The organism is Aeromonas sp. CD, from assembly GCF_033349375.1.
Lineage (GTDB): Bacteria > Pseudomonadota > Gammaproteobacteria > Enterobacterales > Aeromonadaceae > Aeromonas > Aeromonas hydrophila.
On record NZ_CP137631.1, the window covers coordinates 3,740,414 to 3,798,084 of the forward strand.

A 57,671-nucleotide genomic window follows, 5' to 3' on the forward strand; every position below is an offset into this window, starting at 1 on the left:
CCATGGCTCCCGGGTCATCATAGAAGACACCGAGGGCAACTGGCTGGCCCTCTATGCGCCTCCCGCCAGCTGATAACCGGTGGCTGTGCCAGAAACAACAACGGCGACCTCATGGTCGCCGTTGTGCATTAGCCACTCTCCCCGGTCATCAGACCTGCGGGTTGAGACGGGTCGGCATGCCGGTACGCTGTTCCAGCACCTGCTTGACCACATTGGAGTCGCTGTCCATGTGGGCGATGAAGCGGGTGGTGGCCTGGGTCATGGGCAGCGGCACGGAGGCGGTGGAGTTGAACTCCTCCTCGTTGCGTGACAGCGGCTCGTGCACTTCCATGTAGCGACCGCCATCCGGCTCGACCGTGGTCTTGACCGGCTGGTTGACGAACTGGACGCGAGTGCCGACCGGCACGTTGTCGAACAGGTACTTGATGTCGTCGGCGCGCAGACGCACGCAGCCGCTGCTCACTCGCAGACCGATGCCGAAGGTGGCGTTGGTGCCGTGAATGGCGTACAGGTTGCCGATGTAGAGCGCGTGCAGACCCATGGGGTTGTCCGGACCGGCCGGCCAGACTGCAGGCAGGGTCTTGCCCTGGGCGGCGTAGCGGCGACGGATGTTCTCGGTCGGGGTCCAGGTCGGGTTGGCGCGCTTGCGCTCCACCTTGGTGATCCAGTTCTCCGGGGTGTTGACCCCCAGCTGGCCGATGCCAATGGGCAGCACCTGCACCACGTTCTTGCCTTTCGGGTAGTAGTAGAGACGCATCTCCGCCACGTTGATGACGATCCCTTCGCGGGGAGCGTTGGGCAGGATCAGCTGATGGGGGATGACCAGTTTGCTGCCCGCCTTGGGCAGGTAGGGGTCGACACCCGGGTTGGCTTCCATGATGTTGGTCAGACCCAACTGGAAGTCGGAGGCGATCTGCTCCAGCGGACGGTTGTCCGCGGGTACCACGTACTCCTGGTTCTCACCGATCAGGCGGCTGTTGGCTGCAGGCAGCTGGTATTCAACGGCGGCGGCCTGCTGGCTGACCAGCGCCAGAGTACATAAAAGAGCCGAAGCGGCTGTGCGAAGGGGATTCATAAAATTCCTGTGTGGTTTCCTGTACCAAGTTGGCCGACGGCCATTTCATCCTCGGTCTGGCCCGTGACGAGTCACCTTGCGTCCGAGGTCGATTACCGAGCGCGCATTCTTTCCTGAGTCGGCCAAAAATTCAACGTCGGGATCGCTCTTTTTGCAGGAAAAAGCGCATCCGGCGCCGCTGACGTCGCCTCTTGTCACCCTGGCCACCCTAGCAGCCACAAACTGAGCGCAAGCTGAACAACAGGGAGGCCATCGAGCCCCCCTGTTTCATCACGGGATCACCCTTGCCCGCCGAGCAGGGCCGTCACCGCCCCGGTGATGGCGGTGCGGGCATCGAGCGCAGCCATCTCGTCGGCCAGCAGCCGGGCCCTGGCCCGATAGCGCGGCTCGTGCACCAGCTTGCGCACCGCCGCCGCCACCGCGTCCGCCGTCGGCTCGTTGCAGTGCAGATTGATGCCGGCGCCGCTCCACGCCACCCGGGTGGCCACCTCCGCCTTGTCCTCCCCGGTGCCCGCCACCACCAGCGGCACCCCGTGGGCCAGCGCGGCCTGCACCGAGCCATAACCACCGTTGGTCACCAGCACGGCGGCGCGGGGCAGCGCCAGCTCGAACGGCACGTGTTCGGTGACGATGGCATTGGCCGGGACGGCGGCGCCGAGCCGCGCCGGATCCCGCCCGCCGGTGGTCAGCAGCAGTTGCAGCTCGTCGCCGGCCAGCCCCTGTATGGCCGGGATCAGCAGTTGCCCCAGATCCACGTTGGCCAGGGTGCCCTGGCTGACGATGACCAGCGGCCGCTCATCGAGCCGCTCCCACCAGGGCGGCGGCGTCAGCTCAATCCGGGATGGCAGCAGCGGGCCGACATAACGGATCACCCCCTCCAGCTCCGGTCGCTCATATTCAAAGCCGGCGCAGGAGAGCTGCAAAAAGGCATCGGGGGCCGTCACCATCACGTCGGTGAAGGGAGCCGTCAGCGGCGGCGCCCCCGCCTCGGCCAGCGCGGCATCGAAGCGCTGCTGAACCTCCCTTTGCAGTTGCCGGGTCGGCTCATCGAGCCAGGGCAGCTCGCCAAGGGAGCGGCGCAGCTCGGGAGGAATGCGCGGGCCGTAGAAGATGGCGTCCGGACTCGAGAAGGAGACCGGGTTCACCCCCAGCATCAGGATGGGAAGGCGCCGCCCGTCCCCCTGCTGCAACAGCGGCAGCACGCCGTAGAAGCCGTTCTCCACCAGCAGCAGATCCACCCCCTCTGCCGCGATCAGTGCCCGCAGATGGCTGTCGTGTTGCGCCATGGGGGCGGCGAAGAAGCGTTTGAGTGCCAGCGCCATCTGGGCGGCGCCGCTCAGGCTGGCCCGCTCGGGAAAATGCCGCTCCAGCGCCCGGTAGTCAAAGTCCAGCTCGGGGGCGAAGGGCACGAATTCGGCGCCAGTTGCGCGGATGCGCTGCTCGAACAGGGCGCCGCACAGCATCAGCACCCTATGCCCCTCCTCCACCAGCAGACGGGCCGCCGCCAGCATGGGATTGACGTGGCCCGGGGTGGCGGTGGCCGCCAGCAAAATGGTCGCCATCACGCCGCCCCTTGCGGCGCCAGCGCCGGGTTGAGACAGACCGGGCTGGCCTGGATGTGGACTCGCTGGATATGGCGCGCCGAGCGGGCGGTGAACCCCTCGCGGCCGTGCAGCAGACCGAGGTTGTCGGCAATCACCACGTCTCCCCCTTGCCACTGGTGGGCATAGAAGTAGCGCGGGTCGTAGAGCCGCTGGTGCAGATCCTGCAGGAAGGCGGCCTGTTCGCCGGGTGCCACCCCCTCAATCTCGAGGGCATGCTGGTTGAGAAAACGTACCCCCTCGCGCGGCGGCTCGTTGTAACGCAGCACCGTCTCGCCGCTCACCGGATGAGGCACCAGCAGCGGCGAGCGCACCTGGCCGCCGTAGTGCACCACCTGCTTGATGCGATAGGTGATGTGCACCCGCTCCCAGCGGGCCAGTCGCTCGCCGTCGAGTTCGGTGAGCAGCTGACGGGTATTGATGAAAGTGGTGCGCCCCCCTTCGTCCGCCGCCGGGGCGTGCACGCAGTGAAACAGCTGGAACTCGGGCAGGGTCGGCTTGTACATGCCGTCCCAATGCAGCGGCACATAGCTGGAGTCGAAGATGTGGTCGGTGGCGTTCTCGTGCTCCTTCACGTCCAGCACGGCGCCGAAGGGCCACATCATGATCTCGCCCCACTCCTCGCCGTAGCGGGTCAGCCGCTCGGGATCGGTGAAGCCGGACTCGAACCCGCGCAGGATCAGCACGCCGTGGCGGCGGGCCAGCTCGCGCAGCGCCTCGATAACCAGGCTCTGCACCGGCTGGGCGTTGCGGGCCGGTTCAATCAGCAGGCCGAACGGGGCCTGTGGCAGGATGCGGCAGCGCTCGCCGCCGAGGGTAACGATGGATGCAGTCATGGGAAGCTCCTCAGGCGGCGGCCTGCTTGCCGTTGATCAGGTAGTGGCTCGGACGGCCGTGGATATGGACCAGCTCATGCTCCATCGCCAGCACGTCGCGCCGCTTCATCAGCACGAACTGGCCATCCAGATTGGCCGCCACCCCGTGCCAGGGGGTGAGCCAGTCATCCCGGGTCGGCAGCATGTGGATGCCCATCTTCAGGCTGTGGCTCGCCTGGGGGTGGATGGAGAGACGGATCGCCTCGGGGAAGCGCTCCGCCAGCAGGTTGCCCCAGGCGCGGCTGCGCTGGATCACCGCATGGGTGCGCGCCTTGGCATCCCGCTGCAACGCCGTGTTGGAGAGCGGGGTGTCCGGCAGCTGGCTGTCTTCATAGAGGAAGCGGGTCATGGCGCGATAGAGGCGAATGCCCTCTTCGGTGCTTCTCACCTCTTCCGTTATCTGTGCCAGCGGCTCGGCATAGCGCTCCACCAGCTGTTCGCGCAGGGTGTCGAAGTCGCGGCTGGCGCAAAACTCGGCCATGCCCGCCACCATGCCCAAATGGAAGACCCCGAGGTGGGTCGCCCCCAGCTCCAGGATCAGCTGCTCGATGTGGGTCTGATAGGCGTCGATGGCCGGGTCCGCCACCCGGATGAGGTCACCGAACACGTGGCCGTCCGAGCAGATGAGGATCCGCATGCCGGGCGCGTAGTGCAGCTGAATGCGCTGGCAGAGGTGGTTGAGAAAGCTGAGGGAGAGCCGCTCCGCCATGTCCGGCAGGGTGCCCAGCACCTTGTTCGGATTGGGCGACTTGGTGGGGAAGGCGGGCAGCACGCAGGTGATGGTCTCGCCCCGCTCGATGAAGGCCTGCAGACGGGGGATCTGGATGGCGGCCACCTCGGCTTCCTCCTGCTGCTGCTCCAGAATGGGATCGGGGAAGCGGCGGCGATAAGGCAACAGCTCGGCAAATATATTTTGGGCAATATGATGGGAAGATAAACCACTCATTATTCCGGCTCCTTTGGCAGGATTAAAATCAATAAAGATGACTCTTTATCAATGCGTCCAGTCTCTGTCGTTATTATTTTTGTATCCGTTTGCTACCCAAACGAATCGAGAGGGGACAGTAGCCGAGATGAAGTCAGGCTATCAATTCGCCATTGATGTAAACAGATTCAACCCGCAGCGAATAATTTATTTCGCATAAGTTAAGTTTAACTATGCATATGAATAAAAACAGATTTTACTTAAATTGATGCGTATCAAATATCACCAATCAGAAAAGTTCCCCAACCGCTTTATTATTCAGTCACAATTTGACTCGTGGATTATTTAGCACAGCTTAATAGTGATATTTTTTCATGGCGGCAATCCTGACCATTTCGCTGTAAATATCGCAAATAATTATCCAGCTACATATTAAGCAGACGAACGGAGTGCAGCCACCGCCGCGCAAGAGGGGGAATGACCGGGCGAAATGACGCGTCTCAGATCTGCTGCGCCATCGCCATGCGCTTTCATGGTGGCGACCCCGACCGGAGCCGCAATGGTGTGCAAAGAGCGCCTAAGCGCTCCCTAGATAGTCGAGGGCCGCCTGCCAGCCCATCTGGTAACCCTGCTCCAGCCGCCCCCGGTCGGTGGTCATGCGGCCGACCCGAAAACCCGCCGGCGGCACTATGACCCGGATGCGGCAATCGGCCGGCGGCTGGCGGATGAAGTCGATGGCATCGTTGTAGCTTTGATGGCGCGACGGGCTGGCGCGAGCCAGGGCCGGCGTCTCGCGTAGCAGATAGCGATGCAGAGCGGGCAGGCGCGGCGCCCGCTTGCGATAGCCCAACGGGCGGGAGAGCACCACAGTGATGTCGCGCGCCCCCTGCTCATAGGCGTGGCGCACCGGAATGGAGTCGGCCACCCCGCCGTCCGTCATGGCCTCCCCGTCGATGCGCACGAAGTCCCGGTAGACCAGCGGCACCGAGCAGGAGGCCTTGATCTGCTGCTCCAGCTCGGCGGCGTTGGCCTTGAGGTAGGCGGCCTGACCGTCCGCTACCCGGGTGGCCACCACGGTCAGCGGCACCGGGTTGGCGGCAAAGCGCGCCAGATCGAGCCGGCACTCGCGGATGGTGATCGCCCACAGCCAGTCGAGATCGAGCCAGTGGCCGCCGCGCAAGAACTTGGCCAGGTTGATGAACTCGGGACGGCAGGAGTAGTCGGTGATGACGTTGTGGTTGCGCCCCTGCTGACCGGCCAGAAAGGCCGCCAGATTGACCGCCCCGGCCGATACCCCGATGCAGTGATCAAATGCCGTGCGGCCCTTGGCCAGAAACGCATCCAGCACCCCGGCGGCGAAAATGCCGCGCATGGCGCCCCCCTCGACCACCAGGGCCGTCTGTCGCCGACTCATCTCACCTCCCCGTTTTTGCTCTGTGAATGGTCTCACACTTTGGCCCATTCAGAGCCCGGCTGCCGGCCGGGATCCCTATAATGGGCACGCCTTCGCTCCCCATGAGCAAGGTATAACTTATTGATGCTACGGAATATTACAATGAAAAATATCAGCAAATCCCTACTGGCCGCTGCCATTTCCCTCGGATTGATGGCAGGCTGTAACAGCCAAAATGACTCCGAGACCCCGACCCCCATGGTTCGCTTCGCTACCTTCAACCTCTCCTTCGATCGCACCGCCGCCGGCATGCTGGCCGGTGAACTGGCCCTCAGTCGCACCGAGCAGGACGCCCTGCTGGCCCGCCTCGCCGACGGCACCTTGAGCGGCGCCGAGAAGACCAAGGCCCTCGACGTGCAGCAGATCCGCAACATCGCCGAAATCATCCAGCGCACCCGGCCGGACGTGTTCCTGCTGAGCGAATTCGACAATGACGGCAAAGGCGCCGACACCACGGACCTCAAAGCCTTCAACGACAACTACCTGGCCCATGCCCAGCACGACGAGGTGAAGGCCATCAGCTACCCGGTGCTGCAGAACTTCGCCACCAACACCGGTCTGATGAGCGGCCATGACCTCAACCTGGACGGCAAGGTCAACAACGGGCCGGACGACGCCTGGGGCTTTGGCAACTACCACGGCCAGTACGCCTTCGCCGTGATGTCCCAGTACCCCATCGATACCAAGCAGATCCGCACCTTCCAGAAATTCAAGTGGAAGGACATGCCGGGCGAAGTGAACCCCGTCATCGACGACTGCAACAATGCCAAGGCGCCGATCCCGGCCAGCCGCCAGTGCGGCGATGCCTGGTATGACGACGCCGCCTGGCAGGCCTTCCCGCTCTCGTCCAAGAACCACGCCGACGTGCCGGTGCGCATCAAGCGCGGCAACAAGGAGGAGGTGATCCACTTCCTCATCTCCCACCCGACTCCGCCTATCTTCGGCAACGCGGCGCGCCACAACGTCAAGCACAACCGGGCCGAAGTCGCCTTCTGGCAGGATTACGTGGAGACCGCCAGCTACATGGTGGATGACGCCGGCAAGGCTGGTGGCCTGCCCGCGGGCGCCAAGTTCGTCATCGCCGGCGATCTCAACGCCGATCCCCAGATTGGCGATGGGGATCTCACCGCCATTCAGGATCTGCACAACCATGTGCTGGTCAATCAGGCCGTCACCAACGGCGCCCTGATCCCGGTCAGCCAGGGCGGGCCCGAGTGCCTCGCCAGCCAGCCGGATCAGTGCAAGCGCAACAACAACCGCCCCACCCCGGAGCGCATCACCAGCAGTAGCGGCCTGCAGCTCGACCACGTGCTGCCCTCCGCCAACCTGAACGCGGTCGCCTCCGGCGTGTTCTGGCCGGCCAGCTTCGAGCCGGGCTACCACCTGGTGTATGACGCCAAGCTGGGCATCGCCAAGGGAGTCAGCTCGGATCACCGCCTGGTGTGGGTCGACTTCAAACTGTGACAGTGACGCAGAGCAGATAAGCAACGGGGCCCGCAGGCCCCGTTTTCATTGGATCGTCATACCAGCTTCTCCACCCGGGCCGGCAGCCCCTGGCGGGCCGACGAGCCGATGGCCCAGTCCACCAGGGGGTAGCGGCCATGGCGGCTGGGATCCAGCACCGCCAGATCGTTGAGGTTGACTCCGGCTCCGCGCAGCGGATTGGCGACCACTTTCTGGCCGTCTATCCAGTGTTCCCGCGCCCCCAGCTCCTTGTGGCCGAAGCCGTGCTCGATGGCGATGGCATCGGCCTGCACCCCGGCCACGCACTCGGCCACCCCGATCACGCTGCCATCCGGGGTGCTGACCCGCACTCTGTCCCCGCTCTCGATGCCCAGCTGCGCCGCCGTCCGCGCATTGAGCCGCACCCGGTTGCTGGGGTTCACCTGGCGCAGGCGATCCGAGCCAATGCTCATGGAGCTCATGGTGTGGGACTTGTAGCTGGTGAGCAGCAGGGGCCACCGGGCCGGCTTGAACGCTTCGTTGAGCGGCGTGCCATCCGCCAGTTGGGAGCGGAAGAAACGTGGGGTGCCGCTCAGGAACCGGCCGCTCTGGCTGTGACGACGGCTGCCCACCTCGGGATTCCACAACATCAATGGCTTTGGCCAGCGCTTGCTCGGCTGACCGGCCTCGTCGCGCCCCTTGGCGACGGGTTCGAAGCGTCCACCGCGGGCGAAGAGGTAGGCGGCGCGGCTCGCCTCCTCCGGGCTCAGAGTGGCATTGAGGACGGGCATGATGCGCTCCACCCCGGACCAGGCAAGATCCTCAGGCTCTATGGCTGGCACCGGCTCGCCGAGATAGGCGACGTTGGCCGCGCCGTAGAGGGAGAAGTCCGCCGCCCGGTTCAAGCCGTGCACCTTGCCGTCCGCCCCTTTGAGCGCCCCCTCGCCAAAGCCCGGCAGCCCCAGCCGTTTGGCCACCGCGATAAAGAAGGACTCCATGCAGACCGGATCCCCCTCGGCAGTCTTGGCGACACGGGGCTCCACGATGGGCCAGCGGCCGGTGGAGACCTTGGTCATCACCCCGTGCCAGGCGGTGGCCCAGCCCCAGGACTCGTAGGTGAGGGTGTCCGGCACCAGGTAGTCCGACAGCGCCGAGGACTCGTTGATGAAGCTGTCGATGCTGATAAAGAGCGGCAGCACGGCAGGGTCCTTGAGCTGCTCACCTATGGCCTTGGCGAGCCCGGCCTGGCCGTAGAGGGGGTTGCCCATGTGGTTGATCCAGGCCTTGAGCCGGTAGGGGTAACCGTTCACCGCCGCGGTCAGGTGTTCGCCGAGCAAGGGGCCCGAGATCGGGAACCAGGGTTCTTGCGCCGGATAGGGGTTCTGGCCGGCCTCGCGCTTGCGGCGATATTCGGAGGTCTTCTCGTAGGGGAACTTGGAGCGCGACAGGAAGACCCCGGCGGGCTTGACCATACCGGGGAAGCTCGCCAGATCGTAGCGCGGCCCTGCCCCGAAGGGATCGAACTTGCCGCCGCTCGCCACGGCGCCACCCCGGGCATTGAGGTTGCCGATCATGACGTTGAGCATCATGATGGCCCAGGCCGAGTAGAAGCCGTTGGCGCTCATGGTACCGCCGTGGGAGACCACAGCAGCCCGGGTGCCGTGGCTGGTGAACTCCCGCGCCAGCGCCTCGATGTCGGCCACCGGCACGGCGCACTCGGCGCTGTATTGCGCGAGAGTGTGCTCCCGGCACGCCTCGGCCAGCAGCTGGAAGCTGCTCTTGACCGTGAACTCCCCCTTGGGGCACTGGATGAGGCTATTCACCCAGAGGTTGGCCCGCTCGCACTGGCCAGCGGGTCTCGGCTCGCCGCTGCCCGCAGCCTCTACCAGCATGGCATCCCCCTCCCCATAGGCTTCCCCCTCAAAGGGCAAGCCGAGATCGCTGGCCCGCAGCATCTGGCCGAAGCGTGGGTGGGACTCGTCGCACAGCACCAGGTGGCTGGCGTTGCAAAAACCGCGATAGCCGGCCCGCTCGGCAGCGGCAGCATGGGGTGCCGTCAGGAAGGGCTCGGCGTAGCGTTGGTTGTCGATGATCCAGCGCAGCATGGCCATGGCCAGCGCCGAGTCGGTGGCGGGCCGGATGGGCAGCCAGCGGTTGGCGGGGGCGGACGGCATGTTCACCGTGTTGGGCAGGCTGGGGGCCACCACCACGTAGGAGAACGGCTTGCCCGGTCGCGCCCGGTTCGCCGCCAGCTGACGGGACTGACGCTTGAAGGGGTTGCCCGATTGCTGGGGCGAGGTGCCCATGAACAGCAGGAAGTCGCTCTCGTCCCAGTCCGGCTTGAGGTGGGCGTTCTTCTCCAGATCGTCCAGCAGGGCGCCGGCCCCGACCCGGAACGACAGGCCGCAGTAAGCGCCGTGGTTGGCGAAGTTGCGGGTGCCGAAGCTGTTGAAGGTGAAGCGCTTGATGAAGTGATCCCGCCCCTCGTCCGAGGCGTTGCTCACCAGCAGCTGGTTGGCCCTGGGGCCGTACTCCGGGTTGGCCGGGTCGAGCGGCTCGGCGAGGTTGCGAATGGCCCGCAGCCCATCAACCTGGCCCTCGCCAAACAGATCGCCCCCTTCCACCACCTCGGCCACCAGCTGCTCGAAGGGGATGCTCTGCCAGCGACCGCTGCCACGGGGCCCCACCCGCTTGAGACAACGGGTGACCCGCTGCGGGCTGTCGAGCTGCTCCAGCATGGCATTGCCACGGGCGCAGGCGGTGGAGCGCCCGTCCAGCCCCTCTTCCTGGTAGCCACTGGTGGCGAGCAGCGCCTGCTTGATCGGGGTCTTGAAGTCGATGTGATGGCGAGCGGAGAGGGGATGATAGGGGTTGCCCAGGATCCGCACTATCTGGTCGCGTTCGTTGTCGATGCGGGCCCGCACTCCGCACAGGGTCCAGCAGCCGAGGCACATGGTGTTGGCAACCCGCTGGTCCGGGTTGGGGTGCAGCTCCCCCCGCTCGTCAACCCGGTACTCCACGGCCAGCGAGTTGCCATGGATCGGATCCCGGGTCGGCTGGCCCGAGCTGCCGGTGGTGAGGCCGCTCGCCACCTGCTTGAGGGTGTCGCTGTAACCGGCGACGAACAACCCGGTGCCGCCGGCGATGGCGGCGCCCTTGAGAAATTTGCGTTTGCTGTGATCCATCAGAGTGCCTCGCGTGCAAAAGGAGTGGGTGCCTTGATGGCGGGGGAAGCAGAGGGGCGCACCAGCTCCGAGAGAGCCACCAGCAGGGCCAGCAGCAGACCGAAGGTGCCGAGAATGCCGAGCACACCGGCCGGGCCCCAGGCGATTTCATAGAGATAGACGCCAGCCCCGTACTTGGGTGCGAGCTGCCCCTGGATCAGCACCAACCAGCGCAGGCCCCACACCAGGTGCAGCCCCAGCAGCGCCAGCCCCCAGAGTGCCAGGCGGGCAGAGATCCTGGGCCGCAGCAGCATCAGCAGGCTGGCCAGCCCCAGGGTCAGCAACAGCCAGTGGGCCGCCAGCCGCCAGCTCGGGTCGAGCCGATAGAGGGCTGCGGCCTCTGTTGCCGAAGCGCCACCAAACAGGGCCCAGCCCAGCAGGGAGAGGGCCAGCAGGCCTAACGTCCAGCCACTCTGGCGCAGCAGGGTCGACTCGGTCTGGCCCCCCCAGCCCGCCAGCAAGCGGTTGAGCAGCAGCAGGGCACTCTGGGCCCCCAGCACGGCGCTCAGGGTCAGCAGCCAGGGCAACCAGGGGGTATGCCAGAGCGGGCGCGCCGCCACCGCCATGGTCTCGAGCCCGGTGTAGAGGGCGATGCTGAGCCCGCTCAGGGCCGCCAGCAGAGAGAGGGGCCGCAGCCAAACGTGCCCCGACCAGCTTCCCAGGCAGAGCAGCCGGGCAAGGCGGGCTATCTTGTCCCCTTCTGCGCCGCGCCGGGCCAGGGCAGGCCTTATCAGCAGCCAACCGAGCAGCATGGAGAGCAGGCTGAACAGCGGCAGCAGATAGGCGCCATACCACATGACGGAGCCAAAGCGCGTCTGGGCGTAGAAGTGCCAGGCCCGGGCCGGCTGGTGCAGATCTGCGGTCAGGGCGATGGGAGCCACCAGACCGGCCGCCACCATCAGCACCGCCGCCAGGGTCTGCAGCCGCGGGTCCGGCGCCTTGCGCCACAGCTCAAACGCGCCGAGCCAGAGGGCCCCGTAGGCGAGGCCGATGAGAAAGAAATATTGCACCGCCCAGGGCAGCCAGGTGATGGGCTGAGCCGGGGCCAGCAGTTCGTTAATGACCATGGGCTATCTCCTTGCCATCGTCGGTGAGCAGGGTGCGCAGGGCCGGGTTGCCGTCGACCTTGCTGACGAAGGCCTCGTCCATGCCGAGATAAAAGACCCGCGGCTGGGTATTGGCCTCGGGCTTGAGCACCTTGAGCGCCGGCTCGTGTTCGCGCAGCAAGCGGCTTATCCGGCTCGCGGGGTCGTTCAAATCGCCTATGATGCGCGCCTCGCCGACACAGCTCTCCACGCAGGCGGGCAAGAGCCCCGCCTCCAGCCGATGGGCGCAGAAGGTGCACTTGTCGGCGGTGTTGGTCTCGTGGTTGATGAAGCGGGCGTCGTAGGGGCAGGCCTGCACGCAGTAACCGCAGCCGACGCACCAGTCGTTGTTGACCACGACGATGCCGTCGTCGCGCTGGAAGGTGGCGCCAGTGGGGCAGACATCGAGGCAGGCGGGCTCGGCACAGTGGTTGCAGAGCCTTGGCAGCATCAAGAGGGAGGCGGGAGCCTCGAGGGCGGCCACGTCACTCACCTCGTACTGGCTCACCGTGGTGCGAAACTGGCCGAGTGGAGGCTGGTTTTCGATGGTGCAGGCCACGGTGCAGGCCTGACAGCCGACGCAGCGGCGCAGGTCGATCAGCATGCCGTAACGCTTGCGCCCGTCCCCCCGGCTGATGGCCGCTCGCCCGTTGCGGGGAGCGGGAACGGACTGCGCCTGAACCTGGGTGACTGGGATCAGGGCCGCCCCTGCGGTGAGGGCGGCGATCCCGGATAACAATCGGCGCTTGCTGGGCTCCATGGCGTCTTTCCTTCTGCTGAGCTGGCTTGAAAGGGGTTTGGCCGATTGTCCTCAACGCAGGAAGTCGCCTCTATTGTGGTTTTCCACATACCGGGAGACGGGTTGATCCAGCGCAATAAAAAATGCCCCAGCCCTGCTGAACTGTGACCGGGGCGGCGTTTGCCGCCCCTCCCGGCCCCGTTCGCGTGCAAGCGCGCGCCCCGGTGATAGACTGCCCCCTTTGCACCGAGAGGAGAGCCCCCTGCACGCCCCAGTTCCCTTGCCTCTGCTCAGCCTGCTGCTCTGGCTCGCCCTGTCAGCCCTGCCGCTGCGGGTGCAGGCCGCCCCGACCCCCTCTTCGCCAGCGCCGGCCCGACAGGAATCCGCACCATCCCAGGCCACGCCGGTGCAGACCATGGCCGAGCCGATACGCATCGGCGTGCTGGCAACCCGCGGTCCGGCCCTGGCCAGAGCCCAGTGGCAACCGCTGCTGCGCTGGCTGGCTCAGCGCGTGCCAGGCCATCGCTTCGTACTGCATCCGCTGGGGCTCGATGAGCTGGCCGAGGCCGTCGCCCGCGAGCACCTCGATTTCGTCATCACCAACCCGGGCCAGTCGGTGAGTCTGGCGCGCCAGTACCCGCTGGCCTGGCTCGCCACCCTCAAGAGCCCGGCCGGGGGGGACAACCTCGCCATCGGCGCGGCGCTGGTGGTGCCCGCCCAGGCCCCCTACCGACACTGGCGTGACCTCGAGGGGCAAGCGGTCGCCGCCGTTTCGGAGAACGCCTTCGGCGGCTACCTCGCCTATCGCTTTGAGGCGGGCGAACAGGGGGTCAGGCTGGAGCACTTCTTCTCCACCGTGCAGTTCACCGGCTTTCCGCTGGACCGGCTCATCGAGCGGCTGGCGGCAGGGGAGGTGGCCGCCGCCATCGTGCCGGTGTGCCAGCTCGAGCGCATGGAGCGGGAGGGCAAGGTCGCCAGGGGGGCGTTTCGGGTGCTGGACGATCAGGCACCGGCCGGTTTTGGTTGCCAGAGCTCGACCCGACTCTACCCCAACTGGTCCTTCGCCAAGACAGAGCGGGCATCCCCCGCGCTGGCGCTGGCGGTGACCCGCGCGCTGTTCGACCTGCCCGCTGATAGCGAGGCGGCCATCGCCGCCGATTCGGCGGGCTGGACCGTGCCCACCAGCGAGCTCGCCATCGACCGCCTGCTCAAGGCGCTGGATCGCCACCCGCTGCAGGGCCCCTGGTGGCAAGCGGCCTGGCACTGGCTGCGCCAGCATCAACAGTGGGGCTGGGGCGCCCTGGCGCTGGTACTGCTGCTGGGGGGCCACCACCTGCTGCTGCAATACCTGTTCAACCGCAGCCAGCGCCGGCTGCTCAAAGCCCGCCACCAGCTCGAGCAGAAGGGACGCCAGCTGGCACAGGCCAGACGGCTCGCCGAACTGGGCGAGCTGGGCGCCAACGTGGCCCACGAGATCAATCAGCCCCTCAGCGCCATCGCCAACTACAGCCAGGGGGCCTTGTTGCGACTGGACAGATTGGCACAGGATCCGGCCCAGGCTGCCGCCCAGGCCTCCCTGCGTCAGGCCCTGGAACAGATAGGGCTCCAGGTCCAGCGCATCACCCAGACCGTCAACCGGCTCAGGGCCCGGCTGCAAAAGCGCCCTCCCCGCTTCGCGCCTTGCGATCTGCCCACCCTGGTGGCGGAGTTGTGCCCCCTGCTGGAGCAGATGCTGGCGCCGCTCGACGTCGCCCTCTCCCTGCACTGGCGGGGCCAGCCGCGCCGGCTGCCTCTGGACGGCACCGGGATGGAGCAGCTGCTGGTCAACCTCATCAAGAATGGCGCCGAGAGTGCGGCGCAGAGTGTAGCGAAGAGTGCAGCGAAGAGTGCGGTGAAGAAGGCGCGCACCGCTGTTCACACTCCTGCTCACCCCCCTGCGCAAGCAGCGGCACAGGAGCCTGCCCGGGTCGAGCTGTTGATCGCCTTCGAGGCGCAGAGTTTGCTGCTGGAGATCCGCGACAACGGCGCCGGCCTGAGGGTCCCCGCCACCGAACTGCAGCAGGCGTTTTACAGCGACAAGCCGGATGGCATGGGGCTGGGGCTGGGGCTGGCCATCTGCCGGGAGGTGGTCGAGAGCCATCGCGGCCAGTTCAGTCTGGAGAACCTGAGCCCCCACGGCTGCCTGGCCCGGGTCATTCTGCCCGTGCCGCCCCCCGACCCCCTCCTTTCATCCACCGACATGCCGAGGAACTGAGATGCCGACCCCTGCCCGCCCCCCGCTCTATCTGGTTGACGACGACGAGGCCGTGCTCGACTCCCTGCGCTTCATGCTGGAGAGCTGCGACGAGCGGCCGCTGTTCAGCTTTGCCGATGGCGAGCGCTTTCTGGCCGAGGTCGACCTGCACCAGCCCGCCTGCCTCATCCTCGACTGCCGCATGCCGGGGCTGTCGGGCCCCGAGGTGCAGCAGCGGCTGAAGGCGGCCCAGAGCCCCATCGCCATCCTGTTTCTCACCGGCCACGGCGAGGTGCCGCTGGCGGTGGAGTCCCTCAAGCTGGGGGCGGTGGATTTCTTGCAAAAGCCGGTGCAGCTGGCCCCTCTGCTCGCCGCCATCGCACGGGCCGAGCAGGCAACGCTGAGTGCGGCCACCCGTTTCGCCCAGCTGGCCGCCTATCAGCGGCTCACCCCGCGCGAGCACCAGCTGCTGCAGCTCATCGCCCGGGGCCACAAGAATCAGCAGATAGCGCAGGAGCTCTGTATCTCGGTGCGCACCGTCGAGGTGTGCCGCGCCAGCCTGATGCGGCGCCTCGAGGTTGACTCCCTGGCCGAGCTGATGCTGCTCTATGCAAACGTCCATTCAGCCCCCTGAGCCAAGCCACTAATCCAGGCCCCTGAGCCAGGCCGGGAGAGTGACCCACTTGCCGGGCCTATGCCCAGTCCCATCTGCCGCACAGGGGATGCCTTTGGCTCAGGGTGCCGGCAAATCTGTGCGCAGGCGCGCTATTCCGGCGCCCGCGGCTTGCAGCGCAAATCGGGGTTTGCTAATACTCCGCGTCCATTGGATGAGCATCCCCATTCGAGATAGTGTGCCGTGGCTTTCGAACAATTCGCGCTCGTGATATCTCTCTTCCAGCAGCTCTGCGTCTATCTGGTGATCGCCTGGCTGCTCTCCAAGACGCCGCTGTTCATGCCGCTGACTCAGGTGACCCTGAGCTGGCCCCACAAGATCCTCTGCTACCTCATCTTCTCCGGCTTCTGCGTGATGGGCACCTATTTTGGCCTCAGGGTCGAGGACTCCATCGCCAACACCCGCGCCATCGGCGCCGTGCTCGGCGGCATCGTCGGCGGCCCTGTGGTTGGCCTGCTGGTGGGGCTGACCGGCGGCATCCATCGCTACTCGCTGGGGGGCTTTACCGCGCTGGCCTGCACCTTCTCCACCATCGCCGAGGGGCTGCTCGGCGGCCTGGTGCACCGCCACTTCGTCGCCCGCCACCGGCTCGACCTGCTGTTCAGCCCCTGGGTGGTGGGATCTGTAGCCCTCATCGCCGAACTGATGCAGATGGGCATCATCTTGCTGGTGGCCCGCCCGTTTGACGACGCCGTCCACCTCATCGAGAACATCATCGCCCCCATGCTGGTGGCCAATACCCTGGGGGCCGCCATGTTCATGCGGATGATCCTCGATCACCGCGCCATGCTGGAGAAGTACTCGGTTGCCTTCTCCGCCCGCGCCCTCAAGATCGCCGAGCGGGCGATGCGGGTGCTGGACAAGGGCTTCACCCAGGAGGCGTGCCAGCAGATGGCGCGCATCCTCTACGAGGAGACCGGGGTGGGTGCGGTGGCCATCACCGATCGGGAGAAGCTGCTCGCCTTCATCGGCATCGGCGAGGATCACCACCTGCCGGGTACCGCCATCAACTCGGCCCACACCTTCAAGGCGATCCAGCACAACGAGGTGGTCTATGCCGACGGCAACCTCATCCCCTACAGCTGCAACCTGCATCCCCAGTGCCGACTCGGCTCCTCACTGGTCATTCCGCTGCGGGGGGAAGAGGGGTCGGTGGTGGGCACCATCAAGCTCTACGAGCCCAAGCGCAAGTTCTTCTCCTCCATCAACCGCACCCTGGGGGAAGGGATTGCGCGGCTGCTCTCCGGCCAGATCCTGGCCAGCAAGTACAACGAGCAGAAGCGACTGCTGGCCCAGTCGGAGATCAAGCTGTTGCAGGCGCAGATCAACCCGCACTTCCTGTTCAACGCCCTCAACACCCTGGCGGCGGTGATCCGGCGCGACCCCGAGGATGCCCGCACCCTGGTGCACCACCTCTCCACCTTCTTTCGCAAGAACCTCAAGCGGCAAGGGGACGAGGTGACCCTGGCCGACGAACTGGAGCACGTGAACGCCTACCTGCACATCGAGCAGGCTCGCTTCGCCGAGCACCTGAGCGTGCAGATCCAGATTCCCGAGCCGCTGCTGGAGTACCGGCTACCCACCTTCTCCCTGCAACCCATCGTCGAGAACGCCATCAAGCACGGCATCTCCCAGATGTTCGAGCCCGGCCGGCTCACTCTGACGGCGCGGCAGGAGGGCGAGCAGCTGGTGCTGGAGGTAGAGGACAACGCCGGTCTCTATCAGGCCAAGCGGGAGGAGAGCGGCCTTGGCATGAACATAGTGGACCGACGCATCAAGGCCCGTTACGGCGCCGAGTACGGGGTCACCATTCACTGCGAGCCCCATCAATCCACCCGGGTGAGGATCACCCTTCCCCTGCAGGAGAGCCCATGCTGACCGCCCTGATCGTCGACGATGAACCCCTCGCCCGCGAGGAGCTGCGGCTGCTGCTGGAGCAGGCGGGCAACATCCGCCTGCTGGGGGAGTGTGCCCACGCCATGGAGGCGCTGCCCGCCATCCACCGCCTCAAACCCGACCTGCTGTTTCTCGACATCCAGATGCCGCGCATCAGTGGGCTGGAGCTGGTGAGCATGCTGGACCCGGACTTGCGCCCCCACATCGTCTTCATCACCGCCTACGACGAGTTTGCCCTGCGCGCGTTCGAGGAGAACGCCCTCGACTACCTGCTCAAGCCGGTCACCAGCGAACGGATGAACAAGGCGCTGGAGCGCATCCAGCGGCTGCTCTCGCCAAAAGGTGAGCTGGCAGGCCAGCCGCTGCCGGATCCGACCCGCATCGCCCAGCCCCTGCGCAGCATTCCCTGCAGCGGCCACAACCGCATTCTGCTGCTGCCTCTTGGCGAGGTGGAGTTCGTCCACAGCGATCTGGCCGGCAACAAGGTGGTGAGCGCCCAGCAGCAGGGCACCACCGAGCTGACCCTGCGCACCCTGGAGGAGAAGACCGGCTTCGTGCGCTGTCACCGCCAGTACCTGCTCAATCCCGGCCAGATCCGCGAGATCCTGCTGCTCGACGGCGGGCTGGCAGAGGTGGTGACCCAGGGCGGCCACAAGGTGCCGGTGAGCCGCCGCTACCTCAAGCCCCTCAAGGAGCTGCTGGAGATCCCCTGAGGGGCGGGCCACCCTCCCCGCTCCTGCTCTGCCCGTTACCACTCACCCGCTTGCCACACCCGCCAGCTCATCCCTCAAACCGCTCGGGGCCGCTTTTCTGCCGCTCGCGGGCGGCCCTCTGCCACTGACCTTTTCTGCGCTCCCCTTTCCCTGCCGCCTGCGTAGAGTGCAGCCTGAGCCCGGCCAGATTGGCCGCAGGAAAAGGAAACTCCGTCATGCAACACGCAATCACCTTCGTCATTGCGGCCCTCTGCATCCTCGCCATCGCCTATCGCCTCTACGGCGTGTTCTTTGTGCGCAAGGTGCTGATGGCCGACGACAAGCTGGTCACCCCCTCCCACCAGCTGGAAGATGGCAAGAACTATGTGCCAACCAACAAGTGGGTCAACTTCGGCCAGCACTTCGCGGCCATCGCCGCCGCCGGCCCGCTGGTGGGCCCGGTTCTGGCGGCCCAGTACGGCTACCTGCCGAGCTTTCTCTGGCTGCTGATCGGCTGCGTCATCGGCGGCGCGGTGCACGACACTGTCGTGCTGTTCGCCTCCATGAAGCATCAGGGCAAGTCCCTCTCCGAGGTGGCCAAGGCCGAGCTCGGCCCCATCGCCGGCTGGTGCACGGGTCTGGCGATGCTGTTCATCATCACCATCACCATGGCGGGTCTCTCCATGGTGGTGGTACACGCACTGGAGCGTAACGCCTGGGGCGTGTTCGCGGTGTTCATGACCATCCCCATCTCCATGGTGGTGGGGATCTGGCACAAGCTGACCGGCAACCTGCAAGCCGCCTCCTGGGTGGGCTTCATCGCCGTGCTGGCCTGCGTCTTCTTCGGCCCCTACGTGCAGGAGAGCGCCTTCGGTGCCTGGCTGACCCTGCGCGCCGAGACCATCAGTCTGGCGCTGCCGGTCTACGCCTTCTTCGCCACCGCGCTGCCGGTCTGGTTGCTGCTCACCCCACGCGGCTACATCTCCAGCTTCATGAAGATCGGTGTATTCGGCGCCCTGGTGATCGGCGTCATCTGCATCAACCCCGAGATCCAGTTCCCCGCCATGACCCAGTTTGTCCACGGCGGCGGCCCGGTGCTGGGTGGCCCGGTCTGGCCCTTTATCTCCATCACCATCGCCTGTGGCGCCATCTCAGGCTTCCACGCCTTCATCGGCTCCGGCACCACCCCGAAACTAGTGGACAAGTGGAGCGACATCCTGCCGGTCGCCTTCGGTGCCATGCTGGCCGAGTGCGTGGTGGGCGTGATGGCGCTGATCGCTGCCACCGCCCTGCACCCGGCTGACTACTTCGCCATCAACGCCACCCCGGAAGCCTTTGCCAAGCTGGGGATGCAGGTGGTGGATCTGCCGTTCCTCTCCCAAGAGATCGGCATGGATCTGAACGGCCGCACCGGCGGTGCCGTCACCCTGGCGGTGGGCATGTCCTACATCTTCACCAAGGTGCCCTGGTTCAGTAACCTCGCCTCCTACTTCTTCCAGTTCGTGGTGATGTTCGAAGCTGTGTTCATTCTGACTGCCGTCGACTCCGGCACCCGAGTCTCCCGCTACCTCATTCAGGACTTCTTCGGCGAGTTCTACCCGCCCCTCAAACGCATCGACTGGATGCCGGGCGCCATCGGCGCCAGCGTGCTCGCCTGCGTGATGTGGGGGTATCTGCTGATGTCCGGTGATATCGGCTCGGTGTGGGCGCTGTTCGGGGTCTCGAACCAGCTGATGGCCTCAGTGGGCCTCATCATAGGTGCCACCATCATCCTGCGACTAGCCAGCAAACGCCGCTACATGCTGACCTGCCTGATCCCGCTGGCCTACCTGTTCGTCACCGTCAACTACGCCGGTTACTGGATGGTCAGCCACGTCTACTTCAACCCCGAAGCCAAGGGCTACAACCTGCTCAACGGCGGCATCTCGCTGCTGATGCTGGGGCTGGGCGCCGTCATCCTGGTGTCGGCCATCCGCAAGTGGATTGAGCTGTGGAAGCTGCGCCAGCAGCCCGAGTTCCGGATTGCCCCGGCCAGCGCCAGCTGACCCATCCGCTGCAACCACAAACCCCGGCATGCCGGGGTTTGTGGCATCTGGCGGTCAAAAAACGGCCTCATCAGGATACATGGCGCCATCGATCACAGAACCCGAGCAGCAATCGGGCTAGAATGGGGGCTTCCGTCACCCGGCCTGGGGCCGGTGACCTCTTCGCGCTTTCACTTATCGAGGATACGCTTCATGGAACTGCTTCTTCTCAGCAACGGCAAAGCCACCGAATGCCCGGGCCTGCTCGGCTGGGCCCGGGATCGGGTGCAGACCCTGCTCGCCCGCAAACAGGTCAAGCGCATCCTGCTCATCCCCTACGCGGTGATCCGCAGCGACTGGGATGCCCGCGCCCTGGAGCTCAGCGAGAGCCTGGGGGTGGAGGCCATCAGCATCCATCAGTTCGATGACCCGGTGGACGCGATCAACCATGCCGACGCCATCTTCATCAGCGGCGGCAACACCTGGCGCCTCAACCAGCTGCTGCACGAGAACGGCCTGGTGGTGCCCATCCAGCGCGCCGTGCGCGAGCGGGGCGTGCCCTATGTGGGCTGGAGCGCCGGTTGCAACGTGGCCACCCCCAGCATCCGCACCACCAACGACATGCCGGTCTGCAGCGCCGCCGTGCTGCCTGCGCTGGGGCTGTTCCCGCTGCAGATCAACCCCCACTATCTGGATGCCAGCATCAGTGGCCACATGGGGGAGACCCGCGACGAGCGCCTGGCCGAGTTCTGCGCCATCAACCCGAGCGAACACGTGGTGGCTCTGCGCGAGGCAAGTCTGCTCCAGATAAGTGGCGAGCACATCGAATACTGGAGCGCCCGCGGCGAAGGCTTCAAAATCTTCAAGCACGCCGAAACCACTCAGGAGTTCAGCACGGCTGCGCCGCTGGCCGAGCTGACGCCGTTTCGCCCGCGCGGCTGAATGGCACTGACCGGTTGAGAACCCACAGGGGCGCAGGATGTCGCCCCTTTTTTGCAATGAAGGGAGGATGAGATGAAGAACAGGACTGAACACGACAGCTTCGGCGCGATCGCCGTGCCGGCCGATCGGCTGTGGGGAGCCCAGACCCAGCGCTCCCTGCAGCACTTCGACATCTCCGGCGAGCGCCAGCCGACGGCGCTGATCCACGCCCTGGCCCGCATCAAGTCGGCCTGTGCCCGGGTCAACCACGCCAACGGGCTGCTGCCCGCCCGCACGGCGCAGGCCATCATGAGCGCCGCCGACGAGATCCTGTGCGGCCAGCATGATGAGGAGTTCCCGCTGCGGGTATGGCAGACCGGCTCCGGCACCCAGACCAACATGAACCTCAACGAGGTGCTGGCCAACCGGGCCAGCGAGCTGCTCGGCGGCACCCGTGGCGAGGGGAGGCTGGTGCACCCCAACGACGAGGTGAACAAGAGCCAGTCGAGCAATGACGTCTTCCCGAGCGCCATGAACCTGGCGGCCGTCACGGCCATCACCCAGCACCTGCTGCCCGCCCTGGCCACCCTGAGTGCCACCCTGGCCGGCAAGGCGGCGGCCTTCGACGACATCGTCAAAATCGGCCGCACCCATCTGCAGGATGCCACCCCGCTCACCCTGGGGCAGGAGTTCTCCGGCTGGGTCGCCCAGCTCCAGCAGGGGGAGCGCCATATCCGGGCCGCCCTGCCCCATCTGTGCGAGCTGGCGCTAGGGGGCACTGCCGTCGGCACCGGCCTCAACACCCCGCCCGGCTTCGCCGAGGCGGTGGCCGCCACCCTGGCCGAGCAGACCGGTCTGCCGCTGATAAGCGCCCCCAACAAGTTCGAGGCGCTGGCGGCGAGCGATGCCCTGGTGCATGGCCACGGCGCCCTCAAGACGCTGGCCGCCTCCCTCATGAAGATCGCCAATGACGTGCGCTGGCTGGCGAGCGGCCCCCGCAGCGGGCTGGGGGAACTGCTCATCCCGGAAAACGAGCCCGGCTCCTCCATCATGCCCGGCAAGGTCAACCCGACCCAGTGCGAGGCGCTCACCATGCTGTGCGCCCAGGTGATGGGCAACGACGTCGCCATCAACATCGGCGGTGCCAGCGGCAACTTCGAGCTCAACGTGTTCAGGCCGATGATCGCCCACAACTTTTTGCAGAGCGTGCGGCTGCTGGCGGACGGCATGCAGAGCTTCCACGACCACTGCGCCGTCGGCATCACCCCGAACCAGCCCCGCATCGACGAGCTGCTGGCCCGCTCCCTGATGCTGGTGACGGCGCTCAACCCTCATATCGGCTATGACAAGGCGGCAGAGATCGCCAAGCGGGCCCACCATGAGGGGTTCAGCCTGCGGGAGGCGGCCATCGCCTCCGGCCACCTGACGGCGCAGCAGTTCGATACCTGGGTGGTGCCGGCCGACATGGTGGGTCGGCGCGGCGGCTGAGCCAGCCCGAAGGGAAACACGAGACAAAAAAGAAGCCGGACTGCGCCGGCTTCTTTTTTCATCAATGAGTCAGGGTTTGATCAGCTTGCTCAGGGCATCCAGCTCGCGCTGGGCGGCCAGCAGTTTGGTCTGGGCCTCTTCCAGCTTGGCCTGCTTCTTGGCGATCTTGTCGGGCTTGCCCGTCACCCTGGCGTTTTGCAGCTCGACCAACCGTTCGTTGACCTGCTCCTTGAGTTCGGCCACCCGCTGCTGCTGCTCCTTGAACAGGCCGGCGTCGGTACAGTGAGTCTCGATATTGCGCAGGGCCCGCTCCAGCCCGGCGACCTGATCCGCATTGTCGTGCGCCTTGGCAAACACCAGCTGATCCTTGACGGCCTGCTGGCGCGCCTTGCAGCCAACGGCCTCACTGCCATAGGCCTGGCCGGCCAACAGCAGCATGCTCATTCCGATAACCTTCCACATAACGACCTCGTTCCCCTGTCATGTTTGATGGCCGCCTATCAGACCGTACTCGGCCTGCCGGGTCAAGGCGCGGGCAAACCGCTACGACAGAGTTTGTGCGACATCACGCCAACCGGGTGCCGATGGGCCTACAATGGCTACTTTCATGAAGGAGTCTGTTATGAATCAAGAGATTGTCATCATCGCCAACGGCGCCCCCTATGGCAGCGAATCCCTGTTCAATGCCCTGCGCCTGGCCATCGCCCTGCGCGAACAGGGCGGTGCCAACCTGAAACTGTTTCTGATGTCCGATGCGGTCAGCGCCGCACTGGCGGGCCAGGCTCCGGCCGAGGGCTACAACCTGCGCCAGATGCTGGAGATCCTGCTGGCTCAGGGGATCAGCATCCGCCTCTGCAAGACCTGTACCGATGCCCGTGGCATCACGACGCTCCCGCTCATCGAGGGGATCGAGATCGGCACCCTGCCGCTGCTGGCCCAGTGGACACTGGCGGCCGACAAGGTGTTGACCTTCTAGCAGTGCGAGAACCGGGCGCAGGCATTGATCTGCGATAATCCTGCGCCATTTGAAAACCTGTTCACAGCTGTTAATGTCTACACTGTCAGTTAGATAACAACGTGCGCGCTTTCATTTTCGTTCAGGGAACTGCCATGAATCCAACCGAACAGACTCTGCTGGAACAAATGCGGATCACCGAGTTCGAAATCGCTCATCGCAAGGAGCTGTTGCTGCTGGATGAACGGGATTTCGCCCTGCTCGCCAGCTACCGTCCCAAAATCGAGCCTCATATCGACGCCCTGGTCGACAAGTTTTACACCCTGCAGACCGGGATCACCGAAATTGCCCTGCTGATCGGCGACGCCGACACCCTCACCCGGCTGCGGGCCGCCCAGCGCCGCTACATTCTCGACCTGTTCAGCGGCCTGTACGACCTGGAATACGTCAACAACCGGCTGCGGATCGGGCTGGTGCACAAGCGGATCGGGGTGGAACCCAAGCTCTATCTGGCCGCCATCAACACCCTCAAGGGGCTGCTCATCGAGGATATCTTCACCCAGATAGACCATGAGCCGGACCGCATCACCATGCTGACCGCCCTCGACAAGCTGTTCCTGTTCGACATCACCTTGGTGTTCGAGACCTATATCCGCAGCCTGGTGTCGGAGATCGAGTCCTCCAAGGAGAAATCGGAGATCTACGCCAAGTCGCTGGAGGAGAAGGTGCGCGAGCGCACCCAGCAGTTGGAGGAGATGAGCCGGATCGATGCCCTCACCGGCCTGCTCAGCGTGCGCCACCTGCAGGAGAACCTGACCCGCACCCTGCGTACCTGCCAGCGCCGCTCAGAGCCGGTGGTCATCGCCTATCTCGACATCGATGACTTCAAGCAGATCAACGACAGCCAGGGCCATCAGCGCGGAGACGAGATCCTGCGCATCGTCGGCGACTGCATTCGCAAGGTCTCACGAGCGGAGGATTGCTGTTTCCGTTACGGCGGGGACGAGTTCTGCCTGATCCTGCCCAACTGCAACGAGGAGCAGGCCAGAGACGTCTACCTGCAGCGGCTGACCAACGCGCTGGCCGAGCAGATCAGTGACGTCACCCTCAGCATCGGTCTGGTGCAGACCGGGCCGGTCCAGTTCGACGAGGGCAACAACCTGATCCGGCTGGCCGACGAGCGCATGTATGCCGCCAAGAAGGCCATGAAGCAGGTCAACCAGAAGAGCACCCACTGAGGTTCAATCCTGCCTGACCCGAATCCGTTCCGGGCGCGCAATGCGGGCGCCCCACTCATAGAGCAGGAAAGTAAACAGGCAGAGCACCGCCATCAGCACATAGAGCGCCTGACCGCCCCACACGGCAAGGATCCAGCCCCCCAGTAGAGCGCCGATGGCGCCACCCAGCCCGGCCAGCGCACCGGCACCGAAGTAGCTCCCCTTCAGGTGCGGGGGCGACATCTGATCGATCAGCACGTTGAGCAGCGGAAACAGTATGGTCTCCCCCACGCTCAGCATCAGTACCGCCCCAACCCAGTGCGACCACTGCTGCGGATCCCCCAGCGCAAACAGCACCTGAGCCCCCAGAAACAGGGTGATGCCGACCTGCAGGCGCACCTTGCCCGGCCAGCGGGCCAGGAGGTGCAGCAAGGGGAACTGCAGCAGCACCACGGTCAGGGCGTTGGTGGCCACCAGAAGAGCGATGAGGCTCGCCACCTCTGGTGTCCCGGCCCTAGTCAGGTATTGCACCAGCGGTGAGTGGAACTGGGAATAGACCAGGTTCATCAGCAGGTTGGCCAGTACCAGCAGCAAGAAGCCACGGTCCAGCCACAGCACCTTGATGGCCGCACGCAAGCCCAGCTCGCTGCCGCGGGTCGCCACTACCCTGCTTTGCGCAAATCCCCAGAGGAAGGCAGCTCCCAGCAGCAGATAGCTGCCACTGAGCAGCAGGAAGGTCTGCTGCTGGGCACTGATGCCAAGGGTCACCCCCAGCAGGGGACCGAGAGCCGCCCCCAGGTTGAGCAGGAAGTAGCGCAGGTGCAGCGCCAGCTCGCGGGCCTTGGCCGAAGCCAGGCTGTCGGCCATCAGCGCCTTGCCGGGCGCATCGATGAGCCCGGAGGAGAGGCCGCTGCCGAGCACCCCGAGTCCGAGCCACAGCACCGAATGGGAGAAGCCGAGCAGGCCGTAGCAGAGCACGGAGACCAGGCAACCCGCCAGCAGGATGTTGCGCCGCCCCAGCTTGTCGGACAGCCAGCCGCCATAGAAGCTGACCAGGGTGGAGATGGCCGCAGTCGCCCCCAGCATGGCGCCGATGGCGGTCGCCGAGAGACCATACTCCCGATAGAGCAAGATGGAGAGAAACGGCCAAACCATGTAATAGCTGGTGCGCACCATGAAGGTGCCCAGGATCACGGTCCAGACCAGGGGAGGAAACTGCCTGAGGAGGGCCCACGACATCACACTGCTCCTTGTTGCCCGTCGCGCGGGAAGCCTTTCGTTATAACAAGAGGTCTCAAAAGAGACAACATCAAGCCGCAAATATAAAAAAAGCCGACCCTGAGGTCGGCTTTTTCACGGCTCGGCGGCTTATTCGGCGGCCGGCTCTTCGACGGCAGCAACAGCCGGCTCGGCTGCGGCTTCGGTCGAGGCGTTCGCTTCCTTGATGGAGAGACGCACGCGGCCCTGACGGTCCACTTCCAGTACCTTCACCTTCACCACGTCACCGATGGTCAGGTGGTCAGCCACGTTTTGCACGCGCGCGTCGGTGATCTGGGAGATGTGCACCAGACCATCTTTGCCCGGCAGGATGTTGACGAAGGCACCGAAGTCAGCCAGACGCACAACCTTGCCTTCGTAGATGCGGTTCACTTCGATCTCGGCGGTGATGGCCTCGATACGACGGATCGCTTCCATGGCAGCTTCGTTGGCCACGGCGGAGATACGTACAGTACCGTCATCATCCAGCTCGATGTTGGTGCCGGTCTCTTCGGTCAGCGCACGGATCACGGAACCACCCTTGCCGATCACGTCCTTGATCTTCTCAGGATTGATCTTGATGGTGTGGATACGCGGGGCGAAATCGGAGATCTGGGCACGCGGTGCCTGGATGGCTTCGTCCATCACTTTCAGGATGTGCAGGCGAGCACCACGAGCTTGCTTCAGGGCAATCTCCATGATCTCTTTGGTGATGCCTTCGATCTTGATGTCCATCTGCAGTGCGGTCACACCTTCGGTGGTACCGGCAACCTTGAAGTCCATGTCGCCCAGGTGATCTTCGTCACCCAGGATGTCGGACAGCACGACGAAACCTTCTTCTTCCTTCACCAGACCCATGGCGATACCGGCAACGGAGGCCTTGATCGGCACACCGGCGTCCATCAGCGCCAGGGAGGAACCACAGACGGAGGCCATGGAGGAGGAGCCGTTGGATTCGGTGATTTCAGATACCACGCGTACCACGTACGGGAACTCGTCGGCGCTCGGCATCACGGCAGCAACGCCGCGCTTGGCCAGACGACCGTGACCGATTTCACGACGTTTCGGGCTACCCATCATGCCGGTTTCACCGACGCAGTATGGCGGGAAGTTGTAGTGCAGCATGAAGCGGTCGGCGCGGTTGCCGGTCAGCTCGTCGATGTTCTGGGCGTCACGCTCGGTACCCAGGGTGGCAACGACCATGGCCTGAGTTTCACCACGGGTGAACAGGGCGGAGCCGTGGGCACGCGGCAGTACGCCGGTGGCGACGGACAGGGCGCGGATCATTTCCGGATCGCGACCATCGATGCGCGGCTCGCCACGGACGACGCGGCCACGGACGATGCGGCTTTCCAGGCTGTGGAACTCTTCACCGATCTTCTTGGCATCTTCTTCCACGCCGGAAGCGATGACTTGCTCAACCACGCGAGCCTTGATGGCACCGATGGTTTCGTAACGTACAGCCTTCTCGGTGATGCGGTAGGCTTCACCCAGCTCGGCTGTTGCCAGCTCGGCCACCTTGGCTTTCAGCGCTTCGTTGACGGCAGGAGCAGTCCAGTTCCACGGCTTGGTGCCGACGTCGGCAGCGAATTCGTTGATGGCGTTGATAACGGCCTGCATCTGCTCGTGACCGAATACCACGGCACCCAGCATCACCTCTTCGGAGAGGATGGCCGCTTCGGATTCAACCATCAGCACGGCGTTGGCGGTACCGGCAACTACCAGGTCCAGATCGCTCTGCGGCAGTTCGGTAGTGGTCGGGTTCAGCACGTACTGACCGTTCATGTAACCCACGCGGGCTGCACCGATCGGGCCGCCGAACGGGATACCGGAGATGGCCAGCGCCGCGGAGGCACCGATCATGGCAACGATGTCGGGAGAAACGGCCGGGTTCACGGACATGACGGTGGCAACCACCTGAACCTCATTGAGGAAGCCTTCCGGGAACAGCGGACGAATAGGACGGTCGATCAGACGGGAGATCAGGGTCTCGCCTTCGCTCGGACGGCCTTCACGACGGAAGAAACCACCCGGGATACGACCAGCAGCATAGGTACGCTCCTGGTAGTTGACGGTCAGCGGGAAGAAATCACGGCCGTGATCGGCCTCTTTCTTGCCAACTACGGTCACAAATACGCAGGTATCGTCCATGCTGACCATGACGGCCGCAGTGGCTTGACGGGCCATCACTCCGGTTTCCAGAGTGACGGTGTGTTGACCGTACTGGAATGACTTTACAATAGGATTCACGTGAATTTCCTTTTTACAATTTGGCGCTTTAAATTCGCGTGCAAGTATACTTGATTCGATGCAAAAGGTAAGCAGCGACACAAATTCTGTGAGGGCGGCAACAGCCTGACGCGCAATAAAAAAGGGGAACCCGGAGGTTCCCCTTTTTCGCAAAATCTGATGGTCGATTAACGACGCAGACCCAGCTTGGCGATCAGAGCAGCGTAACGCTGAACGTCTTTACGCTTCAGGTAGTCCAGCAGCTTACGACGCTGGGAAACCATGCGCAGCAGACCGCGACGACCGTGGTGATCCTTGGAGTGCTCCTTGAAGTGACCTTGCAGATGGTTGATCTGGGCAGTCAGCAGGGCAACTTGCACTTCGGGGGAGCCAGTGTCGTTGGCACAACGAGCGTTGTCAGCAACGATTTGAGCTTTGATCTCAGCATTTAGAGACATGGTATTACTCCAGTAGAGTGTTTAAAGGTTCACAGCCAATCTCTAATTCAGCCGTGAAATGAGGGCGGTATCATAATCGTCCCCATCACTTTTCGCAACGGGAAAGAGCCACAACGGCCAACACGCGTCGATACCGCCTGAGGATCACTCCTCGTCGTGTTCGTCGTGATAACGCACCAGACGCTTGGGCGCCACGCGCCCCTCGTCGTCGATCTCGCCCACGCCGATGAACTCGCGCTCCGGACCAACCGTCATGCGCACCTGACCGCTCTGCGGCGCTCCGGCGACCTGCACGGCCTGGCCCTGGTTCACATAGGCGGCCACGGCGGCCAGCATGTTCACCTCGGGCAGGCTTGCCACTGCGGTGTCCATCGGCAGCAGCAGCGGATCCAGCTGCTCGCGCGGCGGAATGCTTTCGGCCTTGGCCTGCTCGAAGATGCACTCGAGCTGTTCCAGGGTCAGCATCCGCTCATAGGGATAGCTGGCCACCTGGGTACGGCGCAACTGGGTGACGTGCGCGCCACAGCCCAGCACCTCCCCCAAGTCGTCCACCAGGGAGCGGATGTAGGTGCCCTTGCTGCAGTGCACCTCCAGCTTGACCTCGTCCCCTTCAAAGCTGATGAGCTTGAGCTCGAACACCGTGATGGGACGGGCTTCCCGCTCGATCTCGATGCCTTCACGGGCATACTCGTAGAGCGGGCGACCGTTGTGCTTGAGGGCGGAGTACATGGACGGCACCTGCATGATGGGGCCGCGGAACTGGTCCAGCGACTCGATCAGGGTACCCACGGCCACGTTCACCGGCCGGGTGGAGACCACCTCGCCATCGGAGTCGCTGGTATTGGTGCGCTCGCCCAGCTTGGCGGTCACCTCGTAGCGCTTGTCCGCTTCCAGCAGATACTGGGAGAACTTGGTGGCTTCGCCGAGGCAGATCGGCAGCATGCCGGTTGCCAGCGGGTCCAGGGCGCCGGTGTGGCCGGCCTTGGCGGCGTTGTAGATCCGCTTGACCTTCTGCAACACATCGTTGGAGGTCAACCCGGTCGGCTTGTCCAGAAGCAGGATACCGTGCACATCACGGCCCTTGAAACGACGTCTACGAGACATCTCAGGCGTTATCCTCAGTAGTTTCATCCGGCGCGGCATCGTCTTCTTCACGACCGGATTCGGCCATGCGACGCTTGTCTTCACGGATGGTGTTGGTCACCAGGTTGGAGAGACGCATCCCCTCGACCAGGGTCTGGTCGTAGAAGAAACGCAGCTCGGGCACGACCCGCAGACGCATGGCGCTGCCCAGCAGGCTGCGGATGTAGCCAGCGGCTTCCGTCAGCGCCTTGAGCCCTTCCTTGATGCGTTCGGCATCATTTTCCAGCTGCAAGAAGGTGACATACACCTTGGCGTAATTGAGGTCACGGGACACTTCCACATCGGAAACGGTCACCATGCCGATGCGCGGATCCTTGACCTCGCGCTGCAGAATGAGCGCGATTTCACGCTGGATCTGCTGTCCGACCCGACGGGTCCGGCTAAATTCTCTGGCCATATTCTATCCTGCGATAAAAGGGGGCCGCGGCCCCCTATTTAATCTGACTCCAGCCTTACAGAGTCCGTTGAATTTCAACGGTCTCGTAAACTTCGATCTGGTCGCCTTCGCGCACGTCGTTGTAGTTCTTGACCGCGATACCACACTCGTAGCCGTTCTTGACTTCGTTGACGTCATCCTTGAAGCGACGCAGGGATTCCAGCTCGCCTTCATAGATAACCACGTTGTCGCGCAGAACGCGAATGCGGTTGGAACGCTTGACCACACCTTCGGTGACCATACAGCCGGCCACGGCACCAAACTTCGGTGACTTGAACACGCTGCGCACTTCGGCCAGACCGATGATTTCCTGACGGTACTCGGGGGCCAGCATGCCGCTCATGGCCTGCTTCACTTCGTCGATCAGGTCATAGATGACGGAGTAGTAACGCAGATCCAGGCTCTCGGCCTCGATGACCTTGCGTGCAGAGGCATCGGCACGGACGTTGAAGCCCACCAGGATGGCGCTGGACGCGGCAGCCAGGGTAGCGTCGGTCTCGGTGATACCACCCACACCGGAACCCACGATCTTCACCTTCACTTCGTCGGTGGAGAGCTTGACCAGGGCATCGCAGATCGCTTCCACGGAACCCTGTACGTCGGCCTTGATCACCACGTTCACTTCGGACACTTCGCCCTCGGTCATGTTAGCGAACATGTTTTCCAGCTTGGCCTTCTGCTGGCGAGCCAGCTTGACTTCGCGGAACTTGCCTTGACGGTAGAGCGCCACTTCACGGGCTTTCTTCTCGTCACGCACGACAGTGGCTTCGTCACCGGCAGAGGGAACGCCGGACAGGCCGAGGATTTCCACCGGCAGGGACGGACCCGCTTCCTTGATCTCGCGACCCAGCTCGTCGCGCATGGCACGGACACGACCATATTCCAGGCCGCACAGCACGATGTCGCCCTGACGCAGGGTACCTTCTTGTACCAGCACGGTAGCAACCGGGCCACGACCCTTGTCCAGGAAGGACTCGATCACGACGCCGTTGGCCATGCCGTCAACCACCGCTTTCAGCTCCAGTACTTCGGACTGGATCAGGATGGCTTCCAGCAGGTCATCGATGCCCTGGCCGGATTTGGCGGAGACATGGACGAACTGGCAATCGCCACCCCAGTCTTCTGACATGACGTTGTAACGGGCCAGCTCGGTCTTGACGCGATCCGGATCCGCTTCCGGTTTGTCGATCTTGTTGACCGCCACTACCAAGGGCACTTCAGCGGCCTTGGCGTGCTGGATGGCTTCGATGGTTTGCGGCATCACGCCATCATCGGCAGCAACGACCAGCACCACGATATCGGTCGCCTTGGCACCACGAGCACGCATGGAGGTAAACGCCGCGTGACCCGGGGTATCCAGGAAGGTGATCATGCCACTGTCGGTTTCGACGTGGTAAGCACCGATATGCTGGGTAATACCACCGGCTTCGCCCGCGGCAACCTTGGCTTTACGGATGTAGTCCAGCAGCGAGGTCTTGCCGTGGTCGACGTGACCCATGATGGTCACGACCGGCGCGCGCGGCTTGGCTTCGGAGGTCTCGTCACGATCGGACAGTACCGCCTCTTCCAGCTCGTTCTCGCGACGCAGCACCACCTTGTGACCCATCTCCTCGGCGACCAGCTGAGCGGTCTCCTGGTCGATCACCTGGTTGATGGTGGCCATGGCACCCATCTTCATCATCACCTTGATGACTTCAACGCCCTTGACGGCCATCTTGTTGGCCAGGTCGGCCACAGTGATGGTCTCGCCGATCACCACGTCGCGGTTCACCGCGGCAGCCGGCTTGTTGAAGCCGTGCTTCATGGCGTTCGGAGTGGCAACCTTGCCACGCTTGCCCTTGCGAGCACGCGGGTTGCGCGCATCGCGATCGTCTTCACGACGACCGGCCTTTTTCGGGCCCTTGGCAGCAGCGGCAGTGCGGCGGCTGGTCTCTTCCTTACGATCCAACTCATCTTCAGCCGCCTGAGCGTGCTTGTTGGTGGTCAGATGGTAATCGCTGCTCTCTTTGGCGCGAGCGGCTTCTTCTTCAGCCCAGCGGGCTGCGTTCTGTTCCGCCATGACACGAGCCTCTTCGGCTTTCTTCGCGGCGAGTTCCTCAGCCTTGGTCAAGGCTGCTTGTTCTTGTTGGCGCTTCAGTTCTTCTGCTTCGCGCTTGGCCATCTTTTCTGCCTCTTGCTGAGCTGTGCTACCGGCTGCTTTGGCGGGCTGTTGAGCCTGTCGAGCCTTTTGTTGTGCCTCGATCCGCGCCTTTTCCTCAGCTTCACGACGAGCCTGCTCAGCCTCACGGCGAGCCTTCTCTTCAGCGTCGAGACGGGCCTTCTCTTCGGCCTCGCGACGAGCTTTTTCTTCTGCTTCCAAACGCGCTGTTTCCTCGGCTTCCGCCTGGCGCTGTTCATCTTCCAGCGCCGAACGTCTTACATAGGTGCGAGACTTGCGCACTTCTACCTGCACTTCCTTGTTCTTGCCGCCAGTCCCCTGAACACTGATGGTGCTCTTGGTCTTGCGCTGCAAGGTCATGCGGGCAGGTGCGGCGACCTCGTCACCTCCATGCTGTTTCTTCAGATGGGCCAGCAGTGTCTGTTTCTCAGACTCGCTGACCATGTCGTCGGCCTTGCTCTTGCTGATACCGGCATCGACAAACTGCTGGAGAAGACGATCAACCGGTGTGTCGATGTCAGTGGCAAGTTGTTTGACTGATACTTCTGCCATTCATTTTCCTCCGTTTGATCTTACTCAGACTGCTCTTCTCCGAACCAACAGATATTACGAGCAGCCATAATCAGCTCACCGGCTTTCTCTGCCGTCAGCCCTTCAATATCAGCAAGGTCATCGATGCCTTGCTCTGCCAAATCTTCCAGGGTACCGATGCCGCGAGCGGCCAGTGCGTACGCCATTTCACGGCCAAGGCCGTTCAGATTGAGCAGTTCTTCGGAAGGCTCTACACCTTCAAAGGATTCTTCTTTGGCCAAAGCCTTGGTGGTCAGAGCATCTTTGGCGCGTTTGCGCAGCTCTTCCACCATGTCTTCGTCCAGGCCATCGATGGCCAGCAGCTCGTTGACCGGCACGAAGGCGATCTCTTCCAGAGTGGAGAAACCCTCTTCCATCAACAGGCTGGCGAAATCGTCATCGATGTCCAGAGTGCTGGTGAACAGCGTCAGGATGCGGTCGTTCTCGGCCTGGTGCTTGGCACGCATGTCCTCGACGGTCATCACGTTCAGCTCCCAACCGGTCAGCTGGGAAGCCAGACGCACGTTCTGACCGTTGCGACCGATGGCCTGGGCCAGGTTGGCGGCTTCCACGGCGATGTCCATGGTGTGGTTGTCTTCATCAACGATGATGGAGGCCACATCGGCAGGCGCCATAGCATTGATCACGTACTGGGCCGGGTTGTCATCGTACAGCACGATGTCGGCGCGCTCGCCGCTCAGCTCGGCGGAGACCGCCTGAACGCGTGCACCACGCATGCCGATACAGGCACCGATCGGGTCGATACGACGATCGTTGGTCTTCACCGCGATCTTGGCGCGGGAACCCGGATCACGGGCTGCGCCCATGATTTCGATCATCTCTTCACCGATTTCCGGTACTTCGATGCGGAACAGCTCTTTCAGGAAGTCCGGGCTGGAACGGCTGACGAACAGCTGGGAACCACGGGCTTCCGGACGCACGGCGTAGAGCAGACCACGGATGCGGTCACCCGGGCGGAAGGTCTCGCGCGGCAGCATGTCGTCGCGGAAGATCACGGCTTCGGCGTTGCTGCCCAGATCCAGGATCACGTTGTCGCGGTTGCTCTTCTTGACCACGCCGCTGATGATGGTGCCTTCCTTGTCCTTGAACTGGTCAACGACCTGGGAACGCTCGGCTTCGCGCACTTTCTGCACGATGACCTGCTTGGCAGTCTGGGTGGTGATGCGGTCGAAGGTGACAGAGTCGATCTGATCTTCAACGTATTCACCGATCTGGATTTCTGGCTGCTCGATCTGGGCAGCTTCCAGGGTAATCTCGGCGTAGGGGTTTTCCATCGCAGCTTGATCTGCAATGACCACCCAGCGGCGATAAGTGTCGTAGTCACCGGTCTTGCGATCGATCTCGACCCGAACTTCAATCTCGCCTTCGTATTTTTTCTTGGTCGCTGTCGCCAACGCGGTTTCCAGAGCCTGGAAAATCTTCTCGCGGGGTACCGCCTTCTCGTTGGAAACTGCGTCAACGACCAGCAAAATCTCTTTATTCATATCCGATAGCCTCGTTAACCAAAGTTCGGCACTATGTTCGCTTTTTGGATATTGGTGAAAGCCAACACTTCGTCCTTACCATCTACCGTCAGGGTGATCATGTCGCCCTGCACGGCTTTGATTACGCCTTTGAACTTGCGGCGGTTGTTTGTTGCCATCCGAAGCGTTACCGCCGCCTCTTGGCCAACGTATTTTTCGAACTGGGCAACCTTGAACAGGGGACGATCCAGACCCGGGGAAGACACCTCGAGGTAATACTCCTCGGTGATGGGATCTTCGACATCCATGATGGCGCCAACCTGATGGCTGACCTCAGCACAGTTCTCGACGCTCACGCCATGCTCGCCGTCGATATAGACGCGCAAGGTGGAGTGTTTACCCGCACGGATAAACTCAATACCCCACAGTTCAAAGCCCAAGGCAACGACAGGAGCCTCGAGCAGATCGGTCAAACGTTGTTCCAACGTAGCCAAAGTCACCCTCCGAAAAAACAAAAAAAGGGCATAAAGCCCAGATAGAAATTGGTTCAGAGTAAATTGCACATAACAAAAAGCCCCGATGTCAAATCGGGGCTTGGCGCTTTACCCTGATTGTCGCCTCGCAGCGACCGCCTTCCTGAGCGTAGGAAATGCGTGAAATTTGGTTGCGGGGGCCGGATTTGAACCGACGACCTTCGGGTTATGAGCCCGACGAGCTACCATGCTGCTCCACCCCGCGTCCGAAATCGTGCGAGATTATAGCCACTTCACCCTCGTCACACAAGACTGACTGGCTATAATACACCCGGTTACCCGGGCTCACTGCTTAATTGGTGCCGTGGGCGGGACTCGAACCCGCACACCCTAGAGCACTACCCCCTCAAGATAGCGTGTCTACCAATTCCACCACCACGGCAAAACTCTTACTCGGGAACGTCAGTGTCTTTCTTGACTGGCGCTTTGCTCTGCTCAACCTGTTGGGTTTGTTGCAGATTTTCCCATTCACTACCCTGTTTGACCTTGTTGCTGGACATAGAGCCAAGCACCAAGCTAATCAAGAAGAACAGAGTAGCCAAAATCGCTGTTGTGCGGGTCAGGAAGCTGCCTGAACCACCGGAGCCGAATACGGTATTCGATGCCCCTGCGCCGAAGGAGGCGCCCATGTCAGCCCCTTTACCTTGCTGAATCATCACCAGACCAATCAGAGCCAGTGACACCAGCAGATAAACGACCAAAAGAATCTCGTACATTTAACTTGCACCCTTTGCCGCTTCAACAATTCCTAAAAACGTCTGGTCATCGAGACTTGCTCCACCAATCAGGCCGCCGTCAACGTCGGGCTGGGCAAACAACTCTCTCGCATTGGCCGGCGTCACGCTCCCACCATAGATGATTCTGACTTTCTCACCTATGACCGGAGTATCCTCCGCCAAGCGACCACGTATAAAGGAATGAACCTCTTGTGCCTGCTCGGGTGTGGCGCATTTACCTGTACCTACAGCCCAAATCGGCTCGTAGGCGATGATAGCATTATCGAAAGCCATCGCGCCATTTTTCTCTATGACGATGTCCAGCTCTTCGGCGATCACCTCGAAGGTTCTTCTCGCCTGCCTTGCCGCCCCTGATTCACCCAAACAGAGAATGGGGATCAGACCTGCCGCTCTGGCTGCCGCAAACTTCTCTGCGACGATAAAACTGGTCTCACCAAAGAGACGCCTACGCTCGGAGTGCCCTACCAGTACGTATCGACACCCTGCCTCGACCAGCATCTGACACGAGATTTCCCCCGTGTAAGCGCCCTGTCTGTGCTGGCTCACATTCTGAGCCCCCAACTTCATTGTCCGCTGCTCACCGAGCAATGCGGCCGTAAAGTCGAGATGCACATGGGATGGACACAAGACCACGTCTACTCGTTCATCAATGCCCTTCAGACATTGACCGGTAAACTGCTCTAACTGCGACCTACTACCGTGTAACTTCCAGTTGGCGGCTACAAACGGCTTGCGATGTCCCATCGGCAACTCCCTTGCGAAAGCGGGGCTGATAATATCCAGAGGATTGTCAGCTGACAAGCGCTATTTTCAAATTTTCGAATCGTTTGAACAAGATACAACCAGGGCGGCTTAAAAGCCGCCCTTTTTGTTCATTAAAACGCCGATTCGACCTGTTGTGCGATGCGTTGGGCCATATCACGCACCTGCTGTTCATGTTCCCCTTCCACCATCACGCGGATCAGAGGTTCGGTGCCAGATTTGCGCAGCAGCACACGACCACGACCAGCCAGCTCCTGTTCCACCTTGGCCACTTCCTGCTGCACGGCGTCGGCCGCCAGCGGGTCCTTGCCTTCGGCAAAGCGCACATTGACCAGCACCTGCGGGAACTTGTTCATGCCGGAGCGCAGCTTGGCCAGCGGCATCTCGGCGGTACAGATGGCTGTCAGTACCTGCAGGGCGGCGACGATGCCATCCCCGGTAGTGGTCTGATCCAGGCAGATGATGTGACCGGAATTCTCGCCACCGATGCGCCAGCCCTTCTCGTTCATCATCTCCAGCACGTAGCGATCGCCCACCTTGGCGCGAGCGAACGGGATGCCGAGGGTCTGCAGCGCCAGTTCCAGACCCATGTTGGCCATCAGGGTGCCCACCACGCCTCCCTTGAGGCGACCATTGCGCAGTGCATCGCGGGCAATGATGTAGAGGATTTCATCGCCGTCGATGATATAGCCGGTGTTGTCCACCATCACCAGACGGTCGCCATCACCATCGAAGGCCACCCCCAGATCCGCCTTGCACTCCAGCACCTTGGCCGCCAGGGCTTCGGGCGCGGTCGAACCGACACCGTCGTTGATGTTGAGACCATCCGGGCTGCAGCCGATGGCGATCACTTCTGCCCCCAGCTCGCGGAACACGGAGGGCGCAATGTGGTAGGTCGCACCATGACCACAGTCAACCACCATCTTCAGCCCTTCCAGGCTCAGATTGGAGGGGAAAGTGCTCTTGCAGAATTCGATGTAACGACCGGCGGCATCGTCGATGCGCAGTGCCTTGCCCAGCTCGGCGGACTCCACACACTTCAGCTCGTGGTCCAGCTCGGCTTCGATAGCCATCTCGACTTCGTCAGGCAGCTTGGTACCGTCGGCGGAGAAGAACTTGATGCCGTTGTCGTAATAGGGGTTGTGGGAAGCGCTGATGACGATGCCGGCTTCTGCTCGGAAGGTGCGGGTCAGGTAGGCGACGGCCGGGGTGGGCATGGGGCCCATCAAAATGGCCTTGAGACCCGCGGCGGACAGGCCCGCCTCCAGTGCGGACTCCAGCATGTAGCCGGAGATGCGGGTATCCTTGCCGATCAGCACCTTGCGAGTACCCTTCTTGGAGAGCACCTTGCCCGCTGCCCAGCCCAGTTTCATCACGAAATCCGGGGTGATTGGGTATTCACCCACCTTGCCGCGTACACCGTCGGTGCCAAAATACTTTCTTGCCATTGTCTGTTCTCGTTTTTATTTGGATATGAAATCTTGTCCCGTCATGACCATCCAGCCAGTACGCAAGGCATCCATGGTCGCTCGCACATCGTGCACCCGAATGATCCGGGCACCGCGCTGCATCCCGATGAGCGCACAGGCCAGACTGCCGGCCAGCCGTTCATCAACTGAACGGCCGAGCAGGTTGCCTATCATAGACTTTCGCGACATACCGACCAAGAGCGGAAGCTGGTAATCGAGCAACTTCTCCTGCTGCGCAAGCAGCTGATAGTTGTGCGCGAGCGTCTTGCCAAAACCGTAACCGGGGTCCAGCAACAACTGCTCCCTCCGTATTCCCGCTGCCAGGCAGGCGGCGATCCGCTCGTCGAAGAAAGCCCTCACCTCCCCCAGCAGATCGTCATAATGCGGCTCTGCCTGCATGGTTCTGGGCTGTCCCTGCATGTGCATCAGGCACACCGGAACGTTGGCAACGGCGGCCGCGGCCAGGGCCCCCGGCTCGAGCAGGGCTCGTACGTCGTTGATAAGATGGGCACCCGCCGCGCAGCCTTCCCGCATTACCGCCGCCTTGGAGGTATCCAGGGAGATCATCACCTCCAGCTCGGCGACCATGCGCTCCACCACAGGAATGACTCTGTCCAGCTCCTCCTGCTCGCTCACATCGGGCGCTCCGGGACGGGTCGACTCGCCACCGATGTCGATGAGGGTCGCCCCCTCCGCCACCATCTGGCGCGCATGGGTCATCGCCCGCTCCAGCTGATTGAAATGACCGCCGTCGGAGAAGGAGTCCGGTGTCACATTGAGGATCCCCATGACGTGGGGACGTTCGAGGGAGAGGCTGAGCCCCTTGCTGGTTAGCTGCATCGTTACTTCCGTTGACATAAAGAAAAACCCCGGGGCCAGCCCGGGGTTTGTATCATCACGATTTATTTGGCCGGCAGATCGTTGGCCTTGTCGATATCCACATCAGCCACCTGCTCGGTCTCGGCTACCGCCGGCTTGGCCTCTGCTGCAACCGTGGCACCGCCTTGCGGGGTATCACCGTGCTCATCATGCCAGTTGCTGGGGGCACGCACTTCGCGGCGAGCCATCAGATCATCGATCTGCTTGGCATCGATGGTCTCGTACTTCATCAACGCATCTTTCATGCTGTGCAGCACGTCCATGTTGTCCAGCAGGATCTGCTTGGAGCGGGCGTAGTTGCGATCGATGACCTGCTTGACCTCGGCGTCGATGACGCGCGCAGTATCATCGGACATGTGCTTGGCCTTGGCCATGCTGCGACCGAGGAACACCTCGCCATCTTCTTCCGCGTAGAGCATGGGGCCGAGACGCTCGGACATGCCCCACTGAGTCACCATCTTGCGGGCGATGTCGGTGGCGCGCTCGATGTCGTTGGACGCACCGGTCGATACCTTCTCGGCACCGTAGATCAACTCTTCCGCCAGACGACCGCCATACAGGCTGGAGATCATGGACTCCAGATGCTGCTTGGAGTGGCTCCAGCGATCCTGCTCTGGCAGATACATGGTCACACCCAGCGCACGACCGCGCGGAATGATGGAGACCTTGTAGACGGGATCATGATCCGGCACCAGACGACCAATGATGGCGTGACCGGCTTCGTGATAGGCCGTCATCTCCTTCTCGGACTCTTTCATCACCATGGAGCGACGTTCCGCGCCCATCATGATCTTGTCCTTGGCCTTTTCAAACTCGGCCATGGAAACCACACGACGGCTCTCGCGGGCCGAGAACAGGGCCGCTTCGTTGACCAGGTTGGCCAGGTCAGCACCGGAGAAACCGGGGGTGCCGCGGGCAATCAGCGCCGGATTGACATCATCCGCCAACGGCACCTTGCGCATGTGCACTTTCAGGATCTGTTCGCGACCACGGACATCCGGCAGACCGACCACGACCTGGCGGTCGAAACGACCCGGACGCAGCAAGGCCGGGTCCAGTACGTCAGGACGGTTGGTGGCGGCGATGACAATGATGCCTTCATTGCCTTCAAAGCCATCCATTTCGACCAGCATCTGGTTCAGGGTCTGCTCACGCTCGTCATGACCACCGCCCAGACCGGCGCCACGCTGGCGACCGACCGCATCGATCTCGTCAATGAAGATGATGCAGGGAGAAGACTTCTTGGCCTGCTCGAACATGTCGCGCACCCGGGAGGCACCGACACCCACGAACATCTCGACGAAATCTGAACCCGAAATGGTAAAGAAGGGCACCTTGGCCTCGCCCGCAATGGCCTTGGCCAGCAGGGTCTTACCGGTACCGGGAGGACCGACCAGCAGTACGCCGGTCGGGATCTTGCCACCCAGTTTCTGGAACTTGCTCGGATCGCGCAGATAGTCGACCAGCTCCTTCACCTCTTCCTTGGCCTCGTCACAGCCAGCCACGTCGGCAAAAGTGGTCTTGATCTGATCTTCACTCATCAGGCGAGCCTTGCTCTTGCCGAACGACATGGCACCCTTGCCACCACCGCCCTGCATTTGACGCATGAAGAAGACCCAGACACCGATCAGCAGCAACATCGGAAACCAGGAAATGAAGATGGACGTCAGCAGAGACGGCTCTTCCGGCTTCTCGCCCATCACTTTGACATTGTGATTGAGCATGTCGTTGAGCAGCTGGGGATCCGGCGCCGGGATGATGGTGGTGAAGCGTTCACCGGTGCGCTTGACGCCATTAATGACCTTGCCATCCATCCGCACTTCACGGATCTGCTCTTGGGTCACTTCTTTAACGAAGCTGGAATAGTCCAGCTGGCGACTGGTGGTATCGCTGGGGCTGAAGCTATTGAACACCGACATCAACACGACGGCGATGACCAGCCACAGGATTAGGTTTTTCGCCATGTCACTCAAATCAGTAACCTCGCAGACTGACAGTTAACGATGAAGGTTAGGGTACTACAGTTTAAAACCGGTAGCCACAATGTAGACTTCTCGTGAACGGGCACGAGACGAGTCTGGTTTACGAATCTTGACGGCAGTGAAAAGTTTACGGATTTCATTGAGATAGATATCAAACCCCTCCCCCTGGAACACCTTGACCACGAAGCTGCCGTTGGCCCGCAGGACCTGATTGCACATGTCCAGCGCCAGTTCGACCAGATACATGGAACGGGCCTGATCCACCTGCTGGGTACCGCTCATGTTGGGCGCCATGTCGGACATGACGACGTCAACCTTGTCCGGACCTACCCGTTCAAGCAGAGCGCCCAGCACAGTTTCCTCCCGAAAGTCGCCCTGAAGGAAATCGACACCGGCGATGGAATCCATCGGCAGAATATCGCAGGCGATCACTCGACCCTTGTCACCGACCTGGTCGATGGCAAACTGGGACCAGCCACCGGGGGCCGCCCCCAGATCCACCACCGTCATGCCCGGCTTGAGCAGTTTGTCCTTGCCCTGGATCTCGTCGATCTTGAACACGGCACGGGATCTCAGTCCCAACTTCTGGGCTTTTTTGACGTATTGATCGTCAAAATGCTCTTTTAACCAGCGGGTTGAACTGGGGGAATGTTTTTTCTGGGTCATGATCGTCGACTTTAAAAAACCACAAGGGTTATTAGTATTAAGGGCTAAGTGGGGGTAGAATACGCCCCTTTCAACCCTGACTTATGAAGAAATTGCCATGATTCTCAACAATAAACAGAAACAGTACCTCAAGGGCCTTGCCCACAGTCTGAAGCCGGTCGTCCTGCTGGGACAACACGGTCTGACCGAAGGTGTGCTGGCCGAGATCGATCTGGCGCTCAACCACCACGAGCTGATCAAGGTTAAGGTTGCGTCTGAAGATCGTGAGATGAAACAGCTGGTTATGGATGCCATCGTCCGTGAAACCGGCGCGGTGAAAGTACAGAGCATCGGCCACGTGCTGACCATCTATCGTCAGGCCAACGAGCCGAAAATCCAACTGCCCCGCAAGTAACAGGAAAGAGCATCGCTCTTTCCTTCATTTCCCTTCTTCCCAAGTCGCTTGCCAAAGTAGTCGCCAGGCCCTTAACCTGCGATGAATACTCGTGGATACCCGCTATGGATCACCATCAGATTCTCACCGAAGATGAACTGGCCATGCTACGGGACTTGGGAAGCGATCAGGAGACGGCCGCCGGTCAATCCCTGAGCGGTTATCTCGCCACTCCCCTGCTAGGCCTGCTGCAACGCGCCGACCAGCTGGTGCTGGAAGCCCGTTTTGCCGGGCATCAGCTCCGTTTTCCGCTGCGCTTCACTCAAGGGGATGATGGCTTCGTCGAGCCACGCATCACCGCCCCCGTCATCAAGGAGCTGGGTTATCCCCATCCACGCACCTGGCGGCTGGACGAGCAGGCCAGCTTCAGGATGGGTGAGCACGAGTATCTGGTGCACAGCCTGTCGCTCGATGGTCTGGTCGTCGAGGGCCTGCCGCCCGGGCTGGCCGTCGGCGCCACCTTGACAGGCAGCCTGCTCATTGAGGATCTCGCCCCCCTGCCGCTCAGCGCAGAGCTGGTAAGGCACATTCATCGTCGCAACGGCATTCAGGGCTGGGCACTGCATTTCCAGATGGCCAAACCGGACCTTGAACTGCTGCGCAACTGGATGTTCCAGCGTCATCAGGACGCCTTCACCCAGGCTTACCAGCCCCGCTAAATACAAACAGGGGAGCCGGGCTCCCCTGTTCTGGCATCAACCTACCTCAGAGGTAGGCAACTTCCAGGATCTCGTACTCCACATCGCCTGCCGGCGTCTTGACGATGGCCACATCGTCCACTTCCTTGCCGATCAGAGCACGGGCAATGGGGGAATTCACGGAGATCATGTTCTGTTTGATGTCCGCCTCGTCGTCGCCCACGATACGGTAGACCACCTCTTCTTCCGTCTCGCTCTTGAGCAGAGTCACGGTTGCCCCGAAGATGACGCGACCATTGTTGGTCATCTTGGTGATGTCGATCACCTGGGCGTTGGAGAGCTTGCTCTCGATTTCCTGGATACGGCCTTCACAGAAGCCTTGCTGCTCGCGGGCAGCATGGTATTCGGCGTTTTCTTTCAGATCACCATGTTCACGGGCATCTGCAATCGCTTCGATAATCTGCGGACGCAGCTCGGTCTTGAGATATTCGAGCTCTTCACGCAGCTTTTCAGCGCCGCGAACAGTCATCGGAGTATGATTCATAGTCGAAACCTGGGTTGCTTGAAAAGAGAAGCTGCGGCTATCAGAGAGAGCCGCAGCTGTCGGTTCGGATGAGGCATCTTAATATGAAGCCGGCACAAAATCCATGTCAGTCCCTGCGAGCGGGATCGCGCTTTCTCATCAGAATTTGCCGGAACTATTTCTGCTCCTGTGCGCTGATCGGGGCTGACACCGTCGGTTTGCCCTGCATGATGGAGATTTCCACCCGCCGGTTCATGCGCCGGTTTTCCGGGCTGGTGTTGGGCACCAGCGGCTGGGAATCAGCCATGCCCTGTACCACCAGCCGGCCACCATCGAAGCCCGGCACCTTGATCATCTGGTGGGCTACCGCCACCGCCCGCTGGGAGGAGAGCTCCCAGTTGGACTGGAACAGCTCATCCTCAGTGGCGGCATCATCGGTGTGGCCCGAGACGGTGATCTCGCCGGGCACATCCTTGAGCAGAGCCGCCACCTTGCGCACCACCGGCCAGAACTGGGGCTGCAGGAAGGCGGAACCCGCCGGGAAGGCCGCTTTTTCCCGGATCCGGATAATGATCTGCTGGCCCAGCGCCTCCACTTCGATGGCACCATCCTGGATCTGCGCCTTCATCTGATCCGCCAACGCCTTGGCCAGCGCGTTGGACTGCTCCTGCTGCTGTTGTTTCTGCGCTTCCTGCTGGGTGTCGCCCCCCACCAGCTTCTCTTCGCTCTTGTCATGACCGCCGGCCTGATCGGCATCGCCGGGCTGGAAATCCAGCTCGGTCTGGGTCATGTCCATGGTCTGCTGCATGATGGTATCGATGGGGGTGGGCTCCGGGCGACCCGGCCTGAATTCCTGAGCGATGACGGAGGTTCCCTTAGGGATGTCCTTCACCTCGAGAATGTTCTGCACCCCGAACGCCTTCTCCATGGAGCCGGCAATCTGCTTGAACTTCTGCACGTCCATCTCGGCAAACGAGAGCAGCAGCACGAAGAAGCACATCAACAGCGACATCAGGTCAGCGAAGGTTCCCATATAGCCGGGCAACCCGGGTGGCGGACACTTGCAATCAGACATAAGAACCCCTACTCGCTGCCATTGTTACGTTTGGACTGGTTCAGGTAGTTCTGCAGCATGGACTGGATCACCCGCGGGTTCTGGCCATCCTGAATGCCCATGATGGCGTCCAGCACCAGACAGCGACTCAGCCTCTCCTCACCGCTGCGCAGCTCCAGCTTGTCGGCGATGGGGATGGCGATCATGTTGGCCTCGATCGCCCCGTACAGGGTGGTGAGCAAGGCCACCGCCATGGCCGGGCCGATGGATTTGGGGTCGCTCATGTTGGCCAGCATGGCCACCAGCCCCACCAGGGTACCGATCATCCCCATGGCGGGGCCAAGATCCCCCAGGGAGCGGAACACCTTGATGGCGATGACGTGGCGCTCCGAGGTCAGCTCGATGTCCTTCTCCATCACGGCACGGATGACGTCGGCATCATGGCCGTCCACCAGCATGTCGATGCCCTTCTTCATGAAGGCATTGGGCACCTCGGCCGCCTCCAGGGCCAGGAAGCCCCCCTTGCGGGCCGCGTCCGCCAGCTCGACCGCCTTGACGATCAGGTCGTCTAGCTTGTCCCCCTTGTAGATGAACGCCTTGCCGGCCACCTTGAACGCCATCAGAAACTGGCCGAGGTTGAACTTCATCATGGCGATGAAGATGGACCCGAGAATAGTGATATAGACCGAGGGCATATCCACATACATGCTCATGGGGCCCCCCAGCAGCATGCCGTACACCACCACCCCAAATCCCAGCACTATGCCAATCAGACTACCTAGATCCACATCCCTACTCCTGTCAGCTGAAATTTGTTGTATCTGCAGTTTGTTGAATTTTCTGCTATTGGCTCATCAGCGGCAAGGGTTGCCACAATTTTCCCCGTTCAGAAGATGGCTTATTATCGGCCACTTTTCCGAGAGTTTAAGCCGACGGCATTTTTCTGCCTCCCCCCTGCCCGTCGTCGATGTTAAGATAAGCCGTTTTTTTCAATCCCCGAGGATGGACATGGCCAGTAAAAAAATCGACCGCCTGAGTTTTGATGCCACTCTGGAAGAGCTGGAAACCATAGTTCATCAACTGGAACAGGGCTCCCTGCCGCTGGAAGAGGCCCTCAAGCAGTTTGAGCAGGGCATTCATCTGGTGCGGGCCGGTCAGCAGAAGCTGGAGCAGGCCGAGCAGAAGATCCAGATCCTGCTGACTCAGGCCGATGGCAGCGAGCAAGCCGTCCCCTTCCAGCCAGAGCAAGGAGAGGAGTGAGTGACGCTGGACGATTTTTCCCGCCTGCACCGGCAACGTATTGACGACTGTCTGTCTGCACAACTTGAATCCTTGCCCGCCATGGCCCCCCGCCTGCGCGATGCCATGCGCTACGGCCTGCTGCTGGGCGGCAAACGGGTGCGCCCCTTCCTGGTCTACGCCGTCGGCGAGATGCTGGGCGTAAAGAACGAACTGCTGGATGGCCCGGCCGCCGCGGTAGAGTGCATTCACGCCTACTCCCTGCTGCACGACGACCTGCCCGCCATGGACAACGACGATCTGCGTCGCGGTCAGCCGACGGTGCACAAGGCCTTCGATGAAGGCACCGCCATTTTGGCCGGCGACGCCCTGCAGACCCTGGCCTTCACCATTCTGGCCGATCACCCGATGCCGGACGCGCTGCTGGCCAACCGGGTACGGATGCTGAGCCGGCTGGCCCGCGCCTCGGGTTATCTCGGCATGTGCGGTGGCCAGGCGCTGGATCTGCAGGCGGAAGGTCGCCAGATCTCCCTCGCCGAACTGGAACAGGTACACCGTCACAAGACCGGGGCCCTCATCGAGTGCGCCGTGGCGCTTGGCGCCCTGTGCAAGGCCGACGTGGATGACGCCACCCTGAGCGCGCTGCAAACCTATGCCGCCGCCATCGGTCTCGCCTTTCAGGTGCAGGATGACATCCTCGACATCACGGGCGATACCGCCACCCTCGGCAAGCGGCAAGGTTCCGATCTGGCGCTGGAAAAGAGTACCTATCCGGCGCTGCTGGGGCTCGACAATGCCCGTGAGCTGGCTCGCGAACTGCATGGTAAAGCCTTAACAGCCTTGCAATCTTTGCCCTACAATACCGACATTCTGGAAGCGTTTGCCGATTACATCATCGAGCGAACCCACTAAACGCTGGATAACAGTAACAATATGAGCGTTGATATAAGCAATTTCCCCAACCTGGCCCTCGCGGATACGCCGGTCGAGTTGCGATCCCTGCCATTCGAGCGACTGCCCGTGCTGTGCAACGAACTGCGTGAATATCTGCTGCGTTCGGTGAGTCGCTCCAGTGGCCATCTTGCCTCCGGGCTCGGCACCGTCGAACTGACGGTGGCGCTGCATTACGTCTACAACACCCCGTTCGATCGGCTGGTGTGGGACGTGGGCCACCAGGCTTATCCCCACAAGATCCTCACCGGTCGCCGCGATCGGATGCAGAGCATCCGCCAGAAAGATGGTCTGCACCCCTTCCCCTGGCGCGGCGAGAGCGAATATGACGTGCTTTCGGTCGGCCACTCCAGCACCTCCATCGGTGCGGCGCTCGGCATGGCCGTGGCAGCCGAGAGCGAGGGGCTTGGCCGCAAGGTGGTAGCGGTGATCGGCGACGGTGCCATTACCGCCGGCATGGCGTTCGAGGCCCTCAATCACGCCGGCGATGTCCACAAGGACATGCTGGTGGTGCTCAACGACAACGAGATGTCCATCTCCGAAAATGTCGGGGCACTGAACAACCACCTGGCCCGCATCATGTCTGGCAAGCTCTACACCACCATCCGCGAGGGTGGCAAGAAGGTGCTGGCCGGCCTGCCGCCGGTCAAGGAGCTGGCCAAGCGGGCCGAGGAGCACCTCAAGGGAATGGTGGTGCCCGGCACCCTGTTCGAGGAGTTTGGCTTCAACTACATCGGCCCCATCGACGGCCATGACATCAACGCTCTGGTCGAGACCCTGCGCAACATGCGCAACCTCAAGGGGCCGCAGCTGCTGCACGTCAAGACCAAGAAGGGCAAGGGCTACGAGCCTGCCGAGAAGGACCCCATTGGTTATCACGGCGTGCCCAAGTTCAATCCGGACGAGTGCACCCTGCCCAAGGCGAGCGGCGGCAAGCCGAGCTTCTCCGCCATCTTCGGCCAGTGGCTGTGCGACATGGCGGCCAAGGATGAGCGGCTGGTCGGCATCACCCCGGCCATGCGCGAAGGCTCCGGCCTAGTGAAGTTCAGCCAGCAGTATCCGGATCGCTACTTCGACGTAGCCATCGCCGAGCAGCATGCGGTCACCTTCGCCGCCGGTCTCGCCATCGCCGACCAGAAGCCGGTGGTCGCCATCTACTCGAGCTTCCTGCAGCGGGCCTACGACCAGCTGATCCACGATGTGGCGCTGCAAGAGCTGCCGGTGCTGTTCGCCATCGATCGGGCCGGTCTGGTGGGGGCCGATGGCCCCACTCATCAGGGGGCGTTCGACATCAGCTTCCTGCGCACCGTGCCCAACATGGTGATCATGACCCCATCCGACGAGAACGAATGCCGCCAGATGCTCTACACCGGCTACCAGTGCAACGGGCCGGCGGCGGTACGCTACCCCCGCGGCAGTGGCACCGGCATCCAGGTCGAGAGCGAGATGCAGGCGCTGGCGCTCGGCAAGGGCCGCATTGTCCGTCAGGGCAAGGGCACTGCCATCATGGCGTTCGGCACCCTGCTGCAACAGGCCAAAGCGGCAGCCGAGGCGCTCGATGCCACCCTGGTGGACATGCGCTTCGTCAAGCCGATGGACGAGGCCCTGGTGCTCTCCCTGGCCGCGACCCACGATCAGTTCGTCACCCTCGAGGACAACGCCATCATGGGCGGCGCGGGCTCTGCGGTGAACGAGCTGCTGATGCGCAGCAAACAGTGCAAGCCGGTGCTCAATCTCGGCCTGCCGGATCGCTTCGTCGAACAGGGTACCCAGGAAGAGATCTACGCTCTGTTGGGGCTCGATGGCGCCGGCATCCAGCGCAGCATCGAGCAGTGGCTGCAGGCTTGACCTCCTCAGCACACAGCAAAAGGGCGCCGTTATGGCGCCCTTTTTGTTTGTCTGTCTCGTTGGTTTATCAGTGGCCATCAGCCCTTGTAGAGCTTGGGATTGAACACATCCCGCAGCCAGTCACCCAGCAGGTTGATGACCAGCACCAGCACCACCAGGCAGATGCCCGGGAAGGCGGTGATCCACCAGGAACCGGAGAAGATGTAGTTGAAGCCCACGCTGATGAGCGAGCCCAGCGACGGCTGATCCACTGGCATCCCCAGACCGAGGAAGGAGAGGGCCGCCTCGCTCATGATGGCGTTGGCCACCTGCACCGTGGAGATGACCAGGATCGGCGACAGGCAGTTGGGCAGAATGTGGCGGAACATGATGCGCGGGGCGCGAAAGCCCATCACCTTGGCCGCTTCCACATACTCCTTCTTCTTCTCCGCCAGCACCGAGGCGCGCACGGTTCGGGCGTACTGCGGCCACTCGGCGATACCGATGATCACCACCAGCATCAGGATGGCAAACTTCGAGTAGAACTCGGAACCAAACGTCGCCTGGAAGATGGCGGAGATGATGATCGCCACCATCATGGTGGAGAACGACAGCTGCACGTCGGCAAAGCGCATCAGCAGGCTGTCGATGCGGCCACCGAAGTAACCGGCCATCAGCCCGATGACGATGCCGAGCACCAGCTGCAGCGCCACCGCGAACAGACCTATGGTCAACGAGATGCGGGCGCCATAGAGAATGGTGCTCCAGATGTCGCGGCCCTGGTTGTCGGTACCGAGCCAGAAGCGCTCTTCGCCCCCTGCCAGCCAGGAGGGCGGCAATTCGGCATCCATCAGATCAAAGCTGGTCTGGTCATAGACGTTGTACGGGGCCAGCCAGGGTGCCAGCAGCGCCGCCAGTACGAACACCACGAACACCGCAAAGCTGAACATGGCTACCTTGTCCCGCAGGAAGTAGTAGACGATGTCGGAATTTTTAAAACGAGCCCAACGGCTTGGGCTTGCAGTCACAGCATGAGTCATCTGTTACCCCTTGGCGGTCAGGTTGACGGTCGGGTTGATCAACCCGTAGAGCAGGTCGACCAGGGTATTGGTCACCACGAAAATGAGCCCGACGAAGATGACGTAGGCGGTGATGAGGGGCGTATCGACCCGATGGATCGCCTCCAGGAACAGAAAGCCGGTCCCCGGCCACTGGAACACGCTCTCGGTCAGGATGGTGTAGGCCACCATGGTACCGATCTGTACACCACCGACGGTAATGACCGGCAGCATGGTGTTCTTGAGGGCGTGGCTGTAGTAGACCTTGTTGTTGTCCAGCCCCTTGGCACGGGCGAACTTGACGTACTCGGAGGAGAGCTGCTCCAGCATCTCGGAGCGCACCAGCCGGATGAACAGCGGCAGCATGATGGAGGAGAGCGCCACGCAGGGCAGGATCAAATGCTTGATGCCGTCCCAGGTGAAGAAGCCCGACTCCCAGCCCAGCAGGTTGTAGGTCTCGCCGCGGCCATAGGCCGGCAGCCAGCCCAGCTGGATGGAGAAGAGGTACATCAGCATGATGGCGGTCAGGAACACCGGGATCGAGATGCCGATGCTGCTCCCCGCCATGATGATCTTGGTCGGTATGCTGTGCGGGCGGATCGCCGAGTAGACCCCAAGCGGAATGGAGACCACCACGATGATCAGCGCAGCGCCAAACACCAGCTCAAGAGTAGCCACCAGCTTGTCGAGGATAACCTCGAGGGCTGGTCGCTTGAAGAAGTAGGAAGTACCCAGATCCCCGTGTACCGCGTTCTTCAAGAAGCGGCTGTATTTGACGAGGAAAGGATCGTTGAGGCCCATCTTCTCGCGCAATTCGTGGCGCTGGGCTTCGGAGACCGATTGTCCCACCAGCTCGCGCAACGGATCCCCCAGGTTGTCCTGGATGGAGAAGGCGACCAGGCTGATGACGAACATCACTATCACGGCCTGATAGAACCGTTTCAGCAGGAATGTAAACATGCTTGTCCTTCTACGTGGCCTGTGTCATGGCACAGGCTTCTGTTAGCAGGCGGGGTGGCCGGCTGACCACCCCGCCCCGTCCTTCCTTGCAACCTTCGCTTACTTGCCGACCACCAGGTCGCCGAAGTAAGGGAAGTTCATCACGTTGACCACCGGCTTGATGTCGGCGTTCTTCTTGGCGCCGTAGGCCAGATCTTCCCAGTGCAGCGGCACATAGGCAGCGTCGTCGATCAGCATGGCTTCCACCTTCTTCAGCATCTCGGCACGCTTGGCCGGATCGGTCTCGGCGTTGGCCTGCTCGACCAGCTTGTCAGCCTCGGCGTTGGCATAACCGGCGCAGTTGTACTGGCCCATGCCGGTCTTGGCATCCTTGGTGAAGGTCAGAAACTCGAAGAAGTTCGCACTGTCTTCGGTGTCGGAGTGCCAGCCGATCAGCTGCATGTCCGCGGCGCACTTGTCAAACTCAGGCCAGTACTGGGCCACCGGCATGGTCTTCAGATCCACCTTGATGTTGATCTTGGCCAGCATGGCGGAGACGGCCTGGGCAATCTTGACGTCGTTGACGTAACGGGCAGCCGGGGAGATGAAGCTCATCTTGAAGCCCTGCTCATAGCCGGCTTCCTTCATCAGCTGCTTGGCCTTGGCCAGATCATACTGGGGCTTGAGCGCCTCGTTGTGACCGGCATAGCCTTTCGGGCTCAGCTGGCCGGCAGGGGTACCGAAGCCTTTATTGATCTTCTCGACGATGCCCACTTGGTTGATGGCGTAGTTGATCGCCTGACGCACGCGCTTGTCTTTCAGCGCCGGGTTGGTGTTCTGGTTCAGCTCGATGATGATGGCGCGGGTACCGGACAGGGTCACCAGCTGAGTGTCCTTGCCGTTCTTCACGCGCTCCAGATCGTTCGGCGCAACCGGGTAGATCACGTCCACGTCGCCACCCAGCAGGGCCGCCACGCGGGTGGCGTCTTCCTTGATGGGCACCACAGTCAGGTTGTCGACGTTGCCCTTGGAGGCCTTGTCCCAGTAGTTGGCGTTGCGGGTGTACTCCAGCTTCACGCCCTGCTCGCGGAACTTGACGCTGAACGGGCCGGTACCGGAGACGTGGGTGGAGGCGTAAGAGTCGCCATTCTTGACGATCTCGGCCTTGTCTTTGCCAGCCTCGGTCTTCCCGGTATAGAACTTGGAGTCCATCGGGAAGATATAGGTGACGGTCTGCAGCACCAGCGGGAACGGCTTGGCGGTGACGAGATCGACGGTGTACTCATCGACCTTCTTCACTTCGGCGATGGGGTCGAAGATGGCCTTGAAGTCGACGGAGGACTTCAGACGGTTGACGGTCCACACCACGTCGTCGGCGGTGAAGTCGTTGCCGGAGTGGAACTTGACGCCCTTGCGCAGGAAGAAGCGCACGGTCTTGTCGTCGATGCGCTCATACTTCTCGGCCAGACGCGGCTCGAATTTCAGGTCCTGGGTGTAACGCATCAGCGGATCGAACACCAGGTGGGACATCTCCAGGGTCTGACCGGAGAGCTGCTCCTGCGGGTCCAGCGAGGTGGCGTCGGAGGCGACGGCGACCTTGATGTCGACGGCAGAAACGTTAAAAGCGAAACCGGCGGCAAACAGCGCCAGGGCAATCTTGGATAATCCTTTCTTCATGTCTTTCTCCATGCTTTTGGCTTTTTATTGACACTTTTTTTGACAAGCAGAGCGGCGGGCCGCCCCTTTCCTAGCTTGCGATTTCCAGCCCCTCGCGGGACATTCCCTTGAACTCCGGCATGAGGGAGATCAGCTTGCGGCTGTACTCATGCTCGGCATTGGTAAAGAGTTTCTCGGTCTCCGCCACTTCCACCAGATGACCGTGCTGCATCACCCCGATGCGATCGCACATCTGGCGGATGACCGGCAGATCGTGACTGATGAACAGCATGGTGAGGCCAAGCTCCTGCTGCAGATCCTTGAGCAGGTTGAGGATCTGGGCCTGCACCGACACATCCAGCGCCGAGGTGGGCTCGTCACAGATGAGGAAGCGTGGCCGGGTCGCCAGGGCGCGGGCAATGGAAATGCGCTGACGCTGGCCGCCGGAGAATTCGTGGGGATACTTGACCCCGGCACCGCGGCCAAGGCCGACGTGATCCAGCAGATCTCCCACGATCCCCTCGATCTGGCTCTCGCTGCCGGCCAGCTTATGAAAACGGATCGGCTCTGCGATGATGTCGCGCACCTTCATGCGCGGGTTCATCGAGGAGTAGGGGTTCTGGAACACCATCTGCATCTGGCGACGCAGCGGGCGGCGCTCATGCTCGCCCTTGAGCGCGGTCAGATCGATCCCCTCGAAGAAGATCTTGCCGGTATCGGGCGGATAGAGGCCGGTGATGGCACGGGCGATGGTCGACTTGCCGGAGCCAGACTCCCCCACCAGACCAAAGGTTTCACCCTCGAAGATCTCGAAGCTGATGTTGTTGCAGGCCCGCACGTACTGACGGCGGCTCGGGAACAGGGAATCCTTGGTGACGAACTTCAGATCCACGTTCTCCACTCGCAGCAGCGCCCCTTCATAGGCGCGCTCGTCCTGACTCTGGCCGAGCCAGTGGGTCTTGAGATCGATGCTGGTATCCGCCGCGCCGGCGTCCTCGATATAGGAGACCAGCGGGAAGCGCACCAGCTTCACATCCGAGCGGGGCACCGCCGAGATGAGGCTGCGGGTATAGGGGTGGTTGGGGCGACCCAGCACCTGTTCGGTGGTACCGAACTCCACCAGATCGCCGCGATACATGACCGCCACCTTGTCGGTGACGTTGGAAACCACGCCCATGTCGTGAGTCACCAGCATGCAGCCCACCTGCCGCTCTTTGCAGAGGTTGCGGATGAGCTGAAGGATCTGATCCTGAATGGAGACGTCCAGCGCCGTGGTCGGCTCGTCGGCGATGATGAGCTCAGGGTCGCCGGAGAGGGCGATGGCAATCACCACCCGCTGGCGCATGCCGCCGGAGAACTGATGGGGATACTGCTTGATGCGCAGCTCAGGCTGCGGGATGCCCACCGCCGCCATCAGGGAAAGCGCCTTGGCAAAGGCCGCCTCACGGGTGAGGTCGGTATTGGCCAGAATGGTTTCAACCAGCTGCCGTTCGACGGTGAACAGCGGGTTGAGGGAGGTCATGGGGTCCTGGAAGATGAAGCCGATGCGCGACCCTCGAATGGCCCGCATCTCGTTCTGGCTCTTGCCGGAGATGAGTTCGCCATTGAGATAGATGTCGCCACGGGCGATACGGCCAGGGGGGCTCAGCAGGTCGATGACGGCGTTGCCTATGGTGGACTTGCCGGCACCGGACTCGCCTACCACACCGACTATCTCCCCCTTTTCCACGGAAAAAGAGAGATCCTTCACTGCGGCCAGCACCCCGTAGCGGGAGGGGTACTCGATCCGCAAGTTTTTCACTTCGAGCAAGGACATGTTTACCTCTGCGGGGGACATCCGTCCCAAATAATTCGTCCGTAAATCGGCCGCAGATGCCGGTCGTGCCTTGGGGTGATCTTGAGTGCTTGATATGACTGCAAAACGCTCAATCCATGAGACAACGAAACCAGCGATCCGGGCGGGTTTTTTGCATTTTTTTGGAATAACCCGCGAGTAACTTAGACGGTTTGGCGGCGAGTGTAAATGATCGGGTTATACAATTTCGCAATACTTTGCTCAGTTAGCAGCCAAGTCAGCAGTCATAAATCATGACTCCTATCACATATACAGACTATATGACCGATAAAATGCCTGACTAGTGATTTTACTTTCAACAATGGCGTAACAGGCGGGAATATTCACTATTGACACAATAGTCTTAAGCTTCGAATGAGTAGTGAATATTTATGTGAAATGATTTTTTAACGGCAGCATATGCCGATGAATGAAAACTAAACAGAGATATATAGGGGGATGCCAGCATGGCGCTCCCCCTTGCTGTGACCCTCAACCCAGCCAGTATGCCAGTGATTGCATACAAAACAGGGCGAACAGGCCGGCGATGAGATCGTCCAGCATGATGCCGAGGCCGCCATGAATGCGGCGGTCGAACCAGGAGATGGGCCAGGGCTTGAGGATGTCGAACAATCGGAACAGCACGAAGCCGGCCAGCACCCACTCCCAGCCGGCCGGGGCCGCTATCATGGTGACCCCAAAACCGATCACCTCGTCCCAGACGATGGCACCGTGATCCGGCATGCCGATGGCATCGGTGGCGCTCTGACAGATGCGGATGCCCGCTACGAAGCCCAGCACCAGCAGCCCGATGAACCAGGGCGTCGACAGACCGCTTACCAGCAGGTAAAGGGGGATGGCGGCGAGCGTCCCCATGGTACCCGGCGCCTTGGGCGAGAGGCCGGATCCAAAGCCCACCGCCAGAAAGTGCAGCGGATGCTTCAGGTTCAGCCGCTTCAGCTCGGGCTTTATCGTGAACAGGCTCATGCGAAGTGGTCCCACCCTTTCAGTTCCAGCGCCACCGTTTGTTCACCCCGCAGATAGTCGATGCCCGGTTCGCCGGCAACGATGCGGCCGATGCGGGTAAACTTGACGCCGCAGTTGGCCAGCGCCGTGTCCAGCGCGCCGCGATGCTCCTCCGGCACGGTGAAGCAGAGCTCGTAGTCATCGCCACCGGCCAGTGCCAGCTGCCAGCCATCCTGTTCGCTCACCGCATCCTGCAGCACCGGCGAGAGCGGCAGCAGATCGAGATCGATCTGGGCCCGCACGCCGGAGGCCTTGAGGATATGGCCGAGATCCGAGGCCAACCCGTCGGAGAGATCCAGCGCACTGCCGGCCAGCCCGCGCAGGGCCTGTCCGGCCAGAATACGGGGATGGGGATGGTCGAGGCGCGGCAGCACGGCCGCCAGCTGGTTCTCGTTGAGGGTTCGCTTGGCCAGCAGATGGGAGAGCGCCAGGGCGGCATCGCCCAGGGTGCCGGTCACGTAGACCCCGTCCCCGGCCTTGGCACCGCTGCGCAGCAGGGCACGGCCAGCCGGCACCGACCCTTTCACCGACACCGTGATGGAGAGCGGGCCGCGGGTCATGTCGCCGCCCACCAGCGCCACGTTGTAGTATTCGGCAAGCTCCAGGAACCCTTCCGCAAAACCGGCCACCCAGGCCTCGTTGATGGTGGGCAGGGTCAGCGCCAGCGACACCCAGCGCGGCTCGGCGCCCATGGCGGCCAGATCGGATAGATTGACCGCCAGCGCCTTGTAGCCGAGATCCACCGGATCCATGTCGGGAAAGAAGTGGACGCCGCTCACCAGGGTATCCGTGCTCACCGCCAGCTGGGTGTCGGGGGGCAGGGTCAGCAGGGCACAATCATCTCCAGGGCCCATCACCACGTCCTTGCGAGCGTGGGGGACCTTGAAGTACTTATCAATCAGCTCGAATTCACCCATACAGTAAAAAGCCAGCAATAAGCTGGCTCCTCTCTTAGATGCTGTTGACGGACAGCAGGATCAACGCTTGTTCAGCGACTTGATCACCTTGTCCAGTACACCGTTGACAAACTTGTGGCTGTCATCGGCAGCAAAGGATTTGGCCAACTCGATCGCTTCGTTGATGGCCACACGCGGCGGCACATCATCACGACGGGTCAGCTCATAGGTCGCCAGACGCAGGATCGCCTTGTCCACCATGTCCACTTCTTCCAGCGGACGGGAGAGGAAAGGTGCGAAGACCTTGTCCAGCTCGTTGCAGTGGAGGGCTACCCCGAACAGCAGATCGCGGAAGTAGTTCAGGTCCACACCCTTGGTGTCCTGATCGATCTTGAACTGCTCTTCGATGTCGCCCACGTTGGCCTTGGTCATCTGCCACTGGTAGATGGCCTGGGTGGCACAATGGCGGGCCTTGCGGCGCTCGGACGGTTTCAATGCATTTCTCCTCGTTACACGTCCAGCTGTTTCAGGACGTTGATCATTTCGAGCGCGCTCAATGCTGCCTCTGCACCCTTGTTACCCGCCTTGGTACCGGCACGCTCGATGGCTTGTTCAATGTTTTCAGTGGTCAGTACGCCGAAGGCAACCGGAATTTCATATTCCATCATTACCTGGGCCATGCCCTTGCTGTTCTCGTTTGCCACCAGATCGAAGTGATAGGTGCCGCCACGGATGACGGTGCCCAGCGCCACGATGGCGTCATATTGACCACTCTTGGCCAGCTTCTTGATGGCCAAGGGGATTTCGACTGCGCCCGGCACTCGCACCAGGGTCAGGTTGCTGTCCTGGACTTGACCTTGACGCTTCAGTACGTCTACCGCACCGTCCACCAGGCTTTCGTTGATGAAGCTGTTGAAACGGGCAACAACAATAGCAACGCGCGCCTCAGGAGCGGCGATATTTCCTTCGATAACCTTCATGGGAAATCCTGTCTCTGTGCAATCAAAAGGGGCCGGAGTCAAAAGTGCGCACATTCTAGCACAAAGGGGAATCGGACAAAAACATGCATCACAATTCTGGTAATGAGACCTCTATTGACCTTTTGCTTAACTGCTCCGACCTGTTAATAATACGTCGCCCCAGCACGGGGTAAAAATAATAACATCAAGGAGTTCAGTATGTTGGATTTAAAACGCAGCGGCGTCGCACTCGCCTGCCTGCTGCCGCTGGCCGTTCAGGCCGATGCTGGTAGCCAACGCATCATCGGCGGCAGCGCCGTGACGGCCCCCAGCTGGATGGTGGCCGTCGGCGAAGTCGTCAACGGCAATTGGAGCAATTTCTGCGGTGGCACCCTCATCGACAAGCAGTGGGTACTCACCGCAGCGCACTGCGTCGCCGAGGCCCAGTCCGGCCCCATGGAAGTCGCCATCGGGGTGAGTGATCTCAGCCGTCCTCACCTTCGCAGCAAGGTCGACCAGGTGCTGATGCACCCGGAGTATTACGTCAACCTGCTGATCAATCTGGGTTATCGCGACATCCCGAACGCCTCGGATGTGGCCTTGCTGCACCTTGCCACCCCCGTTACCCAGGCACCGATCACCATCGCCGACCCCGTCATCAAGGATACCTGGCAGCAGAACACGACCATGCTGCATGCCCTGGGGTACGGTGGCATCGACCCCAGCGCGACCAAAGCCAGCCCGCAGCTGCTGGCGGTGGATCTCGCCTATCGGGGAGACCGGGACTTCTGGTACGGTGACCCGACCACGACCCATATCTTCGCCGGCAAGCTGGCCGGTCAGGACACCTGCAAAGGCGACAGCGGTGGTCCGCTCACTTATGATGGACAACTGGTCGGCGTGACCAGCTACGGGGCCTTCCCCTGCGCCACCGGCAGCGCCGGTGGCTATGTCTACGCCCCCGCCTTCAGTGACTGGATCGCCGAGCAGCAGCAAGGCGTCACCCTGACCACGGTCCGCGGCCTGATCCTGCCTTCAGGCACCAGTGGCTGGGCCGACTACCTGCTGGCCAACCGCAGCAATCAGGCGGTCACCCTGAGCGGCATCTACAGCGACGCTCCCGCCATGAGCAACGGCTGCGCCGCCCGTCTGGAAGCGGGTCAAACCTGCACCCTGCGGCTTCGCGCCGATGGCAACGACACAGTCGGTACCCTGCGCGTGCAGGGCGTTGAACTCACCGCCACCAATGAACAAGGGGCGAGCCAGCGCCTTGAAGGGGCCTTGATCAGTCTCACCAGCGAGCCCACCGAGACTCCGGATACCACCACGACCACCACAACGACGACCACGTCAAGC

General features: G+C 62.1%; 51 protein-coding genes and 2 tRNA genes (2 of these 53 running past the window's edge). 17 read left to right on the top strand and 36 right to left on the bottom strand.

Annotation, left to right across the window (positions count from 1 at the left end):
• Window positions 1-73, top strand: the end of a protein-coding gene (locus tag R2E40_RS17260; protein WP_029304263.1) for a VOC family protein. Its footprint begins 320 nt before the window's first position; only the last 73 of its 393 coding nucleotides appear in the window; its start codon lies off the left edge, out of view; the stop codon is at window positions 71-73.
• Window positions 74-148: 75 nt separating this feature from the next.
• On the opposite strand, the gene R2E40_RS17265 is transcribed toward R2E40_RS17260, so the two are convergent.
• From R2E40_RS17265 to R2E40_RS17285, 5 genes are all read right to left on the bottom strand, one after another.
• Complete coding sequence (locus tag R2E40_RS17265; RefSeq protein WP_011707051.1) at window positions 149-1,075, bottom strand: L,D-transpeptidase family protein; 927 nt, start codon at window positions 1,073-1,075, stop codon at window positions 149-151.
• A 278-nt stretch (window positions 1,076-1,353) separates the two neighbouring features.
• The gene (locus tag R2E40_RS17270) at window positions 1,354-2,637 is read right to left on the bottom strand and encodes a glycosyltransferase (RefSeq protein WP_318163993.1); all 1,284 of its coding nucleotides are present in this window, start codon (window positions 2,635-2,637) and stop codon (window positions 1,354-1,356) included.
• Window positions 2,637-3,512 carry a TauD/TfdA dioxygenase family protein gene (locus tag R2E40_RS17275; RefSeq protein ID WP_270797779.1) on the bottom strand — a complete coding sequence of 292 codons (876 nt, stop codon included), beginning with the start codon at window positions 3,510-3,512 and terminating at the stop codon, window positions 2,637-2,639. The genes R2E40_RS17270 and R2E40_RS17275 overlap by 1 nt, the downstream gene beginning before the upstream one ends.
• 10 nt (window positions 3,513-3,522) lie before the next feature.
• Window positions 3,523-4,497 carry an isocyanide synthase family protein gene (locus R2E40_RS17280; protein WP_318163994.1) on the bottom strand — a complete coding sequence of 325 codons (975 nt, stop codon included), beginning with the start codon at window positions 4,495-4,497 and terminating at the stop codon, window positions 3,523-3,525.
• Window positions 4,498-5,053: 556 nt separating this feature from the next.
• Window positions 5,054-5,890 (bottom strand): patatin family protein, encoded by an 837-nt coding sequence (locus tag R2E40_RS17285; protein ID WP_318163995.1) that lies wholly within the window; start codon window positions 5,888-5,890, stop codon window positions 5,054-5,056.
• A 141-nt stretch (window positions 5,891-6,031) separates the two neighbouring features.
• Between R2E40_RS17285 and R2E40_RS17290 the strand changes: the two genes are divergently transcribed.
• Window positions 6,032-7,393 (top strand): endonuclease/exonuclease/phosphatase family protein, encoded by a 1,362-nt coding sequence (locus tag R2E40_RS17290; protein WP_318163996.1) that lies wholly within the window; start codon window positions 6,032-6,034, stop codon window positions 7,391-7,393.
• Between the two features lie 56 nt (window positions 7,394-7,449).
• Here the strand turns inward: R2E40_RS17290 and R2E40_RS17295 are convergent, their stop codons facing one another.
• Genes R2E40_RS17295 through dsrO form a run of 3 tightly spaced genes read right to left on the bottom strand, consistent with a single transcriptional unit; the run spans window position 7,450 to window position 12,441 of the window.
• On the bottom strand, window positions 7,450-10,557 hold the full coding sequence (locus R2E40_RS17295; protein ID WP_318163997.1) for a tetrathionate reductase subunit A: 3,108 nt from the start codon (window positions 10,555-10,557) through the stop codon (window positions 7,450-7,452).
• Window positions 10,557-11,663 carry an NrfD/PsrC family molybdoenzyme membrane anchor subunit gene (nrfD, locus tag R2E40_RS17300; protein WP_318163998.1) on the bottom strand — a complete coding sequence of 369 codons (1,107 nt, stop codon included), beginning with the start codon at window positions 11,661-11,663 and terminating at the stop codon, window positions 10,557-10,559. Before nrfD ends, R2E40_RS17295 begins: the two co-directional genes overlap by 1 nt.
• Window positions 11,653-12,441, bottom strand: a complete 789-nt coding sequence (gene dsrO / locus R2E40_RS17305) for a sulfate reduction electron transfer complex DsrMKJOP subunit DsrO (protein ID WP_318163999.1) — start codon at window positions 12,439-12,441, stop codon at window positions 11,653-11,655. Before dsrO ends, nrfD begins: the two co-directional genes overlap by 11 nt.
• A gap of 259 nt (window positions 12,442-12,700) precedes the next feature.
• Between dsrO and R2E40_RS17310 the strand changes: the two genes are divergently transcribed.
• From R2E40_RS17310 to fumC, 7 genes are all read left to right on the top strand, one after another.
• Window positions 12,701-14,674, top strand: coding sequence for a PhnD/SsuA/transferrin family substrate-binding protein (locus tag R2E40_RS17310; protein ID WP_318164000.1), 1,974 nt, complete (start codon window positions 12,701-12,703; stop codon window positions 14,672-14,674).
• A 1-nt stretch (window position 14,675) separates the two neighbouring features.
• A complete protein-coding gene (locus R2E40_RS17315) occupies window positions 14,676-15,287 on the top strand; it encodes a response regulator transcription factor (protein ID WP_318164001.1) in 612 nt (203 codons plus the stop codon).
• Between the two features lie 222 nt (window positions 15,288-15,509).
• Window positions 15,510-17,204, top strand: a complete 1,695-nt coding sequence (locus R2E40_RS17320; protein ID WP_113994146.1) for a sensor histidine kinase — start codon at window positions 15,510-15,512, stop codon at window positions 17,202-17,204.
• Window positions 17,198-17,935: a two-component system response regulator BtsR gene (gene btsR / locus R2E40_RS17325; protein WP_043167151.1), complete on the top strand. Its 738-nt coding sequence runs from the start codon at window positions 17,198-17,200 to the stop codon at window positions 17,933-17,935. The genes R2E40_RS17320 and btsR overlap by 7 nt, the downstream gene beginning before the upstream one ends.
• 215 nt (window positions 17,936-18,150) lie before the next feature.
• Entirely contained in the window at window positions 18,151-19,959 is a 1,809-nt protein-coding gene (locus R2E40_RS17330) for a carbon starvation protein A (RefSeq protein WP_024944260.1), read from the top strand.
• 192 nt (window positions 19,960-20,151) lie between these two features.
• Window positions 20,152-20,880, top strand: a complete 729-nt coding sequence (gene pepE, locus R2E40_RS17335; RefSeq protein WP_011707065.1) for a dipeptidase PepE — start codon at window positions 20,152-20,154, stop codon at window positions 20,878-20,880.
• A 72-nt stretch (window positions 20,881-20,952) separates the two neighbouring features.
• Window positions 20,953-22,347 carry a class II fumarate hydratase gene (gene fumC, locus R2E40_RS17340; RefSeq protein WP_318164002.1) on the top strand — a complete coding sequence of 465 codons (1,395 nt, stop codon included), beginning with the start codon at window positions 20,953-20,955 and terminating at the stop codon, window positions 22,345-22,347.
• 69 nt (window positions 22,348-22,416) lie between these two features.
• Here fumC and R2E40_RS17345 read toward each other — a convergent pair whose 3' ends face one another.
• Window positions 22,417-22,791, bottom strand: coding sequence for a DUF1090 domain-containing protein (locus R2E40_RS17345; RefSeq protein ID WP_076360417.1), 375 nt, complete (start codon window positions 22,789-22,791; stop codon window positions 22,417-22,419).
• 178 nt (window positions 22,792-22,969) lie between these two features.
• Here R2E40_RS17345 and R2E40_RS17350 point away from each other — a divergent pair, with 178 nt between their 5' ends.
• Both R2E40_RS17350 and R2E40_RS17355 read left to right on the top strand, forming a co-directional pair.
• Window positions 22,970-23,323: a DsrE/DsrF/TusD sulfur relay family protein gene (locus R2E40_RS17350; RefSeq protein ID WP_029304279.1), complete on the top strand. Its 354-nt coding sequence runs from the start codon at window positions 22,970-22,972 to the stop codon at window positions 23,321-23,323.
• A 134-nt stretch (window positions 23,324-23,457) separates the two neighbouring features.
• Window positions 23,458-24,540: a protoglobin domain-containing protein gene (locus R2E40_RS17355; RefSeq protein ID WP_318164003.1), complete on the top strand. Its 1,083-nt coding sequence runs from the start codon at window positions 23,458-23,460 to the stop codon at window positions 24,538-24,540.
• A 3-nt stretch (window positions 24,541-24,543) separates the two neighbouring features.
• On the opposite strand, the gene R2E40_RS17360 is transcribed toward R2E40_RS17355, so the two are convergent.
• The 16 genes from R2E40_RS17360 to rlmE all read right to left on the bottom strand — a co-directional run bounded on the left by R2E40_RS17360 (window position 24,544) and on the right by rlmE (window position 41,282).
• Window positions 24,544-25,839 (bottom strand): MFS transporter, encoded by a 1,296-nt coding sequence (locus tag R2E40_RS17360; protein ID WP_318164004.1) that lies wholly within the window; start codon window positions 25,837-25,839, stop codon window positions 24,544-24,546.
• A 48-nt stretch (window positions 25,840-25,887) separates the two neighbouring features.
• Window positions 25,888-28,026, bottom strand: a complete 2,139-nt coding sequence (pnp, locus tag R2E40_RS17365) for a polyribonucleotide nucleotidyltransferase (RefSeq protein ID WP_201885504.1) — start codon at window positions 28,024-28,026, stop codon at window positions 25,888-25,890.
• A gap of 167 nt (window positions 28,027-28,193) precedes the next feature.
• A complete protein-coding gene (rpsO, locus tag R2E40_RS17370; protein ID WP_005298162.1) occupies window positions 28,194-28,463 on the bottom strand; it encodes a 30S ribosomal protein S15 in 270 nt (89 codons plus the stop codon).
• A 144-nt stretch (window positions 28,464-28,607) separates the two neighbouring features.
• A complete protein-coding gene (truB, locus tag R2E40_RS17375) occupies window positions 28,608-29,567 on the bottom strand; it encodes a tRNA pseudouridine(55) synthase TruB (protein ID WP_016351717.1) in 960 nt (319 codons plus the stop codon).
• Between the two features lies 1 nt (window position 29,568).
• On the bottom strand, window positions 29,569-30,003 hold the full coding sequence (rbfA, locus tag R2E40_RS17380; RefSeq protein WP_011707073.1) for a 30S ribosome-binding factor RbfA: 435 nt from the start codon (window positions 30,001-30,003) through the stop codon (window positions 29,569-29,571).
• A 55-nt stretch (window positions 30,004-30,058) separates the two neighbouring features.
• Window positions 30,059-32,752, bottom strand: coding sequence for a translation initiation factor IF-2 (gene infB / locus R2E40_RS17385; protein WP_016351718.1), 2,694 nt, complete (start codon window positions 32,750-32,752; stop codon window positions 30,059-30,061).
• 20 nt (window positions 32,753-32,772) lie between these two features.
• Window positions 32,773-34,275 carry a transcription termination factor NusA gene (gene nusA / locus R2E40_RS17390; protein WP_011707075.1) on the bottom strand — a complete coding sequence of 501 codons (1,503 nt, stop codon included), beginning with the start codon at window positions 34,273-34,275 and terminating at the stop codon, window positions 32,773-32,775.
• Between the two features lie 14 nt (window positions 34,276-34,289).
• Window positions 34,290-34,748, bottom strand: coding sequence for a ribosome maturation factor RimP (rimP, locus tag R2E40_RS17395; protein WP_016351719.1), 459 nt, complete (start codon window positions 34,746-34,748; stop codon window positions 34,290-34,292).
• 167 nt (window positions 34,749-34,915) lie between these two features.
• Window positions 34,916-34,992, bottom strand: a tRNA-Met gene (locus R2E40_RS17400).
• 92 nt (window positions 34,993-35,084) lie between these two features.
• Window positions 35,085-35,169, bottom strand: a tRNA-Leu gene (locus R2E40_RS17405).
• 7 nt (window positions 35,170-35,176) lie between these two features.
• Complete coding sequence (gene secG, locus R2E40_RS17410) at window positions 35,177-35,503, bottom strand: preprotein translocase subunit SecG (RefSeq protein ID WP_010633113.1); 327 nt, start codon at window positions 35,501-35,503, stop codon at window positions 35,177-35,179.
• The gene (gene tpiA, locus R2E40_RS17415) at window positions 35,504-36,268 is read right to left on the bottom strand and encodes a triose-phosphate isomerase (protein ID WP_106553195.1); all 765 of its coding nucleotides are present in this window, start codon (window positions 36,266-36,268) and stop codon (window positions 35,504-35,506) included.
• A gap of 131 nt (window positions 36,269-36,399) precedes the next feature.
• On the bottom strand, window positions 36,400-37,734 hold the full coding sequence (glmM, locus tag R2E40_RS17420) for a phosphoglucosamine mutase (RefSeq protein ID WP_016351721.1): 1,335 nt from the start codon (window positions 37,732-37,734) through the stop codon (window positions 36,400-36,402).
• Between the two features lie 15 nt (window positions 37,735-37,749).
• Window positions 37,750-38,595: a dihydropteroate synthase gene (gene folP, locus R2E40_RS17425; RefSeq protein ID WP_318164005.1), complete on the bottom strand. Its 846-nt coding sequence runs from the start codon at window positions 38,593-38,595 to the stop codon at window positions 37,750-37,752.
• A 62-nt stretch (window positions 38,596-38,657) separates the two neighbouring features.
• Complete coding sequence (gene ftsH, locus R2E40_RS17430; RefSeq protein WP_011707080.1) at window positions 38,658-40,607, bottom strand: ATP-dependent zinc metalloprotease FtsH; 1,950 nt, start codon at window positions 40,605-40,607, stop codon at window positions 38,658-38,660.
• A gap of 45 nt (window positions 40,608-40,652) precedes the next feature.
• Window positions 40,653-41,282, bottom strand: coding sequence for a 23S rRNA (uridine(2552)-2'-O)-methyltransferase RlmE (gene rlmE, locus R2E40_RS17435; protein WP_011707081.1), 630 nt, complete (start codon window positions 41,280-41,282; stop codon window positions 40,653-40,655).
• Between the two features lie 97 nt (window positions 41,283-41,379).
• On the opposite strand from rlmE, the gene yhbY reads away from it, so the two are divergent.
• Window positions 41,380-41,676, top strand: coding sequence for a ribosome assembly RNA-binding protein YhbY (gene yhbY, locus R2E40_RS17440; RefSeq protein ID WP_005298134.1), 297 nt, complete (start codon window positions 41,380-41,382; stop codon window positions 41,674-41,676).
• Window positions 41,677-41,780: 104 nt separating this feature from the next.
• Window positions 41,781-42,374, top strand: a complete 594-nt coding sequence (locus tag R2E40_RS17445; RefSeq protein ID WP_318164006.1) for a PilZ domain-containing protein — start codon at window positions 41,781-41,783, stop codon at window positions 42,372-42,374.
• A gap of 46 nt (window positions 42,375-42,420) precedes the next feature.
• Here the strand turns inward: R2E40_RS17445 and greA are convergent, their stop codons facing one another.
• The 3 genes from greA to pomA all read right to left on the bottom strand — a co-directional run bounded on the left by greA (window position 42,421) and on the right by pomA (window position 44,718).
• Window positions 42,421-42,897: a transcription elongation factor GreA gene (gene greA, locus R2E40_RS17450; protein ID WP_011707083.1), complete on the bottom strand. Its 477-nt coding sequence runs from the start codon at window positions 42,895-42,897 to the stop codon at window positions 42,421-42,423.
• 154 nt (window positions 42,898-43,051) lie between these two features.
• A complete protein-coding gene (locus R2E40_RS17455; RefSeq protein WP_065479051.1) occupies window positions 43,052-43,951 on the bottom strand; it encodes a flagellar motor protein MotB in 900 nt (299 codons plus the stop codon).
• Between the two features lie 8 nt (window positions 43,952-43,959).
• Window positions 43,960-44,718, bottom strand: coding sequence for a flagellar motor protein PomA (pomA, locus tag R2E40_RS17460; RefSeq protein WP_065479052.1), 759 nt, complete (start codon window positions 44,716-44,718; stop codon window positions 43,960-43,962).
• Between the two features lie 220 nt (window positions 44,719-44,938).
• Between pomA and xseB the strand changes: the two genes are divergently transcribed.
• The 3 genes from xseB to dxs are packed head-to-tail and all read left to right on the top strand — an operon-like array spanning window position 44,939 to window position 47,968.
• Window positions 44,939-45,190: an exodeoxyribonuclease VII small subunit gene (gene xseB, locus R2E40_RS17465; protein ID WP_016351725.1), complete on the top strand. Its 252-nt coding sequence runs from the start codon at window positions 44,939-44,941 to the stop codon at window positions 45,188-45,190.
• On the top strand, window positions 45,191-46,081 hold the full coding sequence (gene ispA / locus R2E40_RS17470) for a (2E,6E)-farnesyl diphosphate synthase (protein WP_049048209.1): 891 nt from the start codon (window positions 45,191-45,193) through the stop codon (window positions 46,079-46,081).
• A 21-nt stretch (window positions 46,082-46,102) separates the two neighbouring features.
• Window positions 46,103-47,968, top strand: coding sequence for a 1-deoxy-D-xylulose-5-phosphate synthase (dxs, locus tag R2E40_RS17475; RefSeq protein ID WP_252375773.1), 1,866 nt, complete (start codon window positions 46,103-46,105; stop codon window positions 47,966-47,968).
• A gap of 77 nt (window positions 47,969-48,045) precedes the next feature.
• Here dxs and R2E40_RS17480 read toward each other — a convergent pair whose 3' ends face one another.
• From R2E40_RS17480 to ribE, 8 genes are all read right to left on the bottom strand, one after another.
• Window positions 48,046-48,987 carry an ABC transporter permease gene (locus R2E40_RS17480; RefSeq protein WP_257685567.1) on the bottom strand — a complete coding sequence of 314 codons (942 nt, stop codon included), beginning with the start codon at window positions 48,985-48,987 and terminating at the stop codon, window positions 48,046-48,048.
• 3 nt (window positions 48,988-48,990) lie between these two features.
• Entirely contained in the window at window positions 48,991-49,965 is a 975-nt protein-coding gene (locus tag R2E40_RS17485; RefSeq protein ID WP_011707090.1) for an ABC transporter permease, read from the bottom strand.
• A 99-nt stretch (window positions 49,966-50,064) separates the two neighbouring features.
• Window positions 50,065-51,621, bottom strand: a complete 1,557-nt coding sequence (locus tag R2E40_RS17490; RefSeq protein WP_011707091.1) for an ABC transporter substrate-binding protein — start codon at window positions 51,619-51,621, stop codon at window positions 50,065-50,067.
• Between the two features lie 70 nt (window positions 51,622-51,691).
• On the bottom strand, window positions 51,692-53,416 hold the full coding sequence (locus R2E40_RS17495) for a dipeptide ABC transporter ATP-binding protein (RefSeq protein WP_011707092.1): 1,725 nt from the start codon (window positions 53,414-53,416) through the stop codon (window positions 51,692-51,694).
• A 510-nt stretch (window positions 53,417-53,926) separates the two neighbouring features.
• Window positions 53,927-54,421, bottom strand: coding sequence for a phosphatidylglycerophosphatase A (locus R2E40_RS17500; RefSeq protein ID WP_024944273.1), 495 nt, complete (start codon window positions 54,419-54,421; stop codon window positions 53,927-53,929).
• Entirely contained in the window at window positions 54,418-55,377 is a 960-nt protein-coding gene (thiL, locus tag R2E40_RS17505) for a thiamine-phosphate kinase (RefSeq protein WP_011707094.1), read from the bottom strand. Before thiL ends, R2E40_RS17500 begins: the two co-directional genes overlap by 4 nt.
• 60 nt (window positions 55,378-55,437) lie before the next feature.
• Window positions 55,438-55,851 (bottom strand): transcription antitermination factor NusB, encoded by a 414-nt coding sequence (nusB, locus tag R2E40_RS17510; RefSeq protein WP_011707095.1) that lies wholly within the window; start codon window positions 55,849-55,851, stop codon window positions 55,438-55,440.
• Between the two features lie 14 nt (window positions 55,852-55,865).
• Entirely contained in the window at window positions 55,866-56,336 is a 471-nt protein-coding gene (gene ribE, locus R2E40_RS17515) for a 6,7-dimethyl-8-ribityllumazine synthase (protein WP_016351731.1), read from the bottom strand.
• A gap of 198 nt (window positions 56,337-56,534) precedes the next feature.
• Between ribE and R2E40_RS17520 the strand changes: the two genes are divergently transcribed.
• A protein-coding gene (locus R2E40_RS17520; RefSeq protein ID WP_318164007.1) for a serine protease crosses the window boundary here: on the top strand, window positions 56,535-57,671 show its 5' portion. The gene runs 75 nt beyond the window's last position; 1,137 of the gene's 1,212 nt are visible here — the first part of the coding sequence; the start codon lies at window positions 56,535-56,537; the stop codon falls past the right edge of the window.

What these genes read in the sequence shown, in the direction of transcription:
- R2E40_RS17355 (WP_318164003.1), top strand. Translation starts at nt 23,458, where the DNA reads ATGAATCCAACCGAACAGACTCTGCTGGAACAAATGCGGATCACCGAG.
- tpiA (WP_106553195.1), bottom strand. Translation starts at nt 36,268, where the DNA reads ATGGGACATCGCAAGCCGTTTGTAGCCGCCAACTGGAAGTTACACGGT.
- R2E40_RS17265 (WP_011707051.1), bottom strand. Translation starts at nt 1,075, where the DNA reads ATGAATCCCCTTCGCACAGCCGCTTCGGCTCTTTTATGTACTCTGGCG.
- nrfD (WP_318163998.1), bottom strand. Translation starts at nt 11,663, where the DNA reads ATGGTCATTAACGAACTGCTGGCCCCGGCTCAGCCCATCACCTGGCTG.
- dsrO (WP_318163999.1), bottom strand. Translation starts at nt 12,441, where the DNA reads ATGGAGCCCAGCAAGCGCCGATTGTTATCCGGGATCGCCGCCCTCACC.
- greA (WP_011707083.1), bottom strand. Translation starts at nt 42,897, where the DNA reads ATGAATCATACTCCGATGACTGTTCGCGGCGCTGAAAAGCTGCGTGAA.
- infB (WP_016351718.1), bottom strand. Translation starts at nt 32,752, where the DNA reads ATGGCAGAAGTATCAGTCAAACAACTTGCCACTGACATCGACACACCG.
- rpsO (WP_005298162.1), bottom strand. Translation starts at nt 28,463, where the DNA reads ATGTCTCTAAATGCTGAGATCAAAGCTCAAATCGTTGCTGACAACGCT.
- ribE (WP_016351731.1), bottom strand. Translation starts at nt 56,336, where the DNA reads ATGAAGGTTATCGAAGGAAATATCGCCGCTCCTGAGGCGCGCGTTGCT.
- R2E40_RS17295 (WP_318163997.1), bottom strand. Translation starts at nt 10,557, where the DNA reads ATGGATCACAGCAAACGCAAATTTCTCAAGGGCGCCGCCATCGCCGGC.
- R2E40_RS17280 (WP_318163994.1), bottom strand. Translation starts at nt 4,497, where the DNA reads ATGAGTGGTTTATCTTCCCATCATATTGCCCAAAATATATTTGCCGAG.
- truB (WP_016351717.1), bottom strand. Translation starts at nt 29,567, where the DNA reads ATGTCTCGTAGACGTCGTTTCAAGGGCCGTGATGTGCACGGTATCCTG.
- R2E40_RS17345 (WP_076360417.1), bottom strand. Translation starts at nt 22,791, where the DNA reads ATGAGCATGCTGCTGTTGGCCGGCCAGGCCTATGGCAGTGAGGCCGTT.
- R2E40_RS17350 (WP_029304279.1), top strand. Translation starts at nt 22,970, where the DNA reads ATGAATCAAGAGATTGTCATCATCGCCAACGGCGCCCCCTATGGCAGC.
- R2E40_RS17315 (WP_318164001.1), top strand. Translation starts at nt 14,676, where the DNA reads ATGCCGACCCCTGCCCGCCCCCCGCTCTATCTGGTTGACGACGACGAG.
- yhbY (WP_005298134.1), top strand. Translation starts at nt 41,380, where the DNA reads ATGATTCTCAACAATAAACAGAAACAGTACCTCAAGGGCCTTGCCCAC.
- thiL (WP_011707094.1), bottom strand. Translation starts at nt 55,377, where the DNA reads ATGGGTGAATTCGAGCTGATTGATAAGTACTTCAAGGTCCCCCACGCT.
- R2E40_RS17445 (WP_318164006.1), top strand. Translation starts at nt 41,781, where the DNA reads ATGGATCACCATCAGATTCTCACCGAAGATGAACTGGCCATGCTACGG.
- R2E40_RS17270 (WP_318163993.1), bottom strand. Translation starts at nt 2,637, where the DNA reads ATGGCGACCATTTTGCTGGCGGCCACCGCCACCCCGGGCCACGTCAAT.
- folP (WP_318164005.1), bottom strand. Translation starts at nt 38,595, where the DNA reads ATGCAGCTAACCAGCAAGGGGCTCAGCCTCTCCCTCGAACGTCCCCAC.
- glmM (WP_016351721.1), bottom strand. Translation starts at nt 37,734, where the DNA reads ATGGCAAGAAAGTATTTTGGCACCGACGGTGTACGCGGCAAGGTGGGT.
- pepE (WP_011707065.1), top strand. Translation starts at nt 20,152, where the DNA reads ATGGAACTGCTTCTTCTCAGCAACGGCAAAGCCACCGAATGCCCGGGC.
- R2E40_RS17485 (WP_011707090.1), bottom strand. Translation starts at nt 49,965, where the DNA reads ATGTTTACATTCCTGCTGAAACGGTTCTATCAGGCCGTGATAGTGATG.
- btsR (WP_043167151.1), top strand. Translation starts at nt 17,198, where the DNA reads ATGCTGACCGCCCTGATCGTCGACGATGAACCCCTCGCCCGCGAGGAG.
- R2E40_RS17455 (WP_065479051.1), bottom strand. Translation starts at nt 43,951, where the DNA reads ATGTCTGATTGCAAGTGTCCGCCACCCGGGTTGCCCGGCTATATGGGA.
- R2E40_RS17275 (WP_270797779.1), bottom strand. Translation starts at nt 3,512, where the DNA reads ATGACTGCATCCATCGTTACCCTCGGCGGCGAGCGCTGCCGCATCCTG.
- rbfA (WP_011707073.1), bottom strand. Translation starts at nt 30,003, where the DNA reads ATGGCCAGAGAATTTAGCCGGACCCGTCGGGTCGGACAGCAGATCCAG.
- R2E40_RS17285 (WP_318163995.1), bottom strand. Translation starts at nt 5,890, where the DNA reads ATGAGTCGGCGACAGACGGCCCTGGTGGTCGAGGGGGGCGCCATGCGC.
- R2E40_RS17480 (WP_257685567.1), bottom strand. Translation starts at nt 48,987, where the DNA reads ATGACTCATGCTGTGACTGCAAGCCCAAGCCGTTGGGCTCGTTTTAAA.
- R2E40_RS17490 (WP_011707091.1), bottom strand. Translation starts at nt 51,621, where the DNA reads ATGAAGAAAGGATTATCCAAGATTGCCCTGGCGCTGTTTGCCGCCGGT.
- rlmE (WP_011707081.1), bottom strand. Translation starts at nt 41,282, where the DNA reads ATGACCCAGAAAAAACATTCCCCCAGTTCAACCCGCTGGTTAAAAGAG.
- secG (WP_010633113.1), bottom strand. Translation starts at nt 35,503, where the DNA reads ATGTACGAGATTCTTTTGGTCGTTTATCTGCTGGTGTCACTGGCTCTG.
- xseB (WP_016351725.1), top strand. Translation starts at nt 44,939, where the DNA reads ATGGCCAGTAAAAAAATCGACCGCCTGAGTTTTGATGCCACTCTGGAA.
- dxs (WP_252375773.1), top strand. Translation starts at nt 46,103, where the DNA reads ATGAGCGTTGATATAAGCAATTTCCCCAACCTGGCCCTCGCGGATACG.
- fumC (WP_318164002.1), top strand. Translation starts at nt 20,953, where the DNA reads ATGAAGAACAGGACTGAACACGACAGCTTCGGCGCGATCGCCGTGCCG.
- nusA (WP_011707075.1), bottom strand. Translation starts at nt 34,275, where the DNA reads ATGAATAAAGAGATTTTGCTGGTCGTTGACGCAGTTTCCAACGAGAAG.
- R2E40_RS17495 (WP_011707092.1), bottom strand. Translation starts at nt 53,416, where the DNA reads ATGTCCTTGCTCGAAGTGAAAAACTTGCGGATCGAGTACCCCTCCCGC.
- R2E40_RS17500 (WP_024944273.1), bottom strand. Translation starts at nt 54,421, where the DNA reads ATGAGCCTGTTCACGATAAAGCCCGAGCTGAAGCGGCTGAACCTGAAG.
- R2E40_RS17290 (WP_318163996.1), top strand. Translation starts at nt 6,032, where the DNA reads ATGAAAAATATCAGCAAATCCCTACTGGCCGCTGCCATTTCCCTCGGA.
- R2E40_RS17330 (WP_024944260.1), top strand. Translation starts at nt 18,151, where the DNA reads ATGCAACACGCAATCACCTTCGTCATTGCGGCCCTCTGCATCCTCGCC.